Below are 56,906 nucleotides of genomic sequence, written 5' to 3' on the forward strand. Positions count from 1 at the left end.
AAATGTACCGGGGCTAAACGTATCACCGAAGCTGCGGGTTGACACCGTTGGTGTCAGCGGTAGGAGAGCGTTCTAAGGGCATCGAAGCCGGACCGGAAGGACCGGTGGAGCGCTTAGAAGTGAGAATGCCGGTATGAGTAGCGAAAGAGGGGTGAGAATCCCCTCCGCCGAAAGCCTAAGGTTTCCTGAGGAAGGCTCGTCCGCTCAGGGTTAGTCGGGACCTAAGCCGAGGCCGAAAGGCGTAGGTGATGGACAACAGGTTGATATTCCTGTACCACCTCCTCACCGTTTGAGCAATGGGGGGACGCAGGAGGATAGGGCAAGCGCGCGGCTGGATGTGCGCGTCCAAGCAGTTAGGGCTGGCAAGCAGGCAAATCCGCTTGCCGTGTGCTTGAGCTGTGATGGCGAGGGAAAGGAAGTACCGAAGTTCCCGATTCCACACTGCCAAGAAAAGCCTCTAGCGAGGTGAGAGGTGCCCGTACCGCAAACCGACACAGGTAGGCGAGGAGAGAATCCTAAGGTGAGCGAGAGAACTCTCGTTAAGGAACTCGGCAAAATGACCCCGTAACTTCGGGAGAAGGGGTGCTCATCAAGGTGATAAGCCATGATGAGCCGCAGTGAAAAGGCCCAGGCGACTGTTTAGCAAAAACACAGGTCTCTGCGAAACCGTAAGGTGAAGTATAGGGGCTGACGCCTGCCCGGTGCTGGAAGGTTAAGGGGAGCGCTTAAGCTGTAGCTGAAGGTGCGAACCGAAGCCCCAGTAAACGGCGGCCGTAACTATAACGGTCCTAAGGTAGCGAAATTCCTTGTCGGGTAAGTTCCGACCCGCACGAAAGGCGTAACGATCTGGGCACTGTCTCAACGAGAGACTCGGTGAAATTATAGTACCTGTGAAGATGCAGGTTACCCGCGACAGGACGGAAAGACCCCGTGGAGCTTTACTGCAGCCTGATATTGAATGTGGGTACAGCTTGTACAGGATAGGTAGGAGCCAGAGACGCGTGAGCGCCAGCTTGCGCTGAGGCGACGGTGGGATACTACCCTGGCTGTACTGACATTCTAACCCGCGCCCCTGATCGGGGCGGGAGACAGTGTCAGGTGGGCAGTTTGACTGGGGCGGTCGCCTCCTAAAAGGTAACGGAGGCGCCCAAAGGTTCCCTCAGAATGGTTGGAAATCATTCGGAGAGTGCAAAGGCAGAAGGGAGCTTGACTGCGAGACCTACAAGTCGAGCAGGGACGAAAGTCGGGCTTAGTGATCCGGTGGTTCCGCATGGAAGGGCCATCGCTCAACGGATAAAAGCTACCCCGGGGATAACAGGCTGATCTCCCCCAAGAGTCCACATCGACGGGGAGGTTTGGCACCTCGATGTCGGCTCATCGCATCCTGGGGCTGTAGTCGGTCCCAAGGGTTGGGCTGTTCGCCCATTAAAGCGGTACGCGAGCTGGGTTCAGAACGTCGTGAGACAGTTCGGTCCCTATCCGTCGCGGGCGCAGGAAATTTGAGAGGAGCTGTCCTTAGTACGAGAGGACCGGGATGGACGCACCGCTGGTGTACCAGTTGTCCCGCCAGGGGCACCGCTGGGTAGCTATGTGCGGAAGGGATAAGCGCTGAAAGCATCTAAGCGTGAAGCCCCCCTCAAGATGAGATTTCCCATCGCGAAAAGCGAGTAAGATCCCTTGAAGATGACGAGGTAGATAGGTCCGAGGTGGAAGCGTGGCGACACGTGAAGCTGACGGATACTAATCGATCGAGGACTTAACCAAGAAAGAGCATCTATTCGTGAAAGAAACGTTATCTAGTTTTGAAAGAATGACATTCCGATGTCATTTGACAACAGGAAGGAAAACAGAAAAGGCTGCTTGGTGGCAATGGCGAAGAGGTCACACCCGTTCCCATCCCGAACACGGAAGTTAAGCTCTTCAGCGCCGATGGTAGTGAGGGTTTGTCCCTTGTGAGAGTAGGACGCTGCCAGGCTGCCTTTATTTAATTGTTTTTAGGAGGATTAGCTCAGCTGGGAGAGCACTTGCCTTACAAGCAAGGGGTCGGCGGTTCGATCCCGTCATCCTCCACCATCTTGCATGCTCGTGAAGATCAATTGGAGAGCATGTTCTGTCTTCTTTGATTATACTTCAGCGTACTACATTGAGATTCTTCTTAAGCAAGCTTACTTTCATTGGAATAACAATTTAAGCAAAGGCAAAAACTGAGTATTGAAGTTGTTATTATGCCGGTGTAGCTCAATTGGCAGAGCAACTGACTTGTAATCAGTAGGTTGGGGGTTCGATTCCTCTCGCCGGCATCATTTTAGTTGTTTTATTATGAATATGTCTTTCAATCAGTTGTCAGACAAGCAATGCTTCATCAAATTTGTGGCAGGTTGTTTTGCCCTGATGTCATTGATCGTCTTCCCAATAGTTAAGACAGAAGAGACAGCTGAAAAAATATTTTTGATCATGAGCCATTGCTCAGCAGGTAGAGCAACGAGCAAGGCTTCATCGAATAAGCGACGAGTTGTCCCGACGCATCCAACATCCTCGAAAAGACTGGCAGAGGAAGGGACATCTGACAAATGAAAAATGGATTAGGAGAAAAAAATTTTTTATGAGCCATTAGCTCAGTCGGTAGAGCAACGAGCAAGGCTTCATCGAATAGGCGACGAGTTGTCCCGACGCATCCAGCATCCTCGAAAAGACTGGCAGAGGAAGGGACATCTGACAAATGAAAAATGGATTAGAAGAAAAAAATTTTTTATGAGCCATTAGCTCAGTCGGTAGAGCAACGAGCAAGGCTTCATCGAATAAGCGACGAGTTGTCCCGACGCATCCAACATCCTCGAAAAGACTGGCAGAGGAAGGGACATCTGACAAATGAAAAATGGATTAGAAGAAAAAAATTTTTTATGAGCCATTAGCTCAGTCGGTAGAGCAACGAGCAAGGCTTCATCGAATAGGCGACGAGTTGTCCCGACGCATCCAACATCCTCGAAAAGACTGGCAGAGGAAGGGACATCTGACAAATGAAAAATGGATTAGGAGAAAAAATTTTTTATGAGCCATTAGCTCAGTCGGTAGAGCATCTGACTTTTAATCAGAGGGTCGGAGGTTCGAATCCTCCATGGCTCACCATTTTGACGCGGGTGTGGCGGAATTGGCAGACGCACTAGAATCAGGATCTAGCGCCTTTATGGCGTGGGGGTTCAAGTCCCTCCACCCGCATCATATGCGGAAGTAGTTCAGTGGTAGAACACCACCTTGCCAAGGTGGGGGTCGCGGGTTCGAATCCCGTCTTCCGCTTTTCTCTGCCGGGGTGGCGGAATTGGCAGACGCACAGGACTTAAAATCCTGCGGTAGGTGACTACCGTACCGGTTCAAGTCCGGTCCTCGGCACCATATTGGCGCCCGTAGCTCAATTGGATAGAGCGTTTGACTACGGATCAAAAGGTTAGGGGTTCGACTCCTCTCGGGCGCGCCATATCGGGAAGTAGCTCAGCTTGGTAGAGCACATGGTTTGGGACCATGGGGTCGCAGGTTCGAATCCTGTCTTCCCGACCAGGGAATTTAAAGGGGCCTTAGCTCAGCTGGGAGAGCGCCTGCTTTGCACGCAGGAGGTCAGCGGTTCGATCCCGCTAGGCTCCATCCAAATATTTATTTATACAACCAATTCCAATAATCCACTGAACCTTAGGGAGATTCCTAAGGTTTTTTTATTGCCCATGAAAAATGGACATGCCTGGCGCAGGTCGTTAAAAATTGCATATCACAATAAATTGATTGTTGAGGAAGCCAATCGGCGATATCATTGTGCTTGGTTATTTCTCACACTGACAGTTCGGAATGTCGAGGGAGGAGAGCTTCGCCAAACGATTTCCGATATGATGAAGGGGTTTAATCGTTTGACGAAGTACAAGCGATTTGATGCAGCCGTCCTTGGGTATTTTCGAGCTTTAGAAATCACGAAAAATCATGAAGAACATACATATCATCCACATTTTCATGTGTTATTACCAGTAAAGAAAAGTTATTTCACAGGCAAGTTATATATTAGTCAAAAAGATTGGACAAGCCTTTGGAAAAAGGCAATGAAACTTGATTACACGCCGATTGTACATATACAGCGGGGCAAAGGGAAAACCAAGATTGATGCTGAACAGATCGAGAGTGAAGTGCGAGAGGCTATAGAGGAGCAAAAAGCTGTTTTGGAAATTTCAAAGTACCCTGTGAAGGATACAGATCTTGTCCGCGGCAACAAGGTGACTGAAGACAATTTGGATACGGTCTACTATCTGGACGACGCGCTGTCGGCTCGGCGACTAATCGGATATGGTGGCATTTTGAAGGAGATACATAAGGAAATGAATCTCGGTGATGCAGAGGACAGCGATCTGGTTAAGATTGAGGAAGAAAATGATGAGGTGGCAAACGCTGCATTTGAGGTTATGGCTTATTGGCATCCTGGCATAAAGAATTACATAATCAAGTAAGAAAAGCAGGCCTAGAGCCTGCATTTCTTACTAAGGTAGATGTTTTTTTAACTTTTTGTCCCATCCTGTGAAGACCATTATTGCCGTTATTGGTAGCCCTAATGCCATAACAAAAATCAAAGATACATTTTCAGATGGACCTAAGATTAAATAAATCAATAACATTATAGCCGCGAGGCTAATATAACTTTTTAAAAATGCTATCAGTGAGTTTTTATTCATAATCTCGCCCCATTTTAAATTATTTTACAATCGTGTATTATATTTGTACTGAATAGGATGTATGGTAATTTTTATAATCAGTTATTGTTATTTTTAATCTCTTTCCTTTTTTTGCAGCATTTATAACTTCTTTTTTATAAAGAGAATTAGAACTCAGTTGTGTTGCTAATGCAGAAGCCCATCCAGCAACTCCACCCCATTTAGTAGCAATAGCTAAAATAACAATTTTTAGATTACTATTACCTTTTATTGCTTTCATATTATTAGCCAACTCTTTATTGAGCTTTGGATAAAGTATAAGACCCTACTACAACTCTCTTTTCTGCTGCATGAGCAACATTACTTGATTTATTAAATCCCAAAAAACTTGTTGATCCTAACAGAGGTGGGGCAACCAATATAATCTTCACTAAAAAACCAAATTTCTTCTTTTTCACAATCATAGCATTATCTCCTTTACTTTCACACTCTTTTTCAATCAAAAAACATCCTTTCCTGGAATTATATGGGCCAATATACTACTACTATAAACAAATATAAGTCTTTTTGGGATACTTTGGATATGATTTAATTAGAATTAGTCGAAAATTTAGAAGGGTTTGAATTAAAGATAGGAAAAAACGTTTTACTTTTTATAACGTGTGGTTTTTGGGATTGATAATGTACAACATTAGAGAGCATACTTCCTTTGCTACAGCGACGATTATTTTAGCTGCTTTCATTGCTGTTTGTTTGATGCTTGAGGTGGTTTGGAAAAGATATAAAAAAGACTTAGAAGAATACGAGAAAGATTTTAAAAAAGCTATCAGAGAACAAAATGCTATTTTGGAAGTTTCTAAGTATCCAGTCAAAGATACGGATGTCATTAAAGGGAATAAGGTCACGGATGAAAATGTGGAAACCGTTTTGGTGTTAGACAACGCCTTGGCATATAAGCGATTAATCGGTTATGGTGGTTTGCTGAAACAGATCCACAAGGAATTGAATTTGGGAGATGCAGAAGATGGAGATTTAGTCTATATCTCCGAAAATGACGAAGTAGCAAACGGTGCTTTTGATGTGATTGGCAAGTGGCATATCGGTTTAAAAAATTATGTGATAAAGAGAGATTAATAGGGTGTAGAAAATTAGAGATACAGAAGATACGGGAGATGATTTTCGTATCTTTTTTTATTGCTCGGCGGGTCACTAGAGGGAAGAAGGTGACGCATGGCGGTTGTCAATTAAAATGTGCGGTAGCGGACCGAAGGGAGCATAAGGAGCACATTTTTTTGTGTTGCTTAACATAGTGCTTTGAAGCCGTTAGTATGATCCGAAAAGTGTATAGCGATGGGGGCAAACAAAACTATCGATATCGATCGAAACATAAAAAATGGGAGAATTTCTAATAAATCGCTAAATATGGTTGATTAATGGTATATTTGGTAATATTATTTAATTGATCAGATGAAGAGAAAGTGAGAGTTTAAATATGAGTTCAGCTATACAATGGCTCAGCAGCTTCATTATTTTTTAGGAAAAATTTAAGAAAATAGATAAACATCGCGTAATGAACATTGTTTCTAAATTTCGTTTTATGGTTTTATTGATGAGGTGCAGACTATGTCATATGTAAGAATTTTTTTTCTTATTGCAATCAATGCTTTAAGAGCATATCAAAGCAATTTGTATGAAAAATTTGAAAAAATTTTACCTGAACTTAAGTATCTGGCGAAATATTATATATACTTTTATGCAGCGTCAAATATTTTATTATTAGGGATTATTCTTTTACTAGACCCTTCTCAAAATGTACATATTCATCGTATTTTAAATGACTATAAATGGGAAATTTTAATCGCAAAATATTTAATGGAATTATTTATCATTATAACTTTGTTAAGATTTGAAGTTCCAAAAGGATTTAAAAAAGTTTATGGATTAATACCGTCTATTTTTTATGTAATCACTGCTAATTTTAAAAACGTTTATACATGGATACTGATACAGTTTATATATTATGCATTTTTAGATAAACAACTTTTTTTGATCTTATTGATTTTAAGCTGTATCATCATTTATCTTTCTTTGTTTGCTAAAATATCAGAATTTCAATACATATTAAATATTTTAAAAATGGCTCGTCTCATGTTTGTAATATTGTTAAGTTATCAAATCATTCAAGAAGTATCGCAAAAAGCAGGTTTTAGCTTCGCGAGTGCAACCAATAAAATCGAGGTTTTATTATTTTTATGGGTGGCTTTTCTATTAATTCTGTTAATATCTAACTATTTTTTATTAAGATATATTAAAGCTACTACACGAATTTTCCAGGAAAAACAATTAATCCATTATTTCAAACTATTTTTTATACCCTTCATATTTTTGACTTTGATACAGATCACATCCAGCTTGTTTGTTTTCATCAGCAATATCGAAGAATCACTGATAATCATATCCTATTTAATTTCATCTCTTTTTGTAAAAATCAAATTTATTGATTTTTTAACTATGGAAACTTATGGTTATTATTTGTTTTATTTAAAGTCTTTAGACAAAAAAATTCAATCTGAGTTTATGATGAATATTAACTTAAATAATTTCTTCTTATTATTGCCCGTTTTACTATTTCACCTCTGTTATCTCATTTTAAATCAGCAATATATTTATGCTTTCCTGCTGATGCTTGTATACATATTAGACATTAAGGCAGATGAACTAATCATTTTAATCACGAGAAAAATATTGAAGAAAAGTGAATTGCCTAATTTGTTTATACACACAAAAAAAGGTTTATCCAACGTATTATTAATAGCGTTTGTTCCCAGTGCCATTATTAGCATTCTTGTAAACAGTAGCAGCATAAAGAGCTCCAGCTTAGCTACAACGATGTTGCTGCTCGTTTCCGTCATACTATTTTGTGTGTCAATATTGGCGCATTATTGGAGGAAGAGCTTTTTTGACGAATTACATAAGTGAGGTAAAAAATAAATGTTAGAAATTAAAAATTTAACGTATAGCATAGGGGAGAAAAAAATTTTAGATCATATATCTTTTTCAATACCTGAAAATGAAGTGACAGCCATTGTCGGGCCAAATGGCGTGGGCAAAACTACAACCGTGCAAATATTGTCGAATATAATCAAAACGGAAAATGCTTCTGTTAAGAGCTTAAATCGTAATAAGAAAATCGTTTACTTGGATATTGAATATTTAGTTTTTGATGAATTGACAGCACAAGAGTTTCTCGAGTTACATTCACGAATTCATAATAAAAATAAAGAAGAGCTTGAAGAACTATTAAACGAATTTGAAGTATTGAATATTAAAGAATTTTTACCGAACAAGTTAAAGGGTCTTTCTTTAGGGCAAAAGCAAAAATTGATTATATTAATGGGATTTATGTCCAATGCAGATATTTTAATATTTGATGAGCCATTTAACGGTTTAGATTATAAATCTGAAATGAATTTTAAAGAGCTGCTCAGAAAAAATAAGTTTAACTTCACAATTATCATCACTACCCATAATTTTCATGATATCGAAAGGTACACTAAGCAGTGCATTGTGATGGAAGATAGCAAAACGATTAAGCAGATTACAAACGTAAATACTCAAAGTTATAAAAAAAATATATTTCAGTATTTAGGTTTAGAACAGGAGCAGTATAAATGAATCGTCAGTTCGTCATAAAAAGGGAAGAGTTCATGAAAATTCCTCTGCTTATATTTGGTTTTTTATTGGCAGGATTCTTCTTTGGCGCATTATTAGAAGTCGATTTAAAAAGGGAAGCTCTCGATCTAAATTTTATTGATATTTTTTTCAATAACGCCTCAATCGGCATTATGTTAGTTCTGCTAACAAGTTTCATATCTTATCCGATTATTTTATATAATTCATTTTTTTTTTAGGGTTAAACATATATTTTGGCATAGAGCTCTTTGGCGTATATAAAACTTTCATGACTTTAATTTTCCATACGCCGATAGAAATAGTAGGATGGATCATATGTATCATCGCTTCGAAAAGAATGAAAGATTTTTATAAAACTGTGTTAAAAAAAGAAATAAACAAAGAAAATATAAAGGCTGTTTGTATGTTATTGCTGACAATGATAGCTGTTTACTTTGTTGCAGCCATAGTGGAATATTATGCTTTTGAATTTCTGGGGGGACATAAATGGTTAAATTAAAAGCAAATGAAAAAATATTATTAATACTGTTTACGCTTTGGTATTTATTATCCATACAATTTATCAGTCAATACATGATCATGAATCAAGGCAGTGTAATCTATGAAATGAACATTTTTAAAACGAAAGAAATCATGTTTGTATTCCTAAATTTTGTCATAATGATCTTTTCGATTGTTTTTCTTTTCTTTCAAGCTTTTATCTATCGATTTATCATACTATTATTTAAACCGCAGAAATATCCATCCATATTTTCAAGCTTTTTTTATTTAATGATTGGATATTTGCCATTTTCCATTACGATCATTATCACAAACTTTATTCATCAAGAGTATGTTTACAATATTTCAACGAATATATACGCAAAAATTTTCATAACGATTATTGTAAACGTAATATATATATTCATCATTGTTAAAAAAAATATCACCGATTCCAAAAAGGCGCTATTATTGTGTATGTTTTTAATCGTAATAAATGCTCTAGTTTTATTCATTAATTTCAATTCACTATAAAAAACGATCGCATGATCATTGACTGTTTTCCAGAGGAACTTTGCAAAATATATGAGAGGATATGAAAATGGTTAATGAAATAAAAATGTATTTTTCTCGTCACAAACCAATTTATGTTATACTTGCTGCAATCATGATAGGATGCGGACTGCAATATTTCATACTTAGCAATGAGAATATGAAGTCTGTACAGGATGCTTTATCGGAAGAATCGGAGTCATTGATTTTCCAAAGCTTCTCTGTCGATATCATTGCCCTCATTGCCTTGCTATATTATATTTTTTGCTCTGCTGCTTCAATCATGAAAGATGGAGTTTTTGAAAAAAATAAAAGCACCCGTAAAATGATTTTACATAAATATACGCTTCTTATTTGTTCGTATTTATTTGCAACGGAATCATTGTATTATCGACTAGCATAATCGTTATCATACTTTATGGATTTCATCATGATATTTTTTATCATGCATTGTTATTACTTATTGCGAAGTCCTATACCGCAATTTTTTATGTAACATGATCTATGTTTTTGGCTGTTCTATTCAAAAAGTATATTTTTATTTTTTCCATGCTTTTTGTTGTGGAGATTGCAAAAATTGCGTTTTTTGCATTTCTGCGTAAATTGGCTGTTTTTGATTACGTTATATTCAATCATTTAGATATTTCTTCTTATTTCCATTTGCCGTCTTCGGAAATTGATAAGGGATATAACATATTATTTTCCATTGCCATATATTTAGCGTATATATTCCTTCTGCAAGCTTTGAGTGTTTATATATTCAACAAGAAAAGAGAGCGTGTAACCGATTAATTAACATTTATCGTTGTTATGGATGGCATTATCACCATTGTAAAGATTTTGAAAAGGCCGTTTAGCTCGCTAGGCTAGCTGTTAAAAATACTTTGGTTTCATATCAAAAGAAAAGAAAAGTCAGACCTGTTTTCTTTTGTCCATTATATGATTAACTGAATATACCAATGGAAAATTTCCGTTTCATAAAAATATGAAAGCACGGCTCCAATACTTATGAAAGGTCCGAATGGTATCGCTGATTTACGGCTTAATTGTTTCGTGATGATGCCAAATAGACCGAATAATGCACCAATTAAGGTAGACAGGAAAAAAGCTAATAAAACTCCTTTAAGACCTAAAGCATATCCTAAAACAGCAAATAGTTTAATATCTCCGCCTCCCATTCCGCCATTGCTTACAATGGCAATGATATAAAGAAGGACAAAACCGACAGTCATTCCAATTATCGAATCATACCAAGGATGAAGCGGAATCCAGGTCCGCAGGAGAACAAATAGAACGAAGAAAAATATTAAAATTCGATTCGGAATCAATTTGTACGATAAATCACTCACCGTAATAATGATAAGAAGTGAAACAAAGGGTAGTGCTACTAAAAGCTCCTCGTTAAATCCAATTTTGTAAAAACTAAAAACAAATAGTAAACCTGTAAACAGCTCCATCACTGGGTAAATAGCCGAAATCGGTACACGGCAGCTTCGGCATTTTCCTTTCTGAAGCACATATGAAAAGATGGGTATTAATTCATACCAGGATAAGAAATGGCCACAATGCGGGCAGTGCGACCTCGGCTGAACGATTGAGTGTTTTTTCGGGATGCGAAGACCGACAACATTAAAAAAAGACCCGAAAATGATTCCGATAGCAAAGAAAAAAAGGTAAACGAAAACCATTGCCAAACTCCTCGTACATTAGTATTTAGGGCTGTTTTTACCATTTTGCGATTCCTTATTTGTTTCTGATGAATGACTTTTATCTGCTGAATCAAAATAAAAGGTAGTTAATTGAATTTCCATCGTAATGGTTTGATTCGTTTCGTCCTCTAAAAGCTCCTTTTCCCCCGGTTTCGTGAACGAAAGGACGTCCACTCGGGTGATTCGCTCCAATTTTTCTATTTCTTGTAGGAATTGTAAAAAATGCTTGAAATCTGGTGAAACAACCGACAGATTAAAGGTAATTAGTTTCACGTTTTTATATTTTTCTTTCTCTGTCGATTCGTTCGAAGCTGATTGGTTTTCGCTTTGATTAGACGGAGCATCCGCACTTTCATTTTCAGATTGATTAGTTGCAGACTCCATTTCGGTTGATTCATTTTGCTCCTTATTTTCGTTCGTATTGTTCGTATCTGTTTTATTGTTTTCCGATAATAATTCCGATTCAGACAGCGTTTGCTCATCCTTAAAGGAAATGTTCTGGATTTGGCTGCCGCTGACGTATTCCGCTTCCTGTAAATCAAGCAGCAGCTGGTCCATATTGCGGCTTAACGGCATTTTTTTCTCTAATTGAGCAGTATTTTCTTCCTTATCCGTTTTACTTTTATTCAATTGTGCTTCCAATTGCTTCATTTCCACTTCAAGCTGATTGGCATCTAACTGTGCAAGCGCAACATCGTCTTTCAAAGGCTTTACCGTATACATATACACAACGCCAATAAGCAAAAACAGTAAAACGATTAAACAATAAAAAAAGATTTTCCTTTCTTGGAGGAAATCACTCATCTTCTTCACCCCCGTTTTCGTCCTCTAACGCCGAAGAATGAGTCTCAAGAATAATATTCACATCATATCTCGGAATCTCCTTGAACATTTCTCCATCCACTTGTTCCTCTGAAGCTTCTTCAAATGTGAAGGCTTTAATTTCTTTGATCCTTACATTTGTAAAAAGAGGGGAAGAGACGAGCTTTGCAACATAAGATGCGGCAACATCCAATGATTCGAATTGGGTTTGGATCGACAATTGTTTATTTTCATATTCATAATGGCTTAAATAGCTATGATTTGGCAGCAATTCCAGCAATTCTTCAATGAAATGTGAGGTAGGTGCGGTCAATTCCTCTGCTTTAGCGACCGCTTCTTCTAAGCTGCCTGATTGACCATTTTTTTGATTTTCTACTTGAGTTTCTAAAATTTCCTTATCCATTTTTAAATTTTCAATTCTCGTATCGGCCAGTTCTTTCTCATTTTTCGTATGAATATATTGATAAACAATGATCGATAAACAGATTAGCCAAATAACAAGAAAAGAGATAAAAATAATCAAAACCGTCGAACTTTGTCTTTCGGATTTCGGCAATAAATTTATTTCAGGGATCACTTAACTTCCCCCTTTCAAGGCAAGCCCTAAAGCAGGTATAAAATGACGAGGAACTTTATCCATTTTTTCAGGAGAAAGGTAAGCATCTAAAATCGTAACGGGAATTTGAAATTGACTTTCTATTTTTTTTCTAATCAAATCTAAGTTTGGAAAATCTCCTAACAGCATAATTTTCGATACAGCTTTCTGACCTTTATGAATGGAGTAGCGGTAAAAATTCATCATCCGCTCCAATTCCATTATTTGATCATCAATTAAACCTAAAAATTGCGCTTCGTCACCATTATACGTCCAGGTGAGCAGATGAATAGGCCGGAATTACTCGCTGCGAATGGCGCTCAATAATCTCTACATTTGTTTGCAGTAGCAAAGAATACAGCATAGAAACGACGAAATTTCCATCATCCTCCCTAAAATAACTCACCTCATTTGCCACTTGCTGCAAAAACGAAAATGAATTTCCAGGTGTTATCTTTTTTCCATTTAATTCTTCTACTAACTCATCTAAAAAGATATAGTCTTTCGGAATATTCCAGCTTGCTTCAGCAATTACATCATTTTGTTCGTTTGCTTCTGTTAAAACCGCTTGAATGTTATGTTCTCCTAAATAAGAGGCCGTTGTTTCAACGTTGTTTATCGTTTTGACTTTATCAATATGGTTCGGCCATTCTGAAAGTTCTTCATCTGTTATATTCACTTTTACAACCAACGGCAGATCAACTGATTTTTTTTTAATAAAGAAGGCATACCACGGTGTTTTTGTTTTTTCGAGCAATTGATCCATCGTTTGATTCAGGTCATACTGAATATCTTCAGATGGAATGGTTAATATTTCCGTGGGTGATTCAATCGTCATATCACTTTGATTTTTCCACTCATTGATCTTATCTGATAAAATGTCTTTAGCTTCATCAACAGTCATTCCACCGACATCAATTCCTCCGACTGTAGAACCATCAGGAATTGTAAAGGCAGCGTTTGCGATATGGGGAGTTCCGAAACTAATGGTCGCAGCTGATATAGCGATTATGAAAGAAAAAAACAAAGCCATTAACCTTTTCATCCTGCTCATAAAGAACCTGCCTTTCTATGTATCATTTGTCTGATCAAGCTTAGAAGACTGAAACCGGCAAATAAATATATATTACTAAGGTTGACTTTTCATTTCAATGCCAATATTCGGGATCTTTTAGAAGCGCGGTTGATTGCGCAAGGCTCCAGTTCCTTAGAGCTCGTTTCTTCATCGTATGAGTAAAAGAAGAAATACAATTGATTTGTCTAATTCAGCCTGTAAAAATATAAAATTTTACAAAATAGGTAAAAAATACGGTTTTATTTAGTTAAAAAGACCTATTTTGGAGTAAAATGAAAGCAACGAAGATGAAATATTTTGTATAATAATAGCAAAATTACAGCAATTCATCCACAATAAAATGTAAAAATTTGGATAAATAGTAAAAATATTGTTTTCTTTTAGTCTAAAAGGCTTTATTTTGAAGTAAAATAAAAGTAATAAATAATGTATTTTTGTATAATCATAGCAAATTTTGGAGAGAAAAATTTTTACGGATTTAGTAAAAATGTTCCATATACTTACATTCTATTATTATGATTCGTTTAAGACAATGGTTTTTTAGTCAAAAAGTCCAATTTCAGAGGATATAGTTCCAATTCACTACAGCCATTGCGACTATTACTTAATATTTAAAAAATGGGTGAATATTCTATGAAAATGAAGATTGTGAAGAGAATGGACGGGTTTACACTTGTGGAGATACTAATTTCTCTCGTCATTCTTTCCATCATTATTTTGGCATTTCTTAATCTTTTTGTTTTTACAAATAAAACAACTGTAGTAAACAATGATCAATTAGTGGCAATTCATCTGGCGAAATCAACAATGGAAAGAATTAAGATGAATCCTTTTTCTTATATTGATGAACCAGATAATGATCGCTTTAATCAGCCGCAAGTTTATACTTCTGACAGCTGCTCGAACCGTCCAGATCCCGATGAATGTGAACTTTTGTTTTCTCCACTTATAAATAATAAAACGTATGCAGTTCAAGTAACGGTCAGTCAAACTGCTAATGAAAAAGCGATTCGATTAATGAATGTACTTGTTGAAGTGAATTTACAAAATTCAAAAACACCCATTACTTCAAAGGTTGAAGGGTATGTGAGCTATGAGTAAAAAAATCATATCCTCTAGTAAAGGAATTACGTTAGTAGAAGTTCTTTCAGTGGTTTTATTGGGTTCTGTTATCGGACTGATCGCTTACTCTGTTCTTTTTAGCGGATTAAAAACATATGACCGTGCTATGGAAGAAGCAGCATTGCGCGATGAAGCAGATTATATACTCGCCCATTTAATTGATGAGCTGTTTGTGTTAAAGGTTAGTGAGATTAAGGAGCAGAAATTGCCGGATCCAAGCGGGAATTACTTTTTGATCAAAAATGACGGCAGCAAAATTGGTTTTGATCATGAACATTCACGTGTAGTGATTAATAACAAAGAATTGTCGTTAACAAACGGAAATATCGTGCTTTCTCGCGAATCAAAATTGATAGAAACTGAACGAGAAGATGTGTTTGAAATTTTGTTAGTTTTACAATCTGCTAAAACACAGCAAACAATGAAACTGAAAAGTATTGTGAACATTATTGATGATCGAAAAGGAGTGCAAAATAATAATGAAAATCATAATGAATGAAAAAGGATACTCCTTGATCTTAACCATGTTGATCTTTTTGCTATTTACAGTCTTGTCTGTTTCCGTTTTGACAGTGGCTTTATCTGGGGTGAAAAGAAATCAAACAAGCGAGGATTATGTTCAAGCTCGTGAATTAGCCAATAAAGGAATTGAGCATATTACGAGTCAGATTCAAAGTGATTTGAAAAATGAACTCGGAGAAGAAGGAATTACCCGCAGCGAGTTTATAACGAAATTAAATACGATTTTAAATCGCTATAAAGACGAGGTAAATAGTGTTCACAATACTGGCGCAATTGGTGAATATCGAGTATATATACGAAATATAGAAAATGTAATAGAAAATGGTGAAGAAAACCCGCTAAAGAAGAAGATAACCTTTTTAAGCAGAGGATTTGTTGATGGCAAGGAAAAAACGGTTATTTCAGAAGTTGAAATTGGTGCACAATCTGTTTTGGAGACGTTACATTATGCGCTCGGTGCCAACAAATTATGTAAAACTCCAAATACCTGTATACCTGGTGAAGGAAATTTGTTTTTGCACGGCGGGGTTTCAATCACAGGGGATATGAAGGTAGACGGGAATTTAATCATAACGAACCGCGGATATGCATTATTAAATCGTGAGGAGAAATGGATTGCGTCCGTTTACCCGAGCATTTTGCCGGCACAAGGAAAAGCAAACGCAAACTTACTGCTTGGCGGAAATATTTTTACCTTTAATCATATTCCTCCATATGAACAACATATTACAACTTCTAATTTTGGAAGTTCTTATACAAAGCTAACAGATCGTATTGATGATGCTTTTTACAATCGGCAAGCCCCGGTTATTGTAAAAAGGCAGCCGATCCGTGATGACATTCAAATTCCTGCACAAAAATCGGTTTTTTATTATAAACATAATTCTCCCGGTGTAACGATCATAAAAGCTAATAATAGACTAATCTCAAACCAAAATCGGCCTAATGACAAAGTTTATGCGAGTCATGATGAATGTTTTTTATGGTGTAATGAAAAATACGATGGAAATTACACATTTACTGGGAATAATCTTTTTAAAAGCTTTGCCACTGCAGGTCATTAACAATTCGCAATTCAGATAATCAATTCAAACAGACCACCTTTAAGGAGGGAGCCTATATAGAGAAAAATTTAACAATTGGCAACGAGTGGTCTGATTCGTACAACCCAAATAATTATGACAAAATTCGGGTGGACGGCCCCATATTTGTGAACGGTGATCTGACGATTAGAGGTGCTGATGCGGAATTTAATTCTATTATGTATGTAATGGGGGATGTGACGATTGAATATTCGCGCATCAATGGATTAGGCCAAAACGGTTCGTTAATTATTTTTGCAAATGGAAATATAAACATTAGAAATAATAGCGTTAACCAGGATGAACCTAGTAATATTAAAGGGTTTTTCTATTCAGAACAAGCATTAGAAATGTTTGGAGTTGGTTCAAATATTCGTATAGAAGGAGGAATATCAGCGAGGCGCATTGTTTTAAATGCGATAAGGGGACGGGCCAGCAATCAAAATTTTAGTGGGGCGCAAAAAATTACGAATAACGATTATTTTGAAGGTGCACAAAACCAAATAGGCAAGCTTTCTAGGCTGCAAATTATTTATGATCCGGAAATTATCAATACGTATGCAGATATAAAGTCTAGAGAGCCCGTTATTAAAAACTTAGATCCGCCTAAAATTATTAATCGTGACATAGAATAAATACCTTTCATCTTATTTTTTTGCCGATATGACCGCCGCCTCTCGTGTATAGTGAAGGCGGTGGAGGAATCGGCTTCTTTTTTAGCTTTTTGTGATGTTTTTCCGTTGCAATACTTTCCGTTATGATCATAAAATGAAAAATTAAGAAATGACAGTCTAAAAGCCAATTTTTCGAGAAAATTGTCGAAAGCCGAAATGGATATTTTTGCTGTTACAAAAACATCTTTAATTGATTTGAATGATGCAAACCGTTTTAATTAATCTGAGAAAAGCGATGGAGGCGAGATTTGCTTATCCTTGTAAAAAAGTATGGACGAAACAATTATTCGCTGCAATGCGGTTTGAGAAGCTCAAGCCTCTTTTATCCTCTTGTAAATGGAAATATACAACAAACAGACAAAACAGCTTAAAACAGAACGAACAAAAACGACAAATTTACGAACAACTAAGAGCTCGCTTCTTCTGAAGATCCTCCGCATCTATTGCAATCAAGCTCGCTTTCTTTAAAACCTTCAATCGGAGTATAATTAATTGATCGCTACTTCAGAAGCATAAACTGTTCCATTCTTGAAGCATATGAGCAGTGAAAGCTTCGTTTGATTTTAAAGCCAGCTCTAAAAGTGCTTTTTTGTTTCATATCATTCTTAGTCTCATACTCAAGAACAATTGAATATTGAGCACTGTTCATCGCATATAATGGGAAAGTATAATACTGTATCATTTCAAAATTCATATATGGCCAAAACAGAAAAAGTCATTTGGATGGTAAGGAGGAATGATAATGCCTGAGGAATGGCAAATTATGTTGATTCGCATTGTTTTAGCAGTCATTTTAAGTGGATTTATTGGCCTTGAACGAGAATTTAAACGGCATCCAGCAGGCTTTCGCACGCATTTGTTAGTTGGTGTCGGCTCCTGCATGATGATGCTGCTGTCTCTTTATGGCTTTGAAGAATATATGGATCGTTATGAAAATATTCGTTTTGACCCAGCAAGAATTCCTTCTTATGTCATTAGCGGCATTGGTTTTTTAGGTGCTGGAACGATATTAGTGAGAGGGGTTACGGTAAGAGGATTAACGACGGCAGCCTCGATTTGGGTTGTTGCAGGACTTGGCCTTGTTGTTGGGGCAGGAATGTATCCGTTGGCGATTTTTTCTACCTTGATTGTATTGTTGAGTTTGATCTTTCTCAATAAGGTGGAGGCTTTTTTTGCTGAGAAGTCAAGCAAAAAATGGATACAAGTTAATCTTCCAGAAGATGATTTGGTGGAATTTACTCGGAAACTTGAACAATTAAATATTTCTGTTTATAAAATTCATTTTACATTGTCAAAGCCAAAAGAAACTAAACATGCGAAGCGTTCATATTTACTTGAAATTGGCCTTCCAAAAGATGAAATGCCTGAAATCATAAACGAATTATTGAAATTTCAAGAAGTTAAAAAAGTTTTTTAAAGAGCGGGTTTTTTCCATATTGTAAATGGCAATATTATTAGTGAGCTTTTTTGTTGAAATGACACAAAAAAAAATTTATATTATAATTAAGGTCAAATATAGTCAAAGTCAAGTGACTAGTTGTTATCGTTTAGGAAATAAGCATTACGTAAACATCTTGCCTCCTATCCCTCAAGGATATTGCACATTTCTTGAGCGTTTTGCAATTCCAATCAAAAAGTTGAAGGAGGTGTTTTTCGAGGTGCGGAATATATCTGATATTATCGAGCAATATTTAAAGCATGTATTAGATTCTAGCGGAAAAGAAATTGTTGAAATTAAAAGAAGTGAAATTGCGGATAAATTTCAATGTGTTCCATCGCAAATCAATTACGTGATCAACACTCGTTTTACAATTGAACGGGGTTACATTGTCGAAAGCAAAAGGGGTGGAGGCGGTTATATCCGAATTATGAAGATTCGAATCAATGACCGTATCCAGCTGATCAATCAAATTTTAAATGCCATTGGAAAAAGGCTGTCACAGTCGGCGGCAGAAGATATTATTTTAAGACTGGCTGATGAAGAGGTTATATCAGAAAGAGAAGCGAAAATTATGTTGAGCGTAATTGATCGGTCTGTTTTATATATTGATTTGCCTGATCGAGACGAATTGAGGGCAAGGATGATGAAGGCGATGCTCACCTCGTTAAAATACAAGTGAGGATGTGATGGACGATGATTTGTCAAGAATGTCATGAAAGGCCCGCTACTTTCCACTTTACAAAAATTATCAACGGCGAAAAGACTGAAGTGCATATATGTGAAAAATGTGCACAGGAAAAAAGTGATGTATTCATATTCAATATGAATCCAGGCTTTTCTATAAACAACTTATTGTCCGGATTATTAAATATGGACAGCGCCATTAGCAGCCAAGGGCAAAATGTTTTCAAGAAAAATCAGGTCATTCAATGTGAGAAATGTAATATGACGTTTGATCAATTTACGAAAATTGGTAAATTCGGGTGCTCCCATTGTTACAAAACGTTTTATCACCAAATTACCCCGATTTTAAAACGTGTTCATGGCGGGAATACAACTCACGGCGGTAAAGTACCGAAACGGACCGGTGGAAGTATTCATTTGAAAAAGCGCCTGAAAATGCTTAAACAGGAACTGCAAGAATTAATTGCGAAAGAGGAATTCGAAAGAGCAGCTCAAGTTCGGGATGAAATTCGGTCCATTGAAGCGAAGATAAATGGACGGAACGAAAGGGGAGTATGACATGTCCTTTCAAAAATTTATTCGTTCAGCCATGAGCCCTTGGATGAATCAAGAAGGACCTGATTCCGATATTGTGCTGAGCAGCCGAGTCAGATTGGCGCGAAATATAGAAAATATCAGCTTCCCTACCATTATGTCGAATGAAGAAGCCTTGGCTGTTTTAAATACATTTGAAGAATCATTTTCACAAAGAGTGTTTGACGGTTTAGGGACATTCGTGCTGCTGAAAATGAATGAACTTCAGCCTATTCAAAAACGCGTACTTGTAGAGAAGCATTTGATTAGTCCTTATTTAATGGAAGAATCAGCACTTGGAGGGTGCCTTTTATCTGAAAACGAAGAAGTGAGCATCATGATAAACGAGGAGGATCATATTAGAATTCAATGTTTGTTCCCGGGCCTTCAGCTAAAAGAAGCGTTGAAAATGGCAATGAATCTTGACGATTGGATTGAGGAAAAAGTAGATTATGCATTTGATGAACATAGGGGCTACTTAACTAGCTGTCCAACAAATGTCGGTACCGGCTTGCGGGCTTCCGTGATGATGCACCTTCCAGGACTTGTCTTAACACAGCAGATTAACCAAATTATACCTGCTATCAATCAATTAGGATTGGTCGTGAGAGGTCGGTACGGAGAAGGAAGCGAAGCGATAGGTAATATATTCCAAATTTCGAACCAAATTACGCTCGGCAAATCAGAAGACGATATTGTCGATGATTTAATAGGTGTTGTCGGGCAATTAATTGCTCAAGAACGGGCTGCAAGAGATGCTTTATATAAAACGAATCCGCATCATCTAGAAGACCGTGTATATCGTTCTTACGGCACTCTCAAATACAGCAGAATTATTCCATCGAAAGAAGCAATTCAATGTTTATCAGATGTGCGCTTAGGAATTGACCTGGGAATTATTCAAAATGTTCCACGCAGTGTTTTAAATGAGCTTATGATTTTAATTCAGCCCGGATTTCTGCAACAATATTCAGGAGGAGTTCTACGGCCGAATGAACGGGATATTCGCAGGGCAACATTAATTCGTGAAAGGCTTCAATTAGAAAGGAAGCAAAGGGAGGATGATGAACAATGATGTTTGGGAGATTTACGGAACGGGCGCAAAAAGTGCTTGCTTTAGCGCAGGAAGAAGCTGTACGCCTCGGACATAACAATATCGGCACAGAGCACATATTGCTTGGGCTCGTGCGCGAAGGAGAAGGAATTGCCGCTAAAGCGCTTCACGCTCTAGGATTAAGTCCAGAAAAAATCCAAAATGAAGTGGAAAGCCTGATAGGACGGGGACAAGAAATTTCGCAAACGATCCATTACACACCGAGAGCAAAGAAAGTCATTGAACTGTCAATGGATGAAGCAAGAAAATTAGGACATTCTTATGTCGGAACAGAACATATTCTATTGGGATTAATTCGAGAAGGCGAGGGAGTTGCTGCGCGTGTTTTAAACAATCTCGGAGTAAGCTTGAACAAAGCGCGTCAGCAAGTTTTACAGTTGTTAGGCAGCAATGAAGTATCCTCAAGCCACCAAGGAAGTTCGATGACAAACGCAAATACTCCGACGCTTGATAGTCTTGCGCGGGACTTAACGGCTGTTGCACGGGAGGGCGGACTTGATCCAGTCATCGGCCGAAGCAAAGAAATTCAGCGTGTCATCGAGGTTTTGAGCCGAAGAACAAAAAATAATCCTGTTTTAATAGGTGAACCTGGTGTTGGGAAAACTGCCATAGCAGAGGGACTTGCTCAGCAAATTGTGAATAATGAGGTTCCTGAAATTTTGAGAGATAAGCGCGTTATGACCCTTGATATGGGAACAGTTGTAGCTGGCACAAAATATAGAGGGGAATTTGAGGACCGCCTTAAAAAGGTAATGGATGAAATTCGCCAAGCAGGAAACATCATTTTATTTATTGACGAGCTTCATACACTGATCGGCGCAGGCGGGGCGGAAGGTGCAATTGATGCTTCCAACATTTTAAAACCTGCTTTGGCTCGGGGAGAATTGCAATGTATTGGGGCAACAACTTTGGATGAATACCGTAAATATATTGAAAAGGATGCTGCACTTGAACGGCGCTTCCAGCCAATCCAAGTCGACGAACCGTCCATTGAAGAGAGCATTCAAATTTTAAGAGGCTTAAGAGACCGATATGAAGCACACCACCGGGTATCCATTTCCGATGAGGCGATTGAAGCTGCTGTTAAACTTTCAGATCGGTATATTTCCGATCGGTTCCTGCCTGATAAAGCGATTGACTTGATTGATGAAGCAGGCTCCAAAGTCCGTCTTCGTTCATTTGCAACACCTCCGAATTTAAAGGAATTGGAGCAAAAATTAGAAGAAGTGCGAAAAGAAAAAGAAGCTGCAGTCCAAAGCCAAGAATTTGAAAAAGCAGCTTCATTAAGAGATACAGAACAGCGGCTCAGAGAGGAATTAGAGGAAACGAAAAAATCATGGAAGGAAAAACAAGGTCAAGAAAATTCTGAAGTGACCGTAGAGGATATTGCAATGGTTGTTTCAAGCTGGACGGGAATTCCGGTTGTTAAACTTGCACAAACAGAATCAGAGCGGCTTTTGAATCTCGAAGAAATTTTACACTCGCGCGTTATTGGTCAAGAAGAAGCTGTCACTGCAGTCGCAAAAGCTGTCAGACGGGCACGTGCAGGCTTAAAAGATCCGAAGCGTCCGATCGGTTCATTTATCTTCTTAGGACCGACAGGTGTAGGGAAAACGGAATTAGCCCGTGCATTAGCTGAAGCAATGTTTGGTGACGAAGATGCTATGATTCGAATCGATATGTCAGAATATATGGAGAAGCATTCTACGTCAAGGCTCGTTGGTTCGCCTCCTGGATATGTAGGCTATGAAGAGGGAGGACAATTGACGGAAAAAGTGCGCCGCAAGCCATACTCAGTCGTATTATTGGATGAAATTGAAAAAGCTCATCCAGATGTGTTTAACATTTTGCTGCAGGTGCTTGAAGACGGAAGACTCACAGACTCAAAAGGGCGCACCGTTGATTTTCGAAATACGATTTTAATTATGACTTCAAATGTAGGGGCAAGCGAATTAAAACGGAATAAATATGTCGGCTTTAATGTTCAAGACGAAAATGAAAATTATAAAGATATGAAAAACAAAGTGATGGATGAACTGAAAAAAGCATTTCGTCCTGAATTTTTGAACCGGATTGACGAAATTATTGTGTTCCACTCTTTAGAGAAAAAACATTTGAAAGAAATTGTTTCGCTGATGGCGGATCAGCTGACAAAACGATTAAAAGAACAGGATATAGAACTCGAATTAACGGATCGTGCAAAAGAAAAGCTGGCTGAAGAGGGCTTTGACTTAGAATATGGAGCGCGTCCGTTGCGGAGAGCGATTCAAAAATATGTCGAAGATCGCTTATCAGAGGAATTATTGAAAGGCACGATCTCGCAAGGTCAAAAAGTTGTATTGGACGTGCAAAATAATGAATTTGTCGTAAAAACTGCAGAAAAGGTTCAATAATCCAATGGGCATACTGCTTCACGTATGCCCCTCTCTTTCATTATATTGTCGTTTATCGATTGAACAAAGTGGGGAATAACCGAATGTCAAAGATCAAATCAAAATTTATTTGTCAATCGTGCGGATATGAATCGCCGAAATGGATGGGAAAATGTCCAGGGTGCGGCGAATGGAATTCAATGGTTGAAGAAGTTATCAAGCCAAAGGGAAAACACCGCATTGCTTTTAGTCATTCCGAATCATCCACTGTCAGCAAACCTTCTCCAATTCATCAAATCCAAGCTGCGCAAGAACCTAGAATGCTTACAGGACTTCATGAGTTTAACCGCGTATTGGGAGGCGGAATTGTAAAAGGGTCTCTCGTTTTAATTGGAGGGGATCCTGGAATTGGAAAATCCACTCTCTTATTGCAAGTCTCCTCACAGCTGGCAGAGAGAGGGAACGATGTTTTATACATTTCGGGAGAAGAATCTTTAAAACAGACAAAACTTCGCTCCGACCGACTCGGGGTAAAAGGCGAAAGACTTTTCGTGCTTTCTGAAACGGACTTAGAAATCATCATTCAATCCATAATGGAAACTGAACCGGCTTTTGTCATCATTGATTCCATTCAAACGATTTATAACAGTGAAATTGCTTCTGCTCCTGGAAGCGTATCTCAGGTTCGAGAATGTACGGCTGAATTAATGAGATTGGCAAAGACAAAAGGAATTCCGATTTTTATTGTCGGTCATGTAACAAAAGACGGCACAATTGCAGGGCCGCGCATTTTAGAACATATGGTTGATACTGTATTGTATTTTGAAGGTGATCGACACCATACGTACCGAATTTTACGGGCAGTTAAAAACAGGTTCGGATCCACTAACGAAATAGGAATTTTTGAAATGAAGGAAGCAGGTCTTAAAGAAGTGCTCAACCCGTCAGAAGTGTTTTTAGAAGAGCGTGCAAAAGGGGCATCTGGTTCAACAGTAGTCGCTTCCATGGAAGGGACAAGACCTGTTCTAGTCGAAATACAAGCTTTAATCACCCCGACAAGCTTTGGAAACCCAAGAAGGATGGCAAATGGGATTGATCATAATCGTGTTTCTTTGTTGATGGCGGTATTGGAAAAACGTGTTGGTTTATTGCTCCAAAACCAAGATGCCTACTTAAAAGTTGCCGGCGGGGTGAAATTAGACGAGCCTTCAATTGACTTGGCAATTTGCATCAGTATAGCTTCAAGCTTTAAAGATGTTCCGACGAACATTTATGATGTTTTTGTAGGTGAGGTTGGTTTAACAGGAGAAATTAGAAGGGTTTCACGAATTGAACAGCGTGTACAAGAAGCTGCCAAACTGGGATTTAAGCGGATTTTTTTACCGAAAGCCAATCTGGGCGGTTGGAAATGGCCGGAAGATATAGAAATTGTCGGTGTGCAAAACATTTCAGAAGCGCTCGAACTTGCAATAGGGGGATAAGCTATGAAACAAGAAAAATCGCTTAAGGAAATCTTGCAATTTGTAGCCCCAGGCACACCAATCCGGGAAGGAATTGAAAACGTGCTGCGCGCAAAGACCGGGGGGCTAATTGTTGTAGGATATAACGAAAAAATCAAACAAATTGTAGACGGGGGATTTTATATCAATTGCCCTTTTTCCCCCGCCTATTTATATGAACTAGCTAAAATGGATGGAGCCATTATTTTAAGCGACTCAGGGCAAAAAATTTTATACGCAAACGCACAGCTCGTTCCGGATACGAGCATAGAGGTAAGAGAAACAGGCATGAGGCATAGAACAGCTGAACGAGTAGCAAAGCAAACAGGAAATCTCGTAATTGCTATTTCTGAAAGAAGAAATGTCGTCACATTATATTTTGGCAATTCCCGCTATGCTTTGAGGGATATCGGCGTCATTTTGACGAAGGCCAATCAAGCTTTGCGGACGTTGGAAAAGTATAAATCTGCCACTGACCAATCCATTAATAATTTAGGATCTTTAGAGTTTGAAGATTTAGTCACGATCGATGAAGTGATCCAAGTTTTACATAGAATAGAAATGGTGCTGCGAATTAAGAGTGAAATTATTAATTATATTTACGAACTCGGTACAGAAGGGCAGCTGATTCAGCTTCAGATGACCGAGCTTTTAGCAGATATTGAAAAAGAAGCGGCTCTGCTTATCAAAGATTACAGCATGGAGCGGCTGAATGATCCTATTCCTGTATTAAAGCAGCTGCAAGAATTGTCCAGCTCAGCATTATTAGATGATGCGGTTTTATTGAAGCTGCTCGGATATCCCCATTTTACCAATATGAATGAACCTGTTGTTCCTCGAGGATACCGGTTTTTGCATAAAATACCAAAGCTTCCTTCCGTTATTATTGAAAATTTAGTGACAACCTTTGAAAATTTGAAACAAATTGCAAATGCTACCGTAGAAAAGCTTGATGAAGTGGAAGGAATAGGTGAAGTTAGGGCGAGGAAAATTAAGGAAGGATTAAGGCGCCTCCAAGATCAGTATAACATTGCAAGGGAGCTCTAACACATCCTTTACAGTAATTTATCAATATTTTTACAATCCTTGTTTTTAGATGTTTGAAAGGTTTGAAAGTGTATATAATGAAATAAAGGAGGTGGAGGTATGTTAAAACGAATTGTTCAAATATTTTTCTTTTTTGTTGGCGGAACGTTAGGTGTTTTGTTTATACCGGAATTATTATTTCTCTTAAATCTTGATGATATTCCATTTCTGATGACACCATATACATTGGCGATATTAGGTGCAATTTTATTTTATATAACCTCCTTCTGGCTAGTGGATTATGTGGTGAATTGGATAAAATTTATAGAAGAGAAATTAGTGAAAGCTCCGGTTACGGATGTATTATTTGGCAGTTTAGGATTAATTTTTGGTCTGATTATTGCTTATTTGATTGGAATTTCATTATCTGAACTTCCATACCCAATTATCAATAACATTGTTCCGATCTTTTTAACCATAATTTTAGGATATTTAGGTTTTCAAATCGGATATAAAAAGCGCGACGAACTGTTGAACTTGTTTTCGATTACAGCAAGAATCAGCAAGAAGAAAGCCTCTCAAGAAGAAGAGGAAAATGTTGAAAAGAAAAGCTTAAAAATATTAGATACAAGTGTTATTATAGATGGCAGGATTGCAGATATTTGTCAAACAGGTTTTTTAGAAGGGACCATTATTATTCCTCAATTTGTGTTGGAGGAACTTCAGCATATAGCGGATTCTTCAGATGTGCTAAAAAGAAATCGAGGAAGAAGAGGTCTGGATATTTTAAATAAAATCCAAAAAGAGCTGGACATTAAAGTGGAAATATGGGAAGGCGACTTCGAAGATATACAAGAAGTCGACAGCAAGCTTGTAAAACTGGCAAAAATCATTCAAGGCGTTGTGGTCACAAACGATTTCAATTTAAATAAAGTATGTGAGCTCCAAAACGTCTCTGTTTTGAACATCAACGATTTAGCCAATGCGGTAAAACCGATTGTACTACCAGGGGAAGAGTTAAATGTCCAAGTAATTAAGGATGGAAAAGAGCATAACCAAGGTGTTGCTTATCTTGATGATGGCACGATGATTGTTGTCGAGGACGGAAGGGACTATATCGGGAAAAATATTGATATTCTCGTTACAAGCGTTCTTCAAACATCTGCCGGACGAATGATTTTTGCAAAGCCAAAGCTGCTGGAAAAAGCATTGTAATAAGGGAGAAAGAAGATGGAATATCGGGTTGTCATACCAGCTGCAGGGCAAGGGAAAAGAATGAGGGCAGGAAAAAATAAACAGTTTATCAAACTTAATTCTTTACCTGTGATTGTTCATACTTTAATGGTGTTTGAAAAAGATCCTCAATGCACCGAAATTGTTCTAGTTATAAACGAGAAAGAGCGTGAAGAATTTCTTTCTTTACTGAAAAAATATAAAATAAAAAAAGTGCAAAAACTAGTTCCCGGAGGACAGGAACGCCAATATAGTGTTTACAACGGGTTAAAAGCTGTTGAAGAAGATGGTATAATATTAATTCACGACGGTGCAAGGCCTTTCATTCGCAGGGAAACCATTCATCAGCTTGTTGAAAAGGCTCATTTAGAGGGCGCAGCGGTCGTAGCCGTTCCTGTAAAGGATACTGTGAAAAGAGTTCGCAATATGGAAGTCATTGATACTGTTGAACGTTCTAGCTTGTGGGCAGTTCAAACGCCACAAGCTTTTCGTCTTTCCATCGTATTAAAAGCTCATGAAGCGGCCAATAGGGATCAATTTGTAGGAACAGACGATGCAAGTCTTGTAGAAAGAATTGGCGAAAAAGTTTGTATTGTACATGGGGATTATTCAAATATAAAACTTACAACCCCTGAAGATTTGATTTTTGCCCGTGCGATTTTAGAGAGTGAAAGAGGGGAAAGGGAATGATTCGGATTGGACAAGGTTTTGATGTTCATCAGCTTGTGGAAGGAAAACCGCTTGTGATCGGTGGAGTCAACATTCCTTATGAAAAAGGATTGCTTGGACATTCTGATGCTGATGTTCTTCTTCATGCATTGACAGATGCCTGCTTGGGAGCGATTGGAGAAGGAGATATCGGCAAGCATTTTCCTGATACGGATCCTGCATATAAAGATATTGACTCGGCGAAATTGCTTCAAGAGGTATGGAACTTGGTAAAGGAGAAAGGCTATATATTAGGCAATGCGGATTGTACAATTATTGCTCAAAAACCAAAAATGGCGCCTTACATCCATCAAATGCGTACTAGAATTGCGGAGCTCTTGGAGGCTGAACTTGACCAAGTGAATGTTAAAGCAACGACGACGGAGGAGCTTGGGTTTACAGGACGCGGGGAAGGAATCGCTGCACAGTCAATCGTTTTATTGCAAAAGAAAAAGTAATCTTTGAACATCAATGGTTTGGTGGTACAATATTTTAAAGAATTACGGTTTGATTATTGGAGGGACAAAATATGGCTGACAACGGAATACGGGTTCGCTATGCACCGAGTCCGACGGGGCATTTACATATTGGAAACGCACGCACTGCATTATTTAATTATTTGTTCGCTAGAAGCCAAAATGGGAAATTTATTATCCGAATTGAAGATACCGATCAAAAGCGGAATATCGAAGGAGGAGAACAAAGCCAGCTTTTTTATTTAAAATGGCTTGGAATTGATTGGGACGAAAGCATAGACAAGGGCGGAGATTACGGTCCTTATCGACAATCGGAGCGGACAAGCATTTATGAAAAATATTATGAAGAGCTCTTGGAAAGAGACTTGGCGTATAAATGTTATTGTACGGAAGAGGAGCTTGAAAACGAGCGTCAAGCGCAAATCGATCGCGGTGAAATGCCAAGATATTCAGGGAAATGCGCACACCTTTCTAAAGAACAGCAAGAGGCACTCGAAAAAGAAGGACGGAAACCAAGCATTCGTTTCCGGGTTCCAAAAGGAAAAATATATAAATGGAACGATATCGTAAAAGGAGATATTTCTTTTGAGTCCGATGATTTTGGGGATTTTGTCATCGTGAAAAAAGACGGAACACCGACTTATAATTTTGCCGTCGCCGTCGACGATCATTTAATGGAAATCAGTCATGTGTTGCGCGGAGAAGACCATATCTCCAATACACCGAAGCAAATGATGATTTATGAAGCTTTTGGATGGGAGCCGCCTGTTTTTGGTCATATGACGTTAATCGTCAATGAAAACAGAAAAAAATTAAGCAAGCGTGATGAGAGCATCATTCAATTTATTGAACAATATGCTGAATTAGGGTATTTGCCTGAAGCGCTCTTTAATTTTATCGGTTTGTTAGGATGGTCTCCTGTTGGGGAAGAAGAGATTTTCAGCAAAGAAGAGTTTATTAAAATTTTTGATCCAAACCGATTATCAAAATCACCTGCTGTTTTCGACACACTGAAATTAAAATGGATGAACAATCAGTACATGAAAAAGCTTGATCTCGAAAAAGTAGTCGACCTTTCGCTGCCCCACCTCGTAAAAGCCGGACGCGTCAGTGAAAATATGTCAGACGATGAAAAAAATTGGGTGCGCCGCCTCATTTCCCTATATCAAGATCAAATGAGCTACGGTGCAGAAATTGTCGAATTAAGCGAAATGTTTTTTAAGGAAGAGATAGAGCTCGATGAAGAAGGAAAGCTTGTGCTTCAAGAAGAACAAGTTCCTTCCGTGTTAAGCGCATTTTTGGAAGAAGTGAAAGCAATTCAAGATTTCAAAGCAGATGAAATCAAAAAAGCGATTAAGTCAGTTCAAAAAGCGACAGGTCAAAAGGGGAAAAAATTGTTCATGCCGATTCGCGTTGCGACAACCGGGCAGACACACGGTCCTGAGCTGCCGCTTGCCCTTGAGCTCTTAGGAAAAGGAAAGATTATCACAAGGCTGGAAAAAGCACTAGATTAACTTTTTAAAAAAATTGTAATATAGTATGTATGAACAGATGACGGAAAAACGTTGAGAAGGAGAAGTAAGAAAGCAAACGGCTTTTCAGAGAGAACCTCCTTTGGCTGAAAGAGGTTTAAGCACGCGCTTTCTGAAATGCCCCTTCGAGTCTTTTGTCGAAACCAGCGGGAGTAGACAAAAGCGGAGACTCACCGTTATAAGAGTTAAAGTTGAGGGAAAAGAAAAGCTATACCTTTTCCCTAAACAGAGTGGAACCGCGCTTATTTGCGTCTCTGTGTCTAGACAGAGGCGCATTTCTTTTTCAGTAGGGTATTATGATTACTTTTTATGGGAGGGAGAAAAATATGTGGAAAATATTAAAAGAAGATGTGGAAGTCGTTTTTGACCAAGACCCTGCTGCGAGATCTTATTTAGAAGTGATCTTAACTTATTCAGGCCTTCACGCCATATGGGCTCATCGGTTGGCGCATGCGTTTTACAAACGGAAATTGTACTTTATCGCCAGGGTCATTTCGCAAATAAGCCGCTTTTTCACGGGAATTGAAATCCACCCTGGTGCCAAAATCGGTCGTCGTTTTTTCATCGATCATGGCATGGGTGTCGTTATTGGCGAGACTTGTGAAATTGGCGATAATGTTACTGTATATCAAGGAGTTACATTAGGCGGAACAGGTAAAGAAAAGGGGAAACGGCATCCTACCATCAAAAATAATGTTCTCATTGCAGCTGGCGCGAAGGTATTAGGATCTATTACGATTGGAGAAAACTCGAAAATTGGCGCAGGTTCCGTCGTTTTGCGCGATGTTCCGGATAATTCGACTGTTGTAGGCATTCCGGGGAGAGTTGTTGTGCAAAACGGGAAAAAGGTGAGAAAAGATTTAAATCATAGAGATTTGCCGGATCCTATTTCAGATAAATTAAAAGAGCTTGAAAAAGAAATAGGAAAATTAAAGGCAGAATTAGATAATCTGAAAAAAAAGGAGGGCGTTCAATGAGCATCAAAATTTATAATACATTATCCAGGAAAAAGGAAGAATTTATTCCTTTAGAGGACAACAAGGTAAAGATGTATGTTTGCGGTCCTACCGTTTACAACTATATTCACATCGGAAATGCTAGACCAGCCATTGTATATGATACAGTTCGTCGATATTTGGAGTACAGAGGGTACGATGTGAAATATGTGTCGAATTTTACCGATGTGGATGATAAATTGATTAAAGCTGCAAATGATTTGGGCGAAACGGTTCCGGAGATTGCAGAACGATTTATTAAGGCCTATTTTTCTGATATTGATGCACTGGGATGCAAAAGAGCGGATGTTCATCCTCGTGTGACGGAAAATATGGAGACAATCATTGAATTCATCCAAGCTCTCATTGACAAAAATTATGCCTATGAAGTCGACGGAGATGTGTATTATAAAACACGGTATTTTAAGGAATACGGAAAGCTTTCGCATCAATCAATAGATGAGCTTCATGCCGGTGCCAGAATACAAATTGGCGAAAAAAAGAGAGATCCGCTTGATTTTGCACTTTGGAAAGCAGCAAAAGAAGGGGAAATTTCATGGGATAGCCCTTGGGGAAAAGGACGTCCTGGATGGCATATTGAATGCTCTGCAATGGCAAGAAAATATTTAGGGGATACAATTGATATTCATGCAGGCGGCCAAGATTTAACTTTTCCGCATCATGAAAATGAGATCGCACAATCCGAAGCGCTTACCGGCAAACCTTTTGCGAAATATTGGATGCATAACGGTTATATTAATATCAACAATGAGAAGATGTCTAAATCACTTGGCAATTTTATTCTTGTTCAAGATGTTTTAAAGCAGTATGAACCACAAGTATTTCGATTTTTTATGCTGTCTGTACACTACCGACATCCTATCAATTATTCGAAAGAACTTTTGGATAGTACAAAAAACGGATTGGAAAGAATCCGCACCTCATATATCAATTTAAAGCATCGTCTGGAAAGCAGTGCGAATCTCACTAATGATGATGAAAAATGGCTGGAAGAAATCAGCCGGCTAAAGAAGGAATTTATTCATGAAATGGACGACGATTTCAATACGGCGAATGCTATATCTGTCATTTTCGATTTAGTGAAAAATGCAAACTATTATTTGGAAAGAAAAAACACCTCCGAAAAAGTAATTAAGGCATTTTTGCAGCTATTTAATGAATTTGGCGATGTATTAGGTTTGACATTTGATGTTCAAGAGCTGCTGGACGAAGACATTGAAAGGCTGATAAACGAGCGAAATCAAGCTAGAAAAGAAAGAAATTTTGCTCTAGCCGACAAAATTCGAGATCAGCTCAAGGAAATGAACATTATATTGGAAGATACGCCTCAAGGAACAAGGTGGAAAAGAGGATAAATATGATTGAGCTTGAAAAAATAAAAGAAGCACGGCAGCTTAATGGTCTTGTTTTAGCATATATGGGCGATGCTGTATATGAAGTATTTGTCAGGCATCATCTGTTATCAAAAGGAACTGTCAAACCGGGCCAGCTTCATAAATTGGCGAAGTCGTTTGTTTCGGCCAAAGCGCAGGCAGCGATTTTAAAAACATTAACTGACAACGGCTTTTTCAATGAAGAAGAGCTGGAAATAATGAAAAGAGGGCGAAATGCCAAATCAAACACGGTGCCGAAAAATACCGATGTACAAACATACCGATACAGCACGGCTTTCGAATCTTTAATCGGCTATCTTTTTTTAACAGGTGATCAAGATCGGCTAAACAACGTCATAGATGCTGCAATCGCTGCAACATACGAGAAAGGGGGAGTTGAACGTGGCGGATGAATATATATACGGGAAGAATTCGGTTATCGAAGCATTGAAATCGAACAGGGATATTAACAAAGTGTTTATTGCGGAAAATTCATATACTAAACAAGCGCAGCAAATTATAATGCTGGCGAAAAATAAAGGGGTAGCAGTTCAATTCGTTCCAAAGAAAAAGCTCGATCAGATCGTTTCGGGCAGCCACCAAGGAGTCATTGCGCAAGTTGCTGCATATAAGTATACGGATTTTGAAGATTTGTTCAAATTGTCTGACGAACGCGGGGAAGCGCCCTTTTTTCTGATTCTAGATGAAATTGAAAATCCGGCAAATCTCGGCTCGATTATGAGAACAGCTGATGCTGCTGGAGTACACGGCATTATTATTCCAAAGAACCGGGCGGTCGGTTTAACCAATGTAGTGGCAAAAACGTCAACGGGAGCAATTGAATATGTTCCCGTAGTCCGCGTGACAAACTTGGCACGCACGATTGACGAGCTGAAAAACAGAGGTATATGGATTTACGGCACTGATGCAAAAGGGGAAGACGATTATCGGACAATTGACGGGAAACTGCCCGTTGCATTAGTAATCGGCAGTGAAGGGAAAGGAATCAGCCGCTTAGTAAAAGAAAAGTGCGACTTCCTTGTGAAAATCCCGATGGTTGGTCATGTTACTTCTTTGAACGCCTCCGTTGCTGCCAGTCTATTAATGTATGAAGTTTTTCGCAAACGGCGGCCATCAGGAGAGTAGCCAATGGATATTTTATTAGTCGATGGATACAACATTATTGGTGCTTGGCCTGATCTGCAAAAATTAAAAGATGAAAACAATTTGGAGGATGCAAGGAAGATCCTGATCAACAAGATGGCCGAATATCAAGCATACACGGGGATGAAGGTGATTGTCGTTTTTGATGCTCATTTAGTGAAAGGAATTGAAAAAAAATATTTAGATAATCGCGTGGAAATAATTTTCACGAGAGAAAATGAAACCGCTGATGAACGGATTGAAAAGCTGGCCAAAACATTAAAAAATATTAAGACGAAAATTTATGTAGCAACATCCGACTATATAGAACAATGGACGATTTTTTCCCAGGGAGCTTTGAGAAAATCGGCGCGCGAGCTATATAACGAAGTGGTGTCTATTGAAGAAAGCATTCGAAAAAAAATTCAGCAAATTCAGGGCGAGCGCCCCGCTTCGAAGATTCGCCTTTCTTATGAAGTTGCCGAAAGGTTCGAAAAATGGAGAAGAGGAGATTTATCGTAATTTTGACATAAGTTGACGTTTATGGAAATCTTGCAGTATAATATTTCTAATAATTGTATGCGCGGTCGGGGTGATTTGCATGAGTGTTCAAGACAACAAGGGGGAAAAAATAAAAAAATTGCAGAAGCTTGAAGATGAACAAATTGTAGAGCTCGTCCACAAAGGCGACAGCGCTGCATTGGATTTCTTGATCACAAAATACCGGAACTTTGTGCGGGCCAAGGCAAGATCCTACTTTCTCATCGGGGCGGATCGTGAGGATATAATTCAAGAGGGGATGATTGGATTATATAAAGCGATTCGTGACTTTAAAGAGGACAAGCTTACCTCCTTTAAGGCATTTGCCGAGTTGTGCATTACCCGCCAAATGATTACTGCCATTAAAACTGCTACCCGTCAAAAACATATTCCTCTAAACTCGTATGTTTCATTGGATAAACCCATTTATGATGAAGAGTCAGATCGCACACTGATGGATGTAATATCTGGAGCAAAAGTAATGGATCCAGAAGAACTCATCATTAACCAGGAAAAGTTTGATGATATAGAATTGAAAATGGGGGAAATATTATCTGATCTTGAACGGAAAGTGTTGTCCCTTTATTTGGAAGGCCGTTCCTATTTAGAAATTTCAGAAGAATTAAACAGGCATGTAAAATCTATTGACAATGCCTTGCAGCGGGTGAAAAGAAAGCTAGAAAGATACTTGGAGCTGAGGGAATTTACTTCATAACTCATTGACATAAAAATTGCCATTATGTTACTGTTTAATAGAGTAAGTATCGGTAGGTGCAATATGAGGAAAAAAATAGTTCTAGCTTGTTCTCAATGCGGCAGCCGAAATTATTCAACGATGAAAAAGGCGACCGAAGAACGGTTGGAAATCAAAAAGTTTTGTAAAACGTGCCAAGCTCATACCACTCATCGGGAAACAAAGTAAATTGCACGATTCTTGGATTTCTGGAGGTAAACAAATGCAGCGCTTGACTGGATTTTTTCGAGATGTCGTAAAAGAAATGAAAAAGGTCAGCTGGCCGAAAAGAAAGGAATTGGTTCGCTATACGATTACGGTCATTACAACGGTAGCCTTTTTTGCTATATTTTTTGCTATTGTCGACTTAGGAATTTCTGAGTTATTAAGGCTTATTCTTGAATAAAAGCCTTTTATCCATGATATAATAGATATTATTCATAAGTCCGTCAGTAAACCCGGTAAACGGGTTTTTTCATTGCCTAAAAATGAAATGGGGAGGGAAGGACAAGGTCCTCTGATATGGAAAAGAACTGGTATGTTGTGCATACATATTCCGGCTATGAAAATAAAGTAAAAGCGAATTTAGAAAAACGCGTAGAGTCAATGGGCATGCAGGACAAAATTTTTCGTGTGATCGTCCCTGAAGAAGAAGAAATGGATATGAAAAGCGGAAAGAAAAAAGTGACGAAAAAAAAGGTTTTCCCTGGGTATGTTTTAGTAGAGCTCATCATGACGGATGATTCATGGTATGTGGTCCGCAACACTCCCGGAGTTACCGGATTCGTCGGCTCTGCAGGGTCTGGATCTAAACCAACTCCGCTTTTGCCGGAAGAAGTACAGGCAATTTTCAAACGCATGGGAATAGAAGAGGCTCGTGTGGAAGTTGATTTTGAATTAAAAGAAACGGTAAAAGTAAATGACGGCCCGTTTGCTAATTTCACGGGCGTTATCGAAGAAATCGATACAGATAGAAAAAAAGTCAAAGTTCTCGTCAATATGTTTGGGCGTGAAACACCAGTTGAACTAGATTTTTCCCAAGTTTCCAAATTGTAAAATGTAGAAAAACAAACTTGAAATCATTAATTAAAAATGGTAATATTTCTTAAGTCGATATGTCTCTGAAAGAGACTGAATGATGCATTAATCTTTCTCTCATTCATATAAAGAAGGATGTTGCATGAGTGGGAGGGTTTTACCCTATTACCACATCACGGACTTAAGGAGGTGTGTCTCGTGGCTAAAAAAGTGATTAAAATCGTGAAATTGCAGATTCCTGCAGGTAAAGCTAATCCTGCGCCGCCAGTAGGACCTGCTCTCGGTCAAGCTGGGGTTAATATCATGGGATTCTGTAAAGAGTTCAACGCTCGCACGGCTGATCAAGCTGGCTTAATTATTCCTGTTGAAATTACGGTATTTGAAGACCGTTCATTTACATTTATTACGAAAACTCCGCCTGCTGCCGTTCTTTTGAAAAAAGCAGCTGGAATTGAATCAGGTTCTGGTGAACCGAATCGTAATAAAGTGGCAACAATTAAACGCGATAAAGTTCGCGAAATTGCCGAAACGAAAATGCCTGACTTAAATGCAGCTAGCGTTGAAGCAGCAATGCGTATGGTTGAAGGCACAGCCCGAAGCATGGGCATTGTGATCGAAGACTAATCAATATGCATTGGTGTAGTAGGTTGCGAGTTTGTTTATTCAAGTTCGCAACCTTTATTCGTGGGAGGTTATTCCGCTAAAACCACATAAGGAGGAAAATGATATGGCAAAAAGAGGTAAAAAATATTTAGAAGCTGCAAAGCTTGTTGATCGTTCAAAAGCTTATGACGTAAAAGAAGCAATTGAATTAGTAAAGAAAACGAATATCGCAAACTTTGATGCGACAGTTGAAGTTGCATTCCGCCTTGGCGTTGATCCTCGTAAAAACGATCAGCAAATCCGCGGGGCTGTTGTACTGCCGAACGGTACAGGTAAAACACAACGTGTATTAGTGTTCGCTAAAGGGGAAAAAGCAAAAGAAGCGGAAGCTGCTGGTGCGGATTATGTCGGCGACAGCGACTACATCAATAAAATTCAACAAGGCTGGTTTGACTTTGATGTTGTTGTGGCTACCCCTGATATGATGGGTGAAGTCGGTAAACTTGGACGTATTTTAGGTCCTAAAGGTTTAATGCCGAACCCTAAAACAGGAACGGTAACATTTGAAGTTGAAAAAGCTGTCAAAGAAATTAAAGCTGGTAAAGTTGAATACCGTGTAGATAAAGCTGGGAACGTTCATGTTCCAATCGGAAAAACTTCTTTTGACAGTGAAAAATTAGTTGAAAACTTTACAACAATCTACGATGCGCTATTAAAAGCAAAACCGGCAGCGGCAAAAGGCACTTACATGAAAAACGTTTCTGTAACGTCTACAATGGGCCCTGGAATTAAAGTGGATCCTTCCAGCTTTGTCGTGAAATAATAAACCGGTTTGACAAGCAGGATGTATTTTAGTAAAATAAAAATGTTGTGTAATTAAATAGAATTCATTTATACCGTAGACAGTAGGTGCCGAAAGGCTTAATATCCTACCGAGGTGTATGATATAGATTAAGCGGAACGTTTGCTTATTTGTACGATACCTCCATGTCTGCGGGCATGGAGGTATTTCATTTCACCGGCGGTATAAGTGTTCATTTTCAATTTGCAGGAGGTGTAAACAAATGAGCAGCGCAATTGAAAAGAAGAAACAGATCGTTGAAGAAATTGCAGCCAAATTCCGTGAAAGCGTCTCTACTGTTATCGTAGATTACCGCGGTCTTAATGTAGCGGAAGTAACGGAATTGCGCAAAAAACTTCGTGAAGCAAATATAGAGTTCAAGGTTTACAAAAATACGTTAACTCGCCGTGCTGTTGAACAAGCGGAAATTTCCGGATTGGAAGAAGTGCTGACTGGTCCAAACGCTATCGCATTTAGCACTGAAGATGTCGTGGCGCCTGCTAAAATTTTGAATGATTTTGCAAAAGAGCATGAAGCGCTTGAGATTAAAGCTGGCGTCATCGAAGGCAATGTTGCAACAGTTGATGAAATTAAAGCGATTGCTGACCTTCCATCTCGCGAAGGCTTGCTTTCTATGTTGCTTTCTGTACTGCAAGCTCCTATTCGCAACTTTGCACTTGCAACAAAAGCAGTTGCAGATCAAAAAGAAGAGCAAGGCGCTTAAAGCCAATTTTCGTATTAAACTATTAGCAATTTAGAACATAAGGAGGAAAAACAAATGACAAAAGAACAAATTATTGAAGCGATAAAAGAAATGACTGTTCTTGAACTTAACGACTTAGTAAAAGCAATCGAAGAAGAATTTGGCGTAACTGCTGCTGCTCCTGTTGCTGTGGTTGGTGGCGCTGGCGGCGGTGAAGCTGCTGCAGAAAAAACTGAATTCGATGTTATTCTTGCTAATGCAGGTGCACAAAAAATTAAAGTTATCAAAGTTGTTCGTGAAATCACTGGCCTTGGCTTAAAAGAAGCAAAAGAATTAGTTGACAACACTCCAAAACCATTAAAAGAAGGCGTATCTAAAGAAGAAGCTGAAGAACTTAAAGCAAAACTTGAAGAAGTTGGAGCAGAAGTTGAAGTTAAGTAAAAGCTGTTAAATAAATAGAAAAGCTCGCTGATTCATTGGCGGGCTTTTCTTTTATGTATGAATTTCTGCCCGTAGAAAATACTCCTAAAAAAGGGGTGCAGAAAATGAGCGAACATTATTTTTCGGAAAAACCGGAAGTGGAAAGCAATAGGAGAAAAATTGAGTGCACGTTGAGAAATCATCCATTTGCGTTCATGACCGACCGCGGAGTTTTTTCAAAACGGGAGGTTGATTTTGGAACGCAGCTATTAATTGAAACTTTCGCTGCTCCCGAAATTCCAGGAGATATTTTGGATGTAGGCTGCGGATACGGACCGATCGGATTGTCAATTGCAAAATCGGAACCCGATAGAATGATTGATATGATCGATATAAATGAAAGGGCAATCGAACTTGCAGAACTGAATGCTCGAATAAACAACATTCAAAATGTCCGTGTGTTTCAAAGCAATTTGTTTGAAAAGCTGGAAGGGAAATGGTATGCTGCTATTTTAGCAAACCCTCCCATTCGGGCTGGAAAACAAGTCGTCCATCATATATTTGAAAAAAGCTTTGATCATTTAAAAGACCATGGAGAGCTTTGGATCGTTATCCAAAAAAAGCAGGGGGCTCCTTCCGCAAAACAAAAGCTGGAGACTCTGTTTCGTTCGGTAGAAGTGGCAGAGAGAAAAAAAGGCTATTATATTTTTAAAGCAAAAAAAGATTGACCTGCAATCCAGGATATGTTAACATTATAAAATGCCAATATATTAATTTCCATTTGTAGCTAAATTTTTTCTTGGATGTATAGAACCAATCCATTAAGGAAAAAATAATAAAATCAACTATTTCTGCGCAGTGGTTTTCTTTTTTCATAAAGAAAATCCTTTTTCTTTTTACTTGTAATAGTATTTATTTTATTATATAAAACATGGAATGCTATTTACAAGATATTATTATGCTGATTTGAGGGGTGACTCAGTTGACAAGTCAACTAGTTCAGTACGGACGACACCGCCAACGCAGAAGTTATGCGCGTATTAAAGAAGTGTTGGAATTACCTAATCTTATTGAAATCCAAACCTCTTCGTATCAGTGGTTTCTTGATGAGGGTCTTCGTGAAATGTTTCAAGACATATCTCCTATCGAAGATTTCACTGGTAACCTCTCGCTTGAGTTTATTGACTACAGCTTAGGTGAACCGAAATACTCCGTTGAAGAAGCAAAAGAACGCGATGTTACTTATTCTGCCCCGCTGCGGGTAAAAGTGCGCCTAATTAATAAAGAAACAGGCGAAGTGAAAGATCAAGATGTATTTATGGGCGATTTTCCGCTTATGACGGAAACCGGCACATTTGTGATCAATGGCGCAGAACGAGTAATTGTTTCCCAATTAGTCCGTTCACCTAGTGTTTACTACAGCGACAAAATTGATAAAAACGGTAAGAAGGGCTTTACAGCTACCGTCATTCCAAACCGTGGCGCTTGGTTAGAGTACGAAACAGATGCAAAAGATGTTATATATGTCCGCATTGATCGCACTCGCAAATTACCAGTTACGGTTCTTTTACGTGCCCTTGGGTTTGGCTCTGATCAAGAAATCATCGATGTGTTCGGAGAAAATGAATATTTAAGAAATACGTTGGATAAAGACAATACCGAAAGCCCAGAAAAGGCGCTTCTTGAAATTTACGAACGCCTGCGTCCTGGTGAACCGCCAACAGTTGAAAACGCAAAAAGCTTATTGATCTCCCGTTTCTTTGATCCAAAAAGATATGATTTAGCAAGTGTCGGCAGATATAAAATTAACAAGAAACTTCATATCAAAAACCGACTCTTTAATCAACGATTAGCAGAAACTCTAGTCGACCCTGAAACTGGAGAAATCATTGCTGAAAAAGGAACTATTATTGATAGAAGAACGCTGGATAAAATTTTGCCTTACCTTGAAAAAGGAATAGGTTTTAAAAAATTCACTCCTGATGGTGGAGTAGTTGATGAAGACATCACGTACCAATCTATTAAAATTTATGCTCCAAACGATCCGGATGGAGAAAAAATTCTCAACGTTGTTGGCAACGCAAACATTGATGAAAGTGTAAAAAACATTACGCCAGCAGACATTATTGCGTCCATCAGCTACTTCTTTAATTTGCTATATGGAGTAGGAAATACAGATGATATTGACCATCTAGGAAACCGCCGTCTTCGTTCGGTAGGGGAGCTTTTGCAAAACCAGTTCCGAATCGGACTTTCACGGATGGAGCGTGTTGTGAGGGAAAGAATGTCCATTCAGGATGCCAATACGATTACTCCGCAGCAATTAATCAACATCCGTCCAGTAATTGCGGCCATTAAAGAATTTTTTGGCAGCTCCCAATTGTCCCAATTCATGGATCAAACAAATCCTCTTGCAGAACTGACGCATAAGCGCCGTTTATCTGCATTGGGGCCTGGCGGACTCACACGTGAACGAGCAGGCTTTGAAGTTCGCGACGTCCATTATTCCCATTATGGACGCATGTGTCCAATTGAAACGCCTGAAGGTCCAAATATCGGATTGATTAACTCATTATCAACATATGCAAAAGTAAACCGTTTCGGTTTTATTGAAACGCCGTATAGAAGAGTTGACCCTGAAACAGGGAAGGTAACAGACCGAATTGACTATTTGACAGCTGACGAAGAAGATAACTATGTTGTTGCTCAGGCTAACGTGCCAGTAGCAGAGGATGGAACGTTTTTAGAAGATAATATTGTTGCCCGTTTCCGCGGGGAAAACATAGTGGTGAAAAAAGACCGTGTCGACTACATGGACGTTTCGCCTAAGCAAGTTGTATCAGCAGCAACAGCTTGTATCCCGTTCTTGGAAAACGATGACTCCAACCGTGCATTAATGGGTGCGAACATGCAGCGCCAAGCTGTTCCTTTGCTTCAACCAGAAGCGCCTATTGTTGGTACCGGAATGGAGTATGTATCGGCTAGAGACTCTGGAGCAGCTGTCATCTGCAAGCACGCAGGCGTTGTCGAACGAGTTGAAGCCAACAGAATTTTAGTTCGCCGTTATGAAGAAGTGGACGGCCAAAAGGTTAAAGGTGATCTCGACGAGTACAAATTGTTGAAATTCGTCCGTTCCAACCAAGGAATGTGCTACAATCAGCGCCCAATTGTATCTGTTGGAGACGAAGTCGAGAAAGGCGAAATTTTAGCTGACGGTCCTTCCATGGAAAAGGGAGAGCTTGCTTTAGGCCGAAATGTACTTGTCGCCTTTATGACATGGGATGGATATAACTATGAAGATGCCATCATCATGAGCGAGCGTCTTGTAAAAGAAGACGTCTATACTTCCATCCATATTGAAGAATATGAGTCTGAATCCCGTGATACAAAATTGGGTCCGGAAGAAATCACTCGTGATATTCCAAATGTCGGAGAAGACGCTCTTCGCAACTTGGATGAACGAGGCATTGTCCGCATTGGAGCAGAAGTTAAAGACGGCGACTTGCTTGTTGGGAAAGTAACGCCAAAAGGAGTTACAGAACTGACTGCTGAAGAACGATTATTGCACGCTATTTTTGGAGAAAAAGCACGTGAGGTTCGTGATACATCACTTCGTGTTCCGCATGGGGGCGGAGGTATTGTTCTTGATGTAAAAGTGTTTAACCGTGAAGACGGAGATGAACTGCCTCCAGGTGTCAACCAGCTGGTGCGTGTATACATTGTACAGAAGCGTAAAATCTCTGAAGGAGATAAAATGGCAGGCCGCCATGGAAACAAAGGGGTTATTTCCCGAATTCTCCCTGAGGAGGACATGCCGTTTTTGCCGGATGGAACACCAGTTGACATCATGTTAAATCCATTAGGAGTACCTTCCCGGATGAACATCGGGCAAGTATTGGAATTGCACCTAGGAATGGCGGCTAAGAAGCTGGGCATTCATGTTGCAACTCCGGTATTCGATGGTGCGACAGAAGAAGATGTATGGTCAACAATTGAAGAAGCTGGGATGGCCCGTGATGCGAAAACGGTCCTTTACGACGGCCGCACTGGGGAACCTTTCGATAATCGCGTGTCTGTCGGAATCATGTATATGATCAAACTGGCGCACATGGTTGACGATAAACTGCATGCTCGTTCCACAGGTCCATACTCGCTTGTTACACAGCAACCGCTCGGCGGTAAAGCACAGTTCGGTGGACAGCGGTTCGGAGAAATGGAGGTTTGGGCTTTAGAAGCCTATGGAGCAGCATATACATTGCAAGAAATCCTTACTGTAAAATCAGACGATGTTGTCGGTCGTGTAAAAACATACGAGGCAATCGTAAAAGGCGAAAATGTGCCTGAACCTGGAGTTCCTGAATCTTTCAAAGTATTAATTAAGGAGCTTCAAAGCTTAGGACTGGATGTTAAAATTCTCTCAAGCGATGAACAAGAAATCGAAATGAGAGAATTGGAAGATGAGGTAAATTCCACCCAGTCAGATGGCCTCTCTTTAACGACTGATACAATCGAAGAGGAAGTTGTTGATAAAGAAGAAAAAGATGCAGTTGCCAAAGAGTAAAGGAATTTTTTGCTACGGAAGATAAAAAGGGAGGTAGGCCCCTTGCTGGATGTAAATAATTTTGAGTATATGCACATCGGTCTTGCTTCACCTGATAAAATTCGTTCATGGTCATATGGTGAAGTGAAAAAACCAGAAACGATCAACTATCGTACTTTAAAGCCTGAAAAAGACGGTTTGTTTTGTGAACGTATATTCGGTCCGACAAAAGATTGGGAATGCCACTGCGGAAAATATAAACGGGTTCGCTATAAAGGCGTAGTATGCGATCGATGCGGTGTTGAGGTTACGCGAGCAAAAGTGCGTCGGGAGAGAATGGGGCACATCGAACTTGCTGCCCCTGTCTCTCATATTTGGTATTTCAAAGGGATTCCAAGCCGTATGGGACTAGTTCTTGACATGTCACCTCGAGCATTGGAAGAAGTTATTTATTTTGCCTCTTACGTCGTGACAGATCCTGGGGACACACCACTTGAAAAGAAACAGCTTTTATCTGAAAAAGAGTATCGCACATACCGCGAGAAATACGGAAATGCCTTCCAAGCATCAATGGGTGCGGAAGCAATTAAAAAATTATTGCAAGATATCAATCTTGATAAAGAAGTAGAAGCGTTAAAAGAAGAGCTTAAATCTTCTCAAGGCCAGCGGCGCACAAGAGCGATTAAACGCCTTGAAGTGATGGAAGCATTCAGAAATTCCGGAAATGACCCTTCATGGATGGTGTTGGATGTACTTCCTGTCATTCCGCCTGAATTGCGGCCGATGGTTCAATTGGATGGCGGACGCTTTGCAACTTCCGATTTGAACGATTTGTATCGCCGTGTTATTAACCGAAACAATCGTTTAAAAAGACTGTTGGATCTTGGAGCGCCAAGTATCATCGTGCAAAATGAGAAACGGATGCTTCAAGAGGCTGTTGACGCTCTTATTGACAATGGACGCCGTGGTCGTCCAGTTACTGGACCGGGAAATCGTCCACTGAAGTCACTCTCTCATATGCTGAAAGGAAAGCAAGGACGCTTCCGTCAAAACCTGTTAGGAAAACGGGTTGACTACTCTGGACGTTCCGTTATCGTTGTCGGCCCAAATCTTAAAATGTATCAATGCGGTTTGCCAAAGGAAATGGCGCTTGAGCTCTTTAAGCCTTTTGTCATGAAGGAGCTTGTTGAAAAAGGGCTGGCACATAACATTAAAAGCGCCAAACGGAAAATTGAACGCGTCCATCCTGAAGTTTGGGATGTGTTGGAGGAAGTCATTAAAGAACATCCGGTTCTACTTAACCGGGCACCGACTTTGCACAGATTAGGAATCCAAGCGTTCGAACCGACGTTAGTCGAAGGGCGTGCCATTCGTCTACATCCGTTGGTATGTACAGCCTATAATGCTGACTTCGACGGTGACCAAATGGCTGTTCACGTTCCGTTATCGGCAGAAGCACAAGCAGAAGCAAGGCTGTTAATGCTTGCGGCTCAAAACATTTTAAATCCGAAAGACGGAAAACCGGTTGTTACGCCTTCACAAGATATGGTGTTGGGGAACTATTACTTAACAATGGAACGTGAAGGAGCGATCGGAGAAGGGAAAATTTTCAAAGATCCTGATGAGGCGCTCATTGCCTATCAAAACGGCCATGTACATTTGCATACACGAATTGCAGTACATGCCGGTTCCTTAAAGAACGAAACATTTACAGAAGAACAAAATAAAAAGCTTCTGATCACAACGGTAGGAAAATTAATATTCAACGAAATACTGCCGAATTCGTTCCCGTATATTAATGAGCCGTCAACTAAGAACATTCAAGAATGCACGCCTGATAAATATTTTGTTGATCCGGCACAGGTAGATGTGCGGGAGCACATTAAAAACCAAGAAATCATTCCTCCATTTAAAAAAGGAATTTTAGGAAAAATTATTGCCGAAGTCTTTAAGAGATTCCATATTACTGAAACATCGAAGATGCTTGACCGCTTAAAAGATTTAGGCTTTAAATATTCGACTAAAGCCGGAATTACAATCGGTGTTTCTGATATTGTTGTGTTGGCGGAAAAAGAAGCAATTTTAAAAGAGGCGCAAGCTAAAGTTGACAATGTCTTGAAGCAATTCAGACGCGGATTAATCACTGAAGATGAGCGGTACGATCGTGTTATCTCTATTTGGAGTGCTGCTAAAGACACCATTCAAAGCAAGCTGATGAATTCATTAGATAAGCGGAATCCGATTTTCATGATGAGCGATTCAGGAGCTCGCGGAAATGCATCTAACTTCACGCAGCTTGCGGGAATGCGCGGACTGATGGCTAACCCTGCTGGACGAATTATTGAGCTTCCGATTAAATCGAGTTTTAGAGAAGGTTTGACAGTGTTAGAATACTTCATCTCGACCCATGGTGCCAGAAAAGGTCTGGCAGATACAGCATTAAAAACTGCTGACTCCGGTTATTTAACACGCCGCCTTGTAGATGTTGCGCAAGATGTGATTATTCGTGAGGAAGACTGCGGAACAGACAGAGGAATTTTAGCGAGAGCGCTGAAAGACGGTTCAGAAGTTATCGAAAAACTCGAGGAACGGATTATCGGACGATATGCAAGAAGATCGGTTATTCATCCTGAAACGGGCGAAGTGCTTGTCAGGGAAAATGAAATGATTACCGAAGACATAGCAGCTCAAATTGTCAATGCAGGGATAGAAGAAGTTTGGATTCGCTCTGCATTCACATGTAATACAAGACATGGTGTATGTAAAAAATGTTATGGACGGAACTTGGCTACCGGCACTGATGTCGAAGTAGGCGAAGCGGTAGGAATTATCGCAGCTCAATCGATCGGAGAGCCGGGTACACAGCTGACGATGCGTACTTTCCACACCGGTGGGGTTGCCGGCGACGACATTACCCAAGGTTTGCCGCGTGTTCAAGAATTGTTTGAAGCCCGTAATCCAAAAGGGCAAGCGGTTATTTCAGAAATTGACGGGGTAGTTGCTGAAATTAATGAAGTGAGAGATAAGCAGCAAGAAATTGTCGTCCGCGGTGAAGTGGAAACACGCACATACACGGCGCCATTTAACGCCCGCTTAAAAGTAGCTGTGGGGGACCGTGTAGAACGCGGCCAAGAAATTACGGAAGGTTCAATAGATCCAAAAGAATTGTTGAAAGTAAAAGACATTTTAGCCGTTCAAGAATATTTGCTTCGTGAAGTGCAAAAAGTGTACAGAATGCAAGGTGTGGAAATCGGCGATAAACATATTGAAGTAATGGTGCGGCAAATGCTGCGGAAAGTCCGTGTCATCGATTCCGGCGATACGGATGTTCTGCCGGGAACACTCCTTGACGTTCATCAATTTACAGAAGCAAATAAAAAGGTGCTTTTGGAAGGAAAACGCCCTGCAACAGGACGTCCGGTATTGCTCGGTATTACAAAGGCATCGCTTGAAACGGAGTCCTTCTTGTCTGCCGCATCATTCCAAGAGACAACACGCGTATTAACGGATGCGGCCATTAAAGGAAAACGGGATGAACTGTTAGGCTTGAAGGAAAATGTTATTATCGGTAAGCTTGTTCCGGCTGGAACAGGAATGCAGCTCTATAGAAAAATAAAACCGGTCATGAATAAAAAATCCGTTGACGAAACGATTTCGGTTGAATAATTGTCGGGGAAAAGATGGATGCCGTAAAATGCACAGTTGACATCCATCTTTTCCAATGTTAATATTATCAAGGTGTGTAAATATCACCTGTCACTTTGGAGGATATGAAATATGTCTTATGAAAAAGTAGCACAGGCTGAAAAGATTATTATTGGTACAAAGCAAACAGTGAAAGCTCTGAAAAATGACACTGTAAAGGAAGTTATCATTGCAGTGGATGCTGACCCGAAAGTGACAAACAAAGTGGTTCAGCTGGCTGAAGAGAAAGAAGTTCCTTTAATTAAGGTCGATTCTATGAAGAAGCTCGGAAAAGCTTGCGGAATAGAAGTTGGAGCGGCAGCTGTTGCAATTATAAAATAAACATTGTTTTTGTAGATTTCTGCAAAAACAATTGTTTTTACCAAATTATGAACCGCCTGGATGTGTGGGTTTGAAAAAACGTTTGAAGGGAGGAAATGTATATGCCTACAATTAACCAATTAGTGCGAAAAGGCCGCACGCGCAAAGTAGTAAAATCAAAATCTCCTGCGTTAAACAAAGGATACAACAGCTTCAAAAAAGAACAAACAAATTTATCTTCGCCGCAAAAACGAGGAGTATGTACACGTGTTGGAACAATGACACCTAAAAAACCAAACTCAGCTCTTCGTAAATATGCACGTGTCCGCTTGTCAAACGGAATTGAAGTAACAGCTTATATTCCGGGGATCGGACATAACCTGCAAGAGCACAGCGTTGTGCTAATCCGCGGCGGACGTGTAAAAGACTTGCCTGGTGTCCGCTATCATATCGTACGCGGAGCTCTTGACACAGCTGGAGTTGAAAACCGTAAGCAAGGCCGTTCCAAATATGGAACGAAACGTCCTAAAAACTAAAAGATAATATAATAAATACAGAATGAAGGGAGGAATTTAGTGATGCCACGTAAAGGACCTGTACCAAAACGTGACGTACTACCAGATCCAATTTACAATTCAAAATTAGTAACTCGTCTGATTAATAAAATCATGATTGACGGTAAAAAAAGCAAAGCGCAAAAAATTCTTTACAATGCATTTGATATCGTGAGAGAACGAACTGGCAAAGATCCAATGGAAGTGTTTGAACAAGCATTGAAAAATATTATGCCAGTATTAGAAGTTCGTGCACGCCGAGTAGGGGGCGCAAACTACCAAGTACCTGTAGAGGTTCGTCCTGAACGCCGCACAACTTTGGGTCTTCGCTGGTTAGTAAACTATGCCCGCCTTCGTGGTGAAAGAACGATGGAAGAACGTCTTGCGGCTGAAATCATTGACGCAGCAAACAACACAGGTGCGGCAGTGAAAAAGCGTGAAGATACACATAAAATGGCTGAAGCGAATAGAGCATTTGCACATTATCGCTGGTAATAAACATAATATTTATCAATACCCATGAAGGAAGGAGAAATTACCCGATGCCAAGAGAGTTCTCCTTAGAAAAAACTCGCAATATCGGTATTATGGCGCACATTGATGCTGGTAAGACGACAACAACTGAGAGAATTTTGTTCTATACAGGCCGCATTCACAAAATCGGGGAGACTCACGAAGGAGCTTCCCAAATGGACTGGATGGAGCAAGAACAAGAACGCGGTATTACCATTACATCTGCCGCTACAACAGCTCAATGGAAGGGACATCGGATCAATATTATTGATACGCCAGGGCACGTAGACTTCACGGTTGAAGTTGAACGTTCTTTGAGAGTCCTAGACGGAGCAGTTGCAGTTCTTGATGCTCAGTCTGGCGTTGAGCCGCAAACGGAAACAGTTTGGCGCCAAGCAACAACATACGGAGTGCCGCGCATTGTATTTGTTAACAAAATGGATAAAATCGGCGCAGACTTTTTATACTCTGTCAAAACACTTCACGATCGCTTAGAGGCTAACGCACACCCTATTCAGCTCCCGATTGGAGCAGAAGATCAATTTGAAGGTATCATTGACCTTGTGGAAATGAAAGCATATTACTATCTGGATGATCTAGGTACGCGTTCGGAAGCTCGTGAAATTCCAGACGAGTATAAAGAACAAGCAGAAGAGCTGCACACTCGATTGATTGAAGCAGTTGCAGAGCTTGATGAAGAATTGATGATGAAGTACCTTGAAGGAGAGGAAATTTCCGTTGACGAGCTGAAAGCAGCTATCCGTAAAGGTACTTGTAACGTTGAGTTTTATCCTGTTTTATGCGGCTCAGCTTTTAAAAACAAAGGCGTGCAGCTAATGCTGGATGCGGTAATTGATTACTTGCCATCGCCAATCGATGTGCCACCGATAAAAGGCGTCATCCCTGATACAGAGGAAGAAACAGTTCGCAAATCAAGCGACGATGAACCATTTGCTGCATTGGCGTTTAAAGTAATGACAGACCCATATGTAGGAAAATTAACTTTCTTCCGCGTATATTCAGGAACATTAAGTTCCGGTTCATACGTATCCAATTCCACAAAAGGTAAACGTGAACGGATTGGACGTATTCTACAAATGCACGCGAATCACCGCGAAGAAATTCCAATGGTATATGCAGGTGATATTGCTGCTGCAGTTGGTTTAAAAGATACAACAACTGGAGATACTCTATGTGATGAAAACCATCCGGTTATTTTAGAATCGATGGAGTTTCCAGAGCCTGTTATCAGAGTTGCGATTGAACCTAAATCAAAAGCAGACCAAGACAAAATGTCAACAGCATTGCAAAAACTATCTGAAGAAGACCCAACATTCAAATCGCATACGGATCCGGAAACTGGCCAAACAATTATTGCCGGTATGGGCGAACTTCACCTTGACATTATCGTTGACCGTATGAAACGTGAATTTAAAGTTGAGTGTAATGTCGGTGCGCCACAAGTTGCGTATCGCGAAACATTCCGCTCATCCGCACAAGTTGAAGGTAAATTCGTACGTCAATCAGGCGGACGCGGACAATACGGTCACGTTTGGATCGAATTCAGTCCAAATGAAGAAGGAAAAGGATTTGAATTCGAAAACGCAATTGTCGGTGGTGTCGTTCCACGCGAGTACATTCCAGCGGTTCAGGCTGGTTTGGAAGATGCTATGCAAAACGGTGTGCTTGCAGGCTATCCGTTAATTGACATTAAAGCTAAACTTTTTGATGGGTCTTACCACGATGTTGACTCAAGTGAGATGGCATTTAAAATTGCCGCTTCACTTGCCCTTAAAAATGCTGCTCAAAAATGTAACCCGGTACTCCTTGAGCCAATTATGAAAGTTGAAGTAATTGTACCTGAAGAGTACATGGGAGACATCATGGGTGATATCACTTCACGCCGTGGACGTGTGGAAGGAATGGAAGCACGTGGAAATGCACAAGTTGTAAAAGCAATGGTTCCACTTGCTGAAATGTTTGGTTATGCAACCGCACTTCGTTCCAATACACAAGGACGCGGTACATTTACGATGCACTTCGATCATTACGAAGAGGTGCCTAAAAACATTGCAGAAGAAATTATCAAAAAAAATAAAGGCGAATAATTGATTTTCAACCATTGTTCAAGTATAAATACTTATGTAGCCCTTGGATGCGGATGCACTTGCGCCGCCTCCAAGTATTCTATATATTTATTTAAAATGAAACATATTTTTTTAAGGAGGAAAAATTACTTATGGCTAAAGCGAAATATGAACGCTCTAAACCACATGTTAACATTGGTACAATCGGCCACGTTGACCATGGTAAAACTACTTTGACTGCAGCTATTACTACTGTTCTTGCAAAACAAGGTAAAGCTGAAGCTCGTGCATATGATCAAATTGACGGTGCTCCAGAAGAGCGTGAACGCGGAATCACGATTTCAACTGCACACGTAGAATACGAAACTGACAACCGCCACTATGCACACGTTGACTGCCCTGGACACGCAGACTATGTTAAAAACATGATCACTGGTGCTGCTCAAATGGACGGCGCTATCCTAGTTGTTTCTGCTGCTGACGGTCCTATGCCGCAAACTCGTGAGCACATTCTTTTATCTCGCCAAGTAGGTGTGCCTTACATCGTTGTATTCTTAAACAAATGCGACATGGTAGACGACGAAGAATTATTAGAACTAGTTGAAATGGAAGTTCGTGACCTTCTTTCTGAATATGACTTCCCTGGCGACGATGTACCTGTTATCAAAGGTTCTGCGCTTAAAGCACTTGAAGGAGATGCTGAATGGGAAGAAAAAATCATTGAATTAATGAACGCAGTTGACGAATACATCCCAACTCCAGAACGCGATACAGAAAAACCTTTCATGATGCCTGTTGAAGACGTATTCTCTATCACTGGTCGCGGTACAGTTGCAACTGGTCGTGTAGAACGCGGCGTTGTAAAAGTTGGTGACGAAGTAGAAATCGTTGGTTTAGCTGAAGAATCTAAGAAAACAACTGTTACTGGTGTTGAAATGTTCCGTAAGCTTCTTGATCAAGCTGAAGCTGGAGACAACATCGGTGCTTTACTTCGCGGTATCGCACGTGACGAAGTAGAACGCGGCCAAGTTTTAGCAAAACCTGGTTCTATCACACCGCACAAAAAATTCAAAGCACAAGTTTACGTTCTTTCTAAAGAAGAAGGTGGACGTCATACTCCATTCTTCTCTAACTACCGTCCACAATTCTATTTCCGTACTACAGACGTAACTGGAATTATCACTCTTCCAGAAGGCGTAGAAATGGTAATGCCTGGAGATAACGTTGAAATGACTGTTGAACTCATTTCTCCAGTTGCGATTGAAGACGGTACGAAATTCTCTATCCGCGAAGGCGGTCGTACTGTAGGTGCAGGATCTGTTTCAGCTATCCTTGACTAATTGAAAAAAGCGAGTCGAATAGGCTCGCTTTTTTTATTATAAATATGAAGTCTGCAAAGCATTAACTTTTAAAGAAACAACACTAAATTTTATAGGAAATCCTGAATTTTTCTTGCATTAGACACCTGTTTTTTATATAATGTATACCGTTGGTCTTTGACTGCGATGAAGCGGGAGGTTGCTGATACACCCGGCCGCTTTGCCATGGCGGGCGTACAGGAAATTCTCGTGGAGAATTGTCTATGGAAAGTAGGCGAAAAGGAGGGAAAATAATGGCAAAACAAAAAATTCGAATTCGATTAAAAGCGTATGATCACAGAATCCTTGATCAATCTGCCGAAAAAATTGTGGAAACTGCAAAACGTTCGGGAGCAAATGTTTCTGGTCCAATTCCGCTACCGACTGAAAAAACAGTTTATACAATTCTTCGAGCAGTGCACAAATATAAAGATTCTCGTGAACAATTTGAAATGCGTACACATAAACGTTTAATCGATATTGTCAACCCTACACCGCAAACGGTTGATGCGTTAATGCGTTTAGATTTGCCTTCTGGTGTAGACATTGAAATTAAACTGTAACGATAGATTAAAACATTTGAAATTTAGGAGGTGTGACTCATGACCAAAGGAATCTTAGGAAGAAAAATTGGAATGACGCAAGTATTTGCAGAAAACGGTGAATTAATTCCTGTTACTGTAGTTGAAGCATCCCCAAACGTCGTTCTTCAAAAGAAGACTGTTGAAACAGACGGCTACGATGCGATTCAACTAGGTTTTGAAGACAAGCGTGAAAAGCTTGCAAACAAGCCGGAAAAAGGTCACGCTGCAAAAGCAAATACTGCTCCTAAGCGCTTCATTCGTGAAGTTAGAGGTGCTAATGTAGACGAGTATGAAATTGGTCAAGAGGTTAAAGTAGACATTTTTTCTGCTGGGGAACTTGTTGATGTGACAGGTATTTCTAAAGGGAAAGGATTTCAAGGTGCGATTAAACGTCACGGACAATCACGTGGCCCAATGTCTCACGGTTCACGGTACCACCGTCGTCCTGGTTCAATGGGAGCCATTGCACCAAACCGTGTTTTTAAATCAAAAGAACTTCCTGGAAGAATGGGCGGTGAACGCGTAACCGTTCAAAATCTTGAAGTTGTAAAAGTAGATGCTGAACGCAATCTTCTTTTAATCAAAGGGAATGTTCCGGGACCGAAAAAATCATTAGTTATTATTAAATCTGCAGTAAAAGCGAAGTAATTTCAACAGGAAAGGAGGAAACGGAAAAATGCCGAAAGTTACGTTATATAACCAAAACGGATCAGCAGTTGGCGAAATCGAATTAAATGATTCTGTTTTTGGTATTGAGCCGAATAAACACGTATTATTTGAAGCTGTCATTATGCAAAGAGCTTCTCAAAGACAAGGCACTCATAAAGTAAAAAACCGTTCTGAAGTTAGTGGCGGTGGCCGTAAGCCATGGCGTCAAAAAGGTACAGGACGCGCACGTCAGGGATCCATCCGTTCACCTCAATGGCGCGGAGGTGGGACAGTATTTGGACCAACACCTCGCACATATGCATACAAATTACCGAAAAAAGTCCGCCGCTTAGCAATCAAATCAGCTTTATCTTCTAAAGTTCAAGAGAACAATATTGTTGTATTAGAAGATTTAGTGTTGGAAGCTCCAAAAACGAAAGAAATGGCTGGAATTCTCAAAGGGCTTTCCGTTGACAGAAAAGCGCTGATTGTAACAGGAGACGAAAACGAAAATGTAATCCTGTCTGCACGCAATATTCCAGGTGTAACAGTTGTTACGGCTAATGGAATCAACGTGTTGGATGTGTTGAACCATGATAAACTTGTTATTACAAAAGCAGCGGTGGAAAAAGTAGAGGAGGTGCTTGGATAATGAAGGATCCTCGAGATATTATTAAGCGCCCCATCATCACTGAACGTTCAATGGATCTAGTAGCTGACAAAAAATATACATTTGAAGTAGATGTGAAAGCAAACAAAACAGAAGTGAAGGACGCTATTGAAAAAATTTTCGATGTCAAAGTTGAAAAAGTCAACATTATGAATTACAAAGGAAAACTTAAACGTGTTGGCCGGTTCAGCGGTTTGACAAATCGCCGTAAAAAAGCAATCGTGAAATTAACGGCAGACAGCAAAGAAATCGAATTGTTCGAAGCATAATTTTGAAAGTGAAGGAGGGAAACTGAGATGGCGATTAAAAAATATAAACCAACCTCTAACGGTCGCCGCGGCATGACAGTATCTGATTTTGCTGAAATCACTACTGACAAGCCGGAAAAGTCGTTGCTTGCTCCGCTTCATAAAAAAGCAGGACGCAACAACCAAGGTAAGCTAACTGTTCGTCATCAAGGCGGAGGCCATAAACGTCAATATCGTATTATTGATTTTAAGCGCGATAAAGATGGAATACCAGGACGCGTTGCTACTATTGAGTACGATCCAAACCGCTCCGCAAACATTGCATTAATTAACTATGTTGACGGAGAAAAACGCTATATTCTGGCTCCTAAAAACTTAAAAGTAGGAATGGAAGTAATGTCAGGACCTACAGCTGATATTAAAGTTGGAAACGCACTTCCTCTTCAAAATATCCCAGTAGGTACTGTCATTCATAACATCGAATTAAAACCAGGAAAAGGCGGACAATTGGTTCGTTCTGCAGGTACTTCAGCTCAAGTGCTGGGTAAAGAAGGAAAATATGTATTAGTTCGTTTAGCTTCTGGTGAGGTCCGCATGATTTTGGCAACTTGCCGTGCCACTGTCGGCCAAGTAGGGAATGAGCAGCATGAATTAATTAATATTGGTAAAGCAGGACGTTCCCGCTGGTTAGGCAAACGTCCAACAGTTCGCGGATCTGTTATGAACCCTAGCGATCACCCGCACGGTGGGGGAGAAGGAAAAGCACCTATTGGTCGTAAATCTCCTATGACGCCTTGGGGTAAACCGACTCTTGGGTTTAAAACTCGCAAAAAGAAAAACAAATCCGATAAATTTATCGTTCGCCGTCGTAAAAAATAACGGGGTTGTTCTACGGTTCATCAGAACCGTAGCGCAATCACGAAGGGAGGTAACATTATGGGTCGTAGCTTAAAAAAAGGACCATTCTGCGATGATCATTTAATGAAAAAAATCGAAAAATTAAATGAAACTGGAAGCAAACAAGTTATCAAAACTTGGTCTCGCCGTTCAACTATTTTCCCATCTTTCATCGGTCATACCATTGCGGTCTATGATGGAAGAAAACATGTTCCGGTATACATTACTGAAGACATGGTAGGACATAAGCTTGGAGAGTTTGCTCCAACTCGTACTTACAGAGGCCATGCCGGCGATGACAAGAAGACAAAACGCTAATATGAGAGGAGGATTTTAGGATGCAGGCTAAAGCTGTTGCGAGAACAGTACGAATTGCTCCTCGTAAAGCTCGTTTAGTTATTGACTTGATCCGAGGAAAGCAAGTTGGTGAGGCAATTGCCATTCTTCGCCATACACCTAAAGCTGCTTCACCAATTATTGAAAAAGTGTTAAAATCGGCTGTTGCAAATGCAGAGCATAACTATGACATGGACGGAAACAATTTATATATTGAAAAGGCTTATGTTGATGAAGGACCAACTTTGAAACGCTTTAGACCACGTGCACAAGGTAGAGCGAGCCAAATCAACAAACGCACAAGCCATATTACGATCATTGTTTCGGAAAAAAAGGAGGGATAATTAGTGGGTCAAAAGGTAAATCCAGTCGGTCTTCGAATTGGCATCATTCGTGATTGGGAATCGAAATGGTATGCAGAAAAAGATTATGCAGACCTGTTACATGAAGACCTCAAAATTCGTGAATACATTAATAAACGTTTAAGCGATGCATCCGTTTCCCGCATTGAAATTGAACGTGCGGCAAACCGTTTAAATATCACTATCCACACAGCTAAGCCAGGAATGGTTATCGGTAAAGGTGGTACAGAGGTCGAAGCTTTAAGAAAGGCTTTGAACCAACTAACTGGCAAACGTGTGCACATTAATATTTTAGAAATTAAAAAAGCTGATTTAGATGCAAAACTTGTTGCGGAAAATATTGCACGTCAGCTAGAAAACCGCGCTTCGTTCCGTCGTGTTCAAAAACAAGCGATCCAACGTGCAATGCGCGCAGGTGCATTAGGTATTAAAACAATGGTATCCGGCCGTCTTGGTGGTGCAGATATCGCACGTTCTGAACATTACAGTGAAGGAACGGTACCGCTTCATACTCTTCGTGCAGACATCGATTACGGAACTGCAGAAGCGGATACAACGTACGGAAAATTAGGCGTAAAAGTTTGGATTTATCGTGGAGAAGTTCTTCCAGCTAAAAAGAACAATGAGGAAGGAGGCAAATAATTATGTTAATGCCGAAACGCGTAAAATATCGTAGAGAACATCGCGGGAAAATGCGCGGACGTGCAAAAGGCGGCACTGAAGTTCATTTCGGTGAATATGGCATTCAAGCTCTTGAGCCTGCTTGGATCACCAACAGACAAATTGAAGCAGCACGTATCGCGATGACGCGTTATATGAGACGTGGCGGAAAAGTTTGGATTAAAATTTTCCCGTCTAAACCATACACGGCTAAACCTTTAGAAGTACGGATGGGTTCCGGTAAAGGGGCACCTGAAGGCTGGGTTGCTGTAGTGAAGCCGGGCAAAGTATTGTTCGAGGTTGCGGGTGTTTCTGAAGAAGTTGCACGTGAAGCACTGCGTCTTGCATCTCATAAATTACCGATCAAAACAAAATTTGTAAAACGTGAAGAAATTGGTGGTGAATCAAATGAAAGCTAAAGAAATTCGTGATCTAACCACTGCCGAAATTGAACAAAAAGTGAAATCTTTAAAAGAAGAATTGTTTAACTTGCGCTTCCAGCTTGCGACTGGTCAGCTTGAAAATACTGCCCGCATCCGTGAAGTACGCAAAACGATTGCTAGAATGAAAACTATTATTCGCGAAAGAGAAATTGCTGCAAACAAATAATCGTGAGAGGAGGTTTGCCAAATGAGTGAACGCAACAAGCGCAAAGTTTATACTGGACGCGTCGTGTCGGATAAAATGGATAAGACCATCACTGTTCTTGTTGAAACTTATAAAAAACACCCGCTTTATGGAAAACGCGTGAAATATTCTAAAAAGTTCAAAGCTCATGATGAGCAAAACAAAGCGAAAGTCGGCGATATCGTTCGCATTATGGAAACTCGCCCGCTATCTGCAACAAAACGTTTCCGTTTAGTTGAAATTGTAGAAGAAGCAGTTATTATTTAATTTGGTTCGGATGAAAAAAATTCCGAAGGGAGGTCACGAACATGATTCAACAAGAATCTCGTTTAAAAGTTGCTGATAACTCTGGTGCACGTGAATTGTTAACAATTAAAGTTCTTGGCGGATCTGGTCGTAAAACAGCAAATATCGGTGATATTATTGTCGGTACGGTTAAACAAGCAACACCAGGAGGCGTTGTTAAAAAAGGTGATGTAGTAAAAGCTGTTGTTGTGCGTACAAAACGTGGTGTGCGCCGTCCTGACGGTTCGTACATTCGTTTTGACGAAAACGCATGCGTCATCATCCGCGAAGACAAAAGCCCAAGAGGTACTCGTATTTTTGGACCGGTTGCGCGTGAACTTCGCGATAAAAACTTTATGAAAATCGTTTCTCTTGCTCCAGAAGTACTTTAATTATGAGTTTGGCTTACCAAGGAGGTGTGTAATCGATGCATGTTAAGAAGGGTGACAAAGTAAT

The 56,906-nt window shown here is 39.8% G+C and carries 62 protein-coding genes, 9 tRNA genes, 2 rRNA genes, 1 pseudogene and 2 other annotated features (2 of these 76 only partly in view); of the genes and pseudogenes, 67 read left to right on the forward strand and 7 right to left on the reverse strand.

Annotated elements, in window-relative coordinates; genetic code table 11:
• The 12 genes from NST97_RS13375 to NST97_RS13430 form a co-directional block, all read left to right on the forward strand.
• Window positions 1-1,764: ribosomal RNA gene (locus tag NST97_RS13375) — 23S ribosomal RNA — on the forward strand (it extends 1,170 nt beyond the left edge of the window).
• Window positions 1,765-1,859: 95 nt separating this feature from the next.
• Window positions 1,860-1,975: ribosomal RNA gene (gene rrf / locus NST97_RS13380) — 5S ribosomal RNA — on the forward strand.
• Window positions 1,976-1,997: 22 nt separating this feature from the next.
• Window positions 1,998-2,073, forward strand: a tRNA-Val gene (locus NST97_RS13385).
• 154 nt (window positions 2,074-2,227) lie between these two features.
• A tRNA-Thr gene (locus NST97_RS13390) sits at window positions 2,228-2,300 on the forward strand.
• A 750-nt stretch (window positions 2,301-3,050) separates the two neighbouring features.
• Window positions 3,051-3,126, forward strand: a tRNA-Lys gene (locus NST97_RS13395).
• 7 nt (window positions 3,127-3,133) lie between these two features.
• Window positions 3,134-3,216: transfer RNA gene (locus tag NST97_RS13400), tRNA-Leu, on the forward strand.
• 6 nt (window positions 3,217-3,222) lie between these two features.
• Window positions 3,223-3,294: transfer RNA gene (locus NST97_RS13405), tRNA-Gly, on the forward strand.
• 7 nt (window positions 3,295-3,301) lie between these two features.
• Window positions 3,302-3,390 (forward strand) — tRNA-Leu (locus NST97_RS13410).
• Window positions 3,391-3,395: 5 nt separating this feature from the next.
• Window positions 3,396-3,472, forward strand: a tRNA-Arg gene (locus NST97_RS13415).
• 3 nt (window positions 3,473-3,475) lie between these two features.
• Window positions 3,476-3,552: transfer RNA gene (locus NST97_RS13420), tRNA-Pro, on the forward strand.
• Window positions 3,553-3,563: 11 nt separating this feature from the next.
• Window positions 3,564-3,636: transfer RNA gene (locus tag NST97_RS13425), tRNA-Ala, on the forward strand.
• A gap of 77 nt (window positions 3,637-3,713) precedes the next feature.
• On the forward strand, window positions 3,714-4,481 hold the full coding sequence (locus NST97_RS13430; protein ID WP_339210757.1) for a protein rep: 768 nt from the start codon (window positions 3,714-3,716) through the stop codon (window positions 4,479-4,481).
• A 259-nt stretch (window positions 4,482-4,740) separates the two neighbouring features.
• On the opposite strand, the gene NST97_RS13435 is transcribed toward NST97_RS13430, so the two are convergent.
• On the reverse strand, window positions 4,741-4,962 hold the full coding sequence (locus NST97_RS13435; RefSeq protein ID WP_063387107.1) for a hypothetical protein: 222 nt from the start codon (window positions 4,960-4,962) through the stop codon (window positions 4,741-4,743).
• Between the two features lie 16 nt (window positions 4,963-4,978).
• Window positions 4,979-5,185: a hypothetical protein gene (locus tag NST97_RS13440; protein ID WP_153028081.1), complete on the reverse strand. Its 207-nt coding sequence runs from the start codon at window positions 5,183-5,185 to the stop codon at window positions 4,979-4,981.
• A gap of 280 nt (window positions 5,186-5,465) precedes the next feature.
• Here NST97_RS13440 and NST97_RS13445 point away from each other — a divergent pair.
• The 6 genes and pseudogenes from NST97_RS13445 to NST97_RS13470 form a co-directional block, all read left to right on the forward strand.
• A pseudogene (locus tag NST97_RS13445) lies at window positions 5,466-5,816 on the forward strand (protein rep); the annotation flags it as partial.
• A 489-nt stretch (window positions 5,817-6,305) separates the two neighbouring features.
• Window positions 6,306-7,661, forward strand: coding sequence for a hypothetical protein (locus tag NST97_RS13450; protein ID WP_339198242.1), 1,356 nt, complete (start codon window positions 6,306-6,308; stop codon window positions 7,659-7,661).
• A 12-nt stretch (window positions 7,662-7,673) separates the two neighbouring features.
• Window positions 7,674-8,357: an ABC transporter ATP-binding protein gene (locus NST97_RS13455; protein ID WP_339198244.1), complete on the forward strand. Its 684-nt coding sequence runs from the start codon at window positions 7,674-7,676 to the stop codon at window positions 8,355-8,357.
• The gene (locus tag NST97_RS13460; protein WP_339198247.1) at window positions 8,354-8,593 is read left to right on the forward strand and encodes a hypothetical protein; all 240 of its coding nucleotides are present in this window, start codon (window positions 8,354-8,356) and stop codon (window positions 8,591-8,593) included. Before NST97_RS13455 ends, NST97_RS13460 begins: the two co-directional genes overlap by 4 nt.
• Window positions 8,594-8,861: 268 nt before the next feature.
• The gene (locus tag NST97_RS13465) at window positions 8,862-9,389 is read left to right on the forward strand and encodes a hypothetical protein (protein WP_341343343.1); all 528 of its coding nucleotides are present in this window, start codon (window positions 8,862-8,864) and stop codon (window positions 9,387-9,389) included.
• Between the two features lie 67 nt (window positions 9,390-9,456).
• Window positions 9,457-9,810 (forward strand): hypothetical protein, encoded by a 354-nt coding sequence (locus NST97_RS13470; RefSeq protein ID WP_339198252.1) that lies wholly within the window; start codon window positions 9,457-9,459, stop codon window positions 9,808-9,810.
• A gap of 532 nt (window positions 9,811-10,342) precedes the next feature.
• On the opposite strand, the gene NST97_RS13475 is transcribed toward NST97_RS13470, so the two are convergent.
• The 5 genes from NST97_RS13475 to NST97_RS13495 are packed head-to-tail and all read right to left on the reverse strand — an operon-like array spanning window position 10,343 to window position 13,566.
• On the reverse strand, window positions 10,343-11,095 hold the full coding sequence (locus NST97_RS13475) for a prepilin peptidase (protein ID WP_341343344.1): 753 nt from the start codon (window positions 11,093-11,095) through the stop codon (window positions 10,343-10,345).
• A gap of 18 nt (window positions 11,096-11,113) precedes the next feature.
• Window positions 11,114-11,920 (reverse strand): hypothetical protein, encoded by an 807-nt coding sequence (locus NST97_RS13480; RefSeq protein ID WP_311066724.1) that lies wholly within the window; start codon window positions 11,918-11,920, stop codon window positions 11,114-11,116.
• On the reverse strand, window positions 11,913-12,515 hold the full coding sequence (locus tag NST97_RS13485; protein ID WP_341343345.1) for a PilN domain-containing protein: 603 nt from the start codon (window positions 12,513-12,515) through the stop codon (window positions 11,913-11,915). The genes NST97_RS13480 and NST97_RS13485 overlap by 8 nt, the downstream gene beginning before the upstream one ends.
• Entirely contained in the window at window positions 12,516-12,755 is a 240-nt protein-coding gene (locus tag NST97_RS13490) for a hypothetical protein (RefSeq protein ID WP_341343346.1), read from the reverse strand.
• A 43-nt stretch (window positions 12,756-12,798) separates the two neighbouring features.
• Window positions 12,799-13,566: a hypothetical protein gene (locus NST97_RS13495; RefSeq protein ID WP_341343347.1), complete on the reverse strand. Its 768-nt coding sequence runs from the start codon at window positions 13,564-13,566 to the stop codon at window positions 12,799-12,801.
• 675 nt (window positions 13,567-14,241) lie between these two features.
• On the opposite strand from NST97_RS13495, the gene NST97_RS13500 reads away from it, so the two are divergent.
• The 49 genes from NST97_RS13500 to rplX all read left to right on the forward strand — a co-directional run.
• Window positions 14,242-14,709, forward strand: a complete 468-nt coding sequence (locus tag NST97_RS13500; protein ID WP_339198270.1) for a type IV pilus modification PilV family protein — start codon at window positions 14,242-14,244, stop codon at window positions 14,707-14,709.
• Complete coding sequence (locus NST97_RS13505; RefSeq protein ID WP_341343348.1) at window positions 14,702-15,229, forward strand: hypothetical protein; 528 nt, start codon at window positions 14,702-14,704, stop codon at window positions 15,227-15,229. Before NST97_RS13500 ends, NST97_RS13505 begins: the two co-directional genes overlap by 8 nt.
• On the forward strand, window positions 15,210-16,316 hold the full coding sequence (locus NST97_RS13510; RefSeq protein ID WP_339198276.1) for a hypothetical protein: 1,107 nt from the start codon (window positions 15,210-15,212) through the stop codon (window positions 16,314-16,316). The genes NST97_RS13505 and NST97_RS13510 overlap by 20 nt, the downstream gene beginning before the upstream one ends.
• 146 nt (window positions 16,317-16,462) lie before the next feature.
• On the forward strand, window positions 16,463-16,969 hold the full coding sequence (locus tag NST97_RS13515; RefSeq protein ID WP_339210765.1) for a hypothetical protein: 507 nt from the start codon (window positions 16,463-16,465) through the stop codon (window positions 16,967-16,969).
• Window positions 16,970-17,750: 781 nt separating this feature from the next.
• Window positions 17,751-18,425 (forward strand): MgtC/SapB family protein, encoded by a 675-nt coding sequence (locus NST97_RS13520; protein ID WP_242513753.1) that lies wholly within the window; start codon window positions 17,751-17,753, stop codon window positions 18,423-18,425.
• A gap of 241 nt (window positions 18,426-18,666) precedes the next feature.
• Window positions 18,667-19,128, forward strand: coding sequence for a CtsR family transcriptional regulator (locus NST97_RS13525; RefSeq protein WP_341343349.1), 462 nt, complete (start codon window positions 18,667-18,669; stop codon window positions 19,126-19,128).
• A 14-nt stretch (window positions 19,129-19,142) separates the two neighbouring features.
• On the forward strand, window positions 19,143-19,691 hold the full coding sequence (locus tag NST97_RS13530; RefSeq protein ID WP_063387128.1) for a UvrB/UvrC motif-containing protein: 549 nt from the start codon (window positions 19,143-19,145) through the stop codon (window positions 19,689-19,691).
• A 1-nt stretch (window position 19,692) separates the two neighbouring features.
• The gene (locus NST97_RS13535) at window positions 19,693-20,781 is read left to right on the forward strand and encodes a protein arginine kinase (protein WP_063387129.1); all 1,089 of its coding nucleotides are present in this window, start codon (window positions 19,693-19,695) and stop codon (window positions 20,779-20,781) included.
• Window positions 20,778-23,213 (forward strand): ATP-dependent protease ATP-binding subunit ClpC, encoded by a 2,436-nt coding sequence (gene clpC, locus NST97_RS13540; RefSeq protein ID WP_063387130.1) that lies wholly within the window; start codon window positions 20,778-20,780, stop codon window positions 23,211-23,213. Before NST97_RS13535 ends, clpC begins: the two co-directional genes overlap by 4 nt.
• 83 nt (window positions 23,214-23,296) lie before the next feature.
• On the forward strand, window positions 23,297-24,673 hold the full coding sequence (gene radA / locus NST97_RS13545) for a DNA repair protein RadA (protein WP_130156460.1): 1,377 nt from the start codon (window positions 23,297-23,299) through the stop codon (window positions 24,671-24,673).
• A gap of 3 nt (window positions 24,674-24,676) precedes the next feature.
• Window positions 24,677-25,738: a DNA integrity scanning diadenylate cyclase DisA gene (gene disA / locus NST97_RS13550; RefSeq protein ID WP_066247900.1), complete on the forward strand. Its 1,062-nt coding sequence runs from the start codon at window positions 24,677-24,679 to the stop codon at window positions 25,736-25,738.
• A 99-nt stretch (window positions 25,739-25,837) separates the two neighbouring features.
• Window positions 25,838-26,932, forward strand: coding sequence for a PIN/TRAM domain-containing protein (locus tag NST97_RS13555; RefSeq protein WP_130156458.1), 1,095 nt, complete (start codon window positions 25,838-25,840; stop codon window positions 26,930-26,932).
• Between the two features lie 15 nt (window positions 26,933-26,947).
• Window positions 26,948-27,640 (forward strand): 2-C-methyl-D-erythritol 4-phosphate cytidylyltransferase, encoded by a 693-nt coding sequence (gene ispD / locus NST97_RS13560; protein WP_063387134.1) that lies wholly within the window; start codon window positions 26,948-26,950, stop codon window positions 27,638-27,640.
• Window positions 27,637-28,116 (forward strand): 2-C-methyl-D-erythritol 2,4-cyclodiphosphate synthase, encoded by a 480-nt coding sequence (gene ispF / locus NST97_RS13565; RefSeq protein WP_063387135.1) that lies wholly within the window; start codon window positions 27,637-27,639, stop codon window positions 28,114-28,116. Before ispD ends, ispF begins: the two co-directional genes overlap by 4 nt.
• A gap of 71 nt (window positions 28,117-28,187) precedes the next feature.
• Window positions 28,188-29,648 carry a glutamate--tRNA ligase gene (gene gltX / locus NST97_RS13570; protein ID WP_341343350.1) on the forward strand — a complete coding sequence of 487 codons (1,461 nt, stop codon included), beginning with the start codon at window positions 28,188-28,190 and terminating at the stop codon, window positions 29,646-29,648.
• Between the two features lie 42 nt (window positions 29,649-29,690).
• Window positions 29,691-29,925: a binding site (T-box leader), on the forward strand.
• A 37-nt stretch (window positions 29,926-29,962) separates the two neighbouring features.
• A complete protein-coding gene (cysE, locus tag NST97_RS13575; protein ID WP_082829424.1) occupies window positions 29,963-30,643 on the forward strand; it encodes a serine O-acetyltransferase in 681 nt (226 codons plus the stop codon).
• Window positions 30,640-32,037 carry a cysteine--tRNA ligase gene (cysS, locus tag NST97_RS13580; RefSeq protein WP_339229897.1) on the forward strand — a complete coding sequence of 466 codons (1,398 nt, stop codon included), beginning with the start codon at window positions 30,640-30,642 and terminating at the stop codon, window positions 32,035-32,037. The genes cysE and cysS overlap by 4 nt, the downstream gene beginning before the upstream one ends.
• Before the next feature lie 2 nt (window positions 32,038-32,039).
• The gene (locus tag NST97_RS13585; protein ID WP_066247904.1) at window positions 32,040-32,468 is read left to right on the forward strand and encodes a Mini-ribonuclease 3; all 429 of its coding nucleotides are present in this window, start codon (window positions 32,040-32,042) and stop codon (window positions 32,466-32,468) included.
• Window positions 32,416-33,201: a 23S rRNA (guanosine(2251)-2'-O)-methyltransferase RlmB gene (gene rlmB, locus NST97_RS13590; RefSeq protein ID WP_063387140.1), complete on the forward strand. Its 786-nt coding sequence runs from the start codon at window positions 32,416-32,418 to the stop codon at window positions 33,199-33,201. Before NST97_RS13585 ends, rlmB begins: the two co-directional genes overlap by 53 nt.
• Before the next feature lie 3 nt (window positions 33,202-33,204).
• On the forward strand, window positions 33,205-33,720 hold the full coding sequence (locus NST97_RS13595) for an NYN domain-containing protein (protein WP_063387141.1): 516 nt from the start codon (window positions 33,205-33,207) through the stop codon (window positions 33,718-33,720).
• 79 nt (window positions 33,721-33,799) lie between these two features.
• Window positions 33,800-34,453, forward strand: coding sequence for an RNA polymerase sporulation sigma factor SigH (gene sigH, locus NST97_RS13600; protein WP_063387142.1), 654 nt, complete (start codon window positions 33,800-33,802; stop codon window positions 34,451-34,453).
• A gap of 63 nt (window positions 34,454-34,516) precedes the next feature.
• A complete protein-coding gene (gene rpmG, locus NST97_RS13605) occupies window positions 34,517-34,660 on the forward strand; it encodes a 50S ribosomal protein L33 (RefSeq protein WP_082829425.1) in 144 nt (47 codons plus the stop codon).
• Window positions 34,661-34,694: 34 nt separating this feature from the next.
• On the forward strand, window positions 34,695-34,877 hold the full coding sequence (secE, locus tag NST97_RS13610; protein WP_063387143.1) for a preprotein translocase subunit SecE: 183 nt from the start codon (window positions 34,695-34,697) through the stop codon (window positions 34,875-34,877).
• A gap of 116 nt (window positions 34,878-34,993) precedes the next feature.
• On the forward strand, window positions 34,994-35,527 hold the full coding sequence (gene nusG / locus NST97_RS13615) for a transcription termination/antitermination protein NusG (RefSeq protein ID WP_063387144.1): 534 nt from the start codon (window positions 34,994-34,996) through the stop codon (window positions 35,525-35,527).
• A 180-nt stretch (window positions 35,528-35,707) separates the two neighbouring features.
• On the forward strand, window positions 35,708-36,133 hold the full coding sequence (gene rplK / locus NST97_RS13620; protein ID WP_063387145.1) for a 50S ribosomal protein L11: 426 nt from the start codon (window positions 35,708-35,710) through the stop codon (window positions 36,131-36,133).
• 103 nt (window positions 36,134-36,236) lie between these two features.
• Window positions 36,237-36,935: a 50S ribosomal protein L1 gene (gene rplA, locus NST97_RS13625; RefSeq protein ID WP_063387146.1), complete on the forward strand. Its 699-nt coding sequence runs from the start codon at window positions 36,237-36,239 to the stop codon at window positions 36,933-36,935.
• A 55-nt stretch (window positions 36,936-36,990) separates the two neighbouring features.
• Window positions 36,991-37,133: a sequence feature (ribosomal protein L10 leader region), on the forward strand.
• Between the two features lie 43 nt (window positions 37,134-37,176).
• Window positions 37,177-37,677, forward strand: a complete 501-nt coding sequence (rplJ, locus tag NST97_RS13630) for a 50S ribosomal protein L10 (protein ID WP_327857009.1) — start codon at window positions 37,177-37,179, stop codon at window positions 37,675-37,677.
• A gap of 54 nt (window positions 37,678-37,731) precedes the next feature.
• Complete coding sequence (rplL, locus tag NST97_RS13635; protein ID WP_063387148.1) at window positions 37,732-38,097, forward strand: 50S ribosomal protein L7/L12; 366 nt, start codon at window positions 37,732-37,734, stop codon at window positions 38,095-38,097.
• A gap of 104 nt (window positions 38,098-38,201) precedes the next feature.
• Entirely contained in the window at window positions 38,202-38,804 is a 603-nt protein-coding gene (locus NST97_RS13640; RefSeq protein ID WP_311066739.1) for a class I SAM-dependent methyltransferase, read from the forward strand.
• 254 nt (window positions 38,805-39,058) lie between these two features.
• Window positions 39,059-42,637: a DNA-directed RNA polymerase subunit beta gene (gene rpoB / locus NST97_RS13645; RefSeq protein WP_339193827.1), complete on the forward strand. Its 3,579-nt coding sequence runs from the start codon at window positions 39,059-39,061 to the stop codon at window positions 42,635-42,637.
• 42 nt (window positions 42,638-42,679) lie between these two features.
• Window positions 42,680-46,282 (forward strand): DNA-directed RNA polymerase subunit beta', encoded by a 3,603-nt coding sequence (gene rpoC / locus NST97_RS13650; RefSeq protein ID WP_117017138.1) that lies wholly within the window; start codon window positions 42,680-42,682, stop codon window positions 46,280-46,282.
• Between the two features lie 111 nt (window positions 46,283-46,393).
• On the forward strand, window positions 46,394-46,642 hold the full coding sequence (locus NST97_RS13655) for a 50S ribosomal protein L7ae-like protein (protein WP_063387152.1): 249 nt from the start codon (window positions 46,394-46,396) through the stop codon (window positions 46,640-46,642).
• 101 nt (window positions 46,643-46,743) lie between these two features.
• Window positions 46,744-47,157: a 30S ribosomal protein S12 gene (gene rpsL, locus NST97_RS13660; protein WP_063387153.1), complete on the forward strand. Its 414-nt coding sequence runs from the start codon at window positions 46,744-46,746 to the stop codon at window positions 47,155-47,157.
• A 42-nt stretch (window positions 47,158-47,199) separates the two neighbouring features.
• Window positions 47,200-47,670, forward strand: coding sequence for a 30S ribosomal protein S7 (gene rpsG, locus NST97_RS13665; RefSeq protein WP_063387154.1), 471 nt, complete (start codon window positions 47,200-47,202; stop codon window positions 47,668-47,670).
• Window positions 47,671-47,717: 47 nt separating this feature from the next.
• Complete coding sequence (gene fusA, locus NST97_RS13670; protein WP_063387155.1) at window positions 47,718-49,796, forward strand: elongation factor G; 2,079 nt, start codon at window positions 47,718-47,720, stop codon at window positions 49,794-49,796.
• A gap of 131 nt (window positions 49,797-49,927) precedes the next feature.
• On the forward strand, window positions 49,928-51,115 hold the full coding sequence (gene tuf, locus NST97_RS13675; protein ID WP_063387156.1) for an elongation factor Tu: 1,188 nt from the start codon (window positions 49,928-49,930) through the stop codon (window positions 51,113-51,115).
• A 272-nt stretch (window positions 51,116-51,387) separates the two neighbouring features.
• Window positions 51,388-51,696 carry a 30S ribosomal protein S10 gene (rpsJ, locus tag NST97_RS13680; RefSeq protein ID WP_063387157.1) on the forward strand — a complete coding sequence of 103 codons (309 nt, stop codon included), beginning with the start codon at window positions 51,388-51,390 and terminating at the stop codon, window positions 51,694-51,696.
• A gap of 39 nt (window positions 51,697-51,735) precedes the next feature.
• Window positions 51,736-52,365 (forward strand): 50S ribosomal protein L3, encoded by a 630-nt coding sequence (gene rplC, locus NST97_RS13685; RefSeq protein ID WP_063387158.1) that lies wholly within the window; start codon window positions 51,736-51,738, stop codon window positions 52,363-52,365.
• A gap of 28 nt (window positions 52,366-52,393) precedes the next feature.
• Window positions 52,394-53,017 (forward strand): 50S ribosomal protein L4, encoded by a 624-nt coding sequence (gene rplD, locus NST97_RS13690; RefSeq protein WP_144597965.1) that lies wholly within the window; start codon window positions 52,394-52,396, stop codon window positions 53,015-53,017.
• Window positions 53,017-53,304, forward strand: a complete 288-nt coding sequence (rplW, locus tag NST97_RS13695; RefSeq protein WP_063387160.1) for a 50S ribosomal protein L23 — start codon at window positions 53,017-53,019, stop codon at window positions 53,302-53,304. The genes rplD and rplW overlap by 1 nt, the downstream gene beginning before the upstream one ends.
• A gap of 27 nt (window positions 53,305-53,331) precedes the next feature.
• Window positions 53,332-54,162, forward strand: coding sequence for a 50S ribosomal protein L2 (gene rplB / locus NST97_RS13700; protein ID WP_063387161.1), 831 nt, complete (start codon window positions 53,332-53,334; stop codon window positions 54,160-54,162).
• Between the two features lie 57 nt (window positions 54,163-54,219).
• The gene (gene rpsS / locus NST97_RS13705; RefSeq protein ID WP_063387162.1) at window positions 54,220-54,498 is read left to right on the forward strand and encodes a 30S ribosomal protein S19; all 279 of its coding nucleotides are present in this window, start codon (window positions 54,220-54,222) and stop codon (window positions 54,496-54,498) included.
• A gap of 20 nt (window positions 54,499-54,518) precedes the next feature.
• Window positions 54,519-54,860 carry a 50S ribosomal protein L22 gene (rplV, locus tag NST97_RS13710; protein ID WP_063387163.1) on the forward strand — a complete coding sequence of 114 codons (342 nt, stop codon included), beginning with the start codon at window positions 54,519-54,521 and terminating at the stop codon, window positions 54,858-54,860.
• A gap of 3 nt (window positions 54,861-54,863) precedes the next feature.
• The gene (gene rpsC, locus NST97_RS13715; RefSeq protein ID WP_063387164.1) at window positions 54,864-55,520 is read left to right on the forward strand and encodes a 30S ribosomal protein S3; all 657 of its coding nucleotides are present in this window, start codon (window positions 54,864-54,866) and stop codon (window positions 55,518-55,520) included.
• Between the two features lie 2 nt (window positions 55,521-55,522).
• On the forward strand, window positions 55,523-55,957 hold the full coding sequence (gene rplP / locus NST97_RS13720; RefSeq protein WP_063387165.1) for a 50S ribosomal protein L16: 435 nt from the start codon (window positions 55,523-55,525) through the stop codon (window positions 55,955-55,957).
• The gene (rpmC, locus tag NST97_RS13725; protein ID WP_063387166.1) at window positions 55,947-56,147 is read left to right on the forward strand and encodes a 50S ribosomal protein L29; all 201 of its coding nucleotides are present in this window, start codon (window positions 55,947-55,949) and stop codon (window positions 56,145-56,147) included. Before rplP ends, rpmC begins: the two co-directional genes overlap by 11 nt.
• 21 nt (window positions 56,148-56,168) lie before the next feature.
• The gene (gene rpsQ, locus NST97_RS13730) at window positions 56,169-56,432 is read left to right on the forward strand and encodes a 30S ribosomal protein S17 (protein WP_063387167.1); all 264 of its coding nucleotides are present in this window, start codon (window positions 56,169-56,171) and stop codon (window positions 56,430-56,432) included.
• A 41-nt stretch (window positions 56,433-56,473) separates the two neighbouring features.
• Window positions 56,474-56,842, forward strand: a complete 369-nt coding sequence (rplN, locus tag NST97_RS13735) for a 50S ribosomal protein L14 (RefSeq protein WP_063387168.1) — start codon at window positions 56,474-56,476, stop codon at window positions 56,840-56,842.
• Window positions 56,843-56,877: 35 nt separating this feature from the next.
• Window positions 56,878-56,906, forward strand: partial view of a 50S ribosomal protein L24 gene (rplX, locus tag NST97_RS13740; RefSeq protein WP_063387169.1) — the start only. Its footprint extends 283 nt past the window's final position; 29 of the gene's 312 nt are visible here — the first part of the coding sequence; the start codon lies at window positions 56,878-56,880; its stop codon lies beyond the right edge, outside the window.

This window comes from Aeribacillus sp. FSL K6-1305, assembly GCF_038050115.1.
Taxonomy (GTDB): Bacteria; Bacillota; Bacilli; order Bacillales; family Aeribacillaceae; genus Aeribacillus; species Aeribacillus composti.

Coding starts and splice junctions, on each gene's coding strand:
- NST97_RS13430 (WP_339210757.1), top strand. CDS start 3,714: ATGAAAAATGGACATGCCTGGCGCAGGTCGTTAAAAATTGCATATCAC.
- NST97_RS13435 (WP_063387107.1), bottom strand. CDS start 4,962: ATGAAAGCAATAAAAGGTAATAGTAATCTAAAAATTGTTATTTTAGCT.
- NST97_RS13450 (WP_339198242.1), top strand. CDS start 6,306: ATGTCATATGTAAGAATTTTTTTTCTTATTGCAATCAATGCTTTAAGA.
- NST97_RS13455 (WP_339198244.1), top strand. CDS start 7,674: ATGTTAGAAATTAAAAATTTAACGTATAGCATAGGGGAGAAAAAAATT.
- NST97_RS13460 (WP_339198247.1), top strand. CDS start 8,354: ATGAATCGTCAGTTCGTCATAAAAAGGGAAGAGTTCATGAAAATTCCT.
- NST97_RS13465 (WP_341343343.1), top strand. CDS start 8,862: ATGGTTAAATTAAAAGCAAATGAAAAAATATTATTAATACTGTTTACG.
- NST97_RS13470 (WP_339198252.1), top strand. CDS start 9,457: ATGGTTAATGAAATAAAAATGTATTTTTCTCGTCACAAACCAATTTAT.
- NST97_RS13475 (WP_341343344.1), bottom strand. CDS start 11,095: ATGGTTTTCGTTTACCTTTTTTTCTTTGCTATCGGAATCATTTTCGGG.
- NST97_RS13480 (WP_311066724.1), bottom strand. CDS start 11,920: ATGAGTGATTTCCTCCAAGAAAGGAAAATCTTTTTTTATTGTTTAATC.
- NST97_RS13490 (WP_341343346.1), bottom strand. CDS start 12,755: ATGGAATTGGAGCGGATGATGAATTTTTACCGCTACTCCATTCATAAA.
- NST97_RS13495 (WP_341343347.1), bottom strand. CDS start 13,566: ATGGCTTTGTTTTTTTCTTTCATAATCGCTATATCAGCTGCGACCATT.
- NST97_RS13500 (WP_339198270.1), top strand. CDS start 14,242: ATGAAAATGAAGATTGTGAAGAGAATGGACGGGTTTACACTTGTGGAG.
- NST97_RS13505 (WP_341343348.1), top strand. CDS start 14,702: ATGAGTAAAAAAATCATATCCTCTAGTAAAGGAATTACGTTAGTAGAA.
- NST97_RS13510 (WP_339198276.1), top strand. CDS start 15,210: ATGAAAATCATAATGAATGAAAAAGGATACTCCTTGATCTTAACCATG.
- NST97_RS13520 (WP_242513753.1), top strand. CDS start 17,751: ATGCCTGAGGAATGGCAAATTATGTTGATTCGCATTGTTTTAGCAGTC.
- NST97_RS13530 (WP_063387128.1), top strand. CDS start 19,143: ATGATTTGTCAAGAATGTCATGAAAGGCCCGCTACTTTCCACTTTACA.
- NST97_RS13535 (WP_063387129.1), top strand. CDS start 19,693: ATGTCCTTTCAAAAATTTATTCGTTCAGCCATGAGCCCTTGGATGAAT.
- clpC (WP_063387130.1), top strand. CDS start 20,778: ATGATGTTTGGGAGATTTACGGAACGGGCGCAAAAAGTGCTTGCTTTA.
- radA (WP_130156460.1), top strand. CDS start 23,297: ATGTCAAAGATCAAATCAAAATTTATTTGTCAATCGTGCGGATATGAA.
- disA (WP_066247900.1), top strand. CDS start 24,677: ATGAAACAAGAAAAATCGCTTAAGGAAATCTTGCAATTTGTAGCCCCA.
- NST97_RS13555 (WP_130156458.1), top strand. CDS start 25,838: ATGTTAAAACGAATTGTTCAAATATTTTTCTTTTTTGTTGGCGGAACG.
- ispD (WP_063387134.1), top strand. CDS start 26,948: ATGGAATATCGGGTTGTCATACCAGCTGCAGGGCAAGGGAAAAGAATG.
- ispF (WP_063387135.1), top strand. CDS start 27,637: ATGATTCGGATTGGACAAGGTTTTGATGTTCATCAGCTTGTGGAAGGA.
- gltX (WP_341343350.1), top strand. CDS start 28,188: ATGGCTGACAACGGAATACGGGTTCGCTATGCACCGAGTCCGACGGGG.
- cysE (WP_082829424.1), top strand. CDS start 29,963: ATGATTACTTTTTATGGGAGGGAGAAAAATATGTGGAAAATATTAAAA.
- cysS (WP_339229897.1), top strand. CDS start 30,640: ATGAGCATCAAAATTTATAATACATTATCCAGGAAAAAGGAAGAATTT.
- NST97_RS13585 (WP_066247904.1), top strand. CDS start 32,040: ATGATTGAGCTTGAAAAAATAAAAGAAGCACGGCAGCTTAATGGTCTT.
- rlmB (WP_063387140.1), top strand. CDS start 32,416: ATGCTGCAATCGCTGCAACATACGAGAAAGGGGGAGTTGAACGTGGCG.
- NST97_RS13595 (WP_063387141.1), top strand. CDS start 33,205: ATGGATATTTTATTAGTCGATGGATACAACATTATTGGTGCTTGGCCT.
- sigH (WP_063387142.1), top strand. CDS start 33,800: ATGAGTGTTCAAGACAACAAGGGGGAAAAAATAAAAAAATTGCAGAAG.
- rpmG (WP_082829425.1), top strand. CDS start 34,517: ATGAGGAAAAAAATAGTTCTAGCTTGTTCTCAATGCGGCAGCCGAAAT.
- secE (WP_063387143.1), top strand. CDS start 34,695: ATGCAGCGCTTGACTGGATTTTTTCGAGATGTCGTAAAAGAAATGAAA.
- nusG (WP_063387144.1), top strand. CDS start 34,994: ATGGAAAAGAACTGGTATGTTGTGCATACATATTCCGGCTATGAAAAT.
- rplA (WP_063387146.1), top strand. CDS start 36,237: ATGGCAAAAAGAGGTAAAAAATATTTAGAAGCTGCAAAGCTTGTTGAT.
- rplJ (WP_327857009.1), top strand. CDS start 37,177: ATGAGCAGCGCAATTGAAAAGAAGAAACAGATCGTTGAAGAAATTGCA.
- rplL (WP_063387148.1), top strand. CDS start 37,732: ATGACAAAAGAACAAATTATTGAAGCGATAAAAGAAATGACTGTTCTT.
- NST97_RS13640 (WP_311066739.1), top strand. CDS start 38,202: ATGAGCGAACATTATTTTTCGGAAAAACCGGAAGTGGAAAGCAATAGG.
- NST97_RS13655 (WP_063387152.1), top strand. CDS start 46,394: ATGTCTTATGAAAAAGTAGCACAGGCTGAAAAGATTATTATTGGTACA.
- rpsL (WP_063387153.1), top strand. CDS start 46,744: ATGCCTACAATTAACCAATTAGTGCGAAAAGGCCGCACGCGCAAAGTA.
- rpsG (WP_063387154.1), top strand. CDS start 47,200: ATGCCACGTAAAGGACCTGTACCAAAACGTGACGTACTACCAGATCCA.
- fusA (WP_063387155.1), top strand. CDS start 47,718: ATGCCAAGAGAGTTCTCCTTAGAAAAAACTCGCAATATCGGTATTATG.
- tuf (WP_063387156.1), top strand. CDS start 49,928: ATGGCTAAAGCGAAATATGAACGCTCTAAACCACATGTTAACATTGGT.
- rpsJ (WP_063387157.1), top strand. CDS start 51,388: ATGGCAAAACAAAAAATTCGAATTCGATTAAAAGCGTATGATCACAGA.
- rplC (WP_063387158.1), top strand. CDS start 51,736: ATGACCAAAGGAATCTTAGGAAGAAAAATTGGAATGACGCAAGTATTT.
- rplD (WP_144597965.1), top strand. CDS start 52,394: ATGCCGAAAGTTACGTTATATAACCAAAACGGATCAGCAGTTGGCGAA.
- rplW (WP_063387160.1), top strand. CDS start 53,017: ATGAAGGATCCTCGAGATATTATTAAGCGCCCCATCATCACTGAACGT.
- rplB (WP_063387161.1), top strand. CDS start 53,332: ATGGCGATTAAAAAATATAAACCAACCTCTAACGGTCGCCGCGGCATG.
- rpsS (WP_063387162.1), top strand. CDS start 54,220: ATGGGTCGTAGCTTAAAAAAAGGACCATTCTGCGATGATCATTTAATG.
- rplV (WP_063387163.1), top strand. CDS start 54,519: ATGCAGGCTAAAGCTGTTGCGAGAACAGTACGAATTGCTCCTCGTAAA.
- rplP (WP_063387165.1), top strand. CDS start 55,523: ATGTTAATGCCGAAACGCGTAAAATATCGTAGAGAACATCGCGGGAAA.
- rpmC (WP_063387166.1), top strand. CDS start 55,947: ATGAAAGCTAAAGAAATTCGTGATCTAACCACTGCCGAAATTGAACAA.
- rpsQ (WP_063387167.1), top strand. CDS start 56,169: ATGAGTGAACGCAACAAGCGCAAAGTTTATACTGGACGCGTCGTGTCG.
- rplN (WP_063387168.1), top strand. CDS start 56,474: ATGATTCAACAAGAATCTCGTTTAAAAGTTGCTGATAACTCTGGTGCA.